At 66.6% G+C, this 55,541-nt stretch carries 54 protein-coding genes and 1 pseudogene (2 of these 55 only partly in view); 27 read left to right on the top strand and 28 right to left on the bottom strand.

The features are described from left to right. The 5 genes from NATPE_RS13765 to NATPE_RS13745 all read right to left on the bottom strand — a co-directional run. Positions 1-1,692: the 5' portion of an acyl-CoA synthetase gene (locus NATPE_RS13765; RefSeq protein ID WP_006181110.1), read on the bottom strand. Its footprint begins 42 nt before the window's first position; only the first 1,692 of its 1,734 coding nucleotides appear in the window; its start codon is at positions 1,690-1,692; its stop codon lies off the left edge, out of view. A gap of 185 nt (positions 1,693-1,877) precedes the next feature. Then, on the bottom strand, positions 1,878-3,275 hold the full coding sequence (locus NATPE_RS13760; protein ID WP_006181109.1) for a UbiD family decarboxylase: 1,398 nt from the start codon (positions 3,273-3,275) through the stop codon (positions 1,878-1,880). Then, complete coding sequence (locus NATPE_RS13755) at positions 3,272-4,774, bottom strand: UbiD family decarboxylase (RefSeq protein ID WP_006181108.1); 1,503 nt, start codon at positions 4,772-4,774, stop codon at positions 3,272-3,274. Before NATPE_RS13755 ends, NATPE_RS13760 begins: the two co-directional genes overlap by 4 nt. Beyond that, positions 4,771-5,268: a hypothetical protein gene (locus NATPE_RS13750; RefSeq protein WP_006181107.1), complete on the bottom strand. Its 498-nt coding sequence runs from the start codon at positions 5,266-5,268 to the stop codon at positions 4,771-4,773. The genes NATPE_RS13755 and NATPE_RS13750 overlap by 4 nt, the downstream gene beginning before the upstream one ends. 189 nt (positions 5,269-5,457) lie before the next feature. Continuing rightward, complete coding sequence (locus tag NATPE_RS13745; RefSeq protein WP_015299143.1) at positions 5,458-6,114, bottom strand: lactate utilization protein; 657 nt, start codon at positions 6,112-6,114, stop codon at positions 5,458-5,460. A gap of 208 nt (positions 6,115-6,322) precedes the next feature. Here NATPE_RS13745 and NATPE_RS13740 point away from each other — a divergent pair, with 208 nt between their 5' ends. The 3 genes from NATPE_RS13740 to NATPE_RS13730 all read left to right on the top strand — a co-directional run bounded on the left by NATPE_RS13740 (position 6,323) and on the right by NATPE_RS13730 (position 10,177). Beyond that, positions 6,323-7,108 (top strand): PHP domain-containing protein, encoded by a 786-nt coding sequence (locus NATPE_RS13740; RefSeq protein ID WP_006181104.1) that lies wholly within the window; start codon positions 6,323-6,325, stop codon positions 7,106-7,108. 226 nt (positions 7,109-7,334) lie between these two features. Continuing rightward, positions 7,335-9,239 (top strand): 2-oxoacid:acceptor oxidoreductase subunit alpha, encoded by a 1,905-nt coding sequence (locus tag NATPE_RS13735; RefSeq protein ID WP_006181103.1) that lies wholly within the window; start codon positions 7,335-7,337, stop codon positions 9,237-9,239. A gap of 2 nt (positions 9,240-9,241) precedes the next feature. After that, complete coding sequence (locus NATPE_RS13730; protein WP_006181102.1) at positions 9,242-10,177, top strand: thiamine pyrophosphate-dependent enzyme; 936 nt, start codon at positions 9,242-9,244, stop codon at positions 10,175-10,177. A gap of 82 nt (positions 10,178-10,259) precedes the next feature. Here the strand turns inward: NATPE_RS13730 and NATPE_RS13725 are convergent, their stop codons facing one another. After that, the gene (locus NATPE_RS13725) at positions 10,260-10,580 is read right to left on the bottom strand and encodes a hypothetical protein (protein WP_006181101.1); all 321 of its coding nucleotides are present in this window, start codon (positions 10,578-10,580) and stop codon (positions 10,260-10,262) included. Positions 10,581-10,720: 140 nt separating this feature from the next. On the opposite strand from NATPE_RS13725, the gene lrpA1 reads away from it, so the two are divergent. The 4 genes from lrpA1 to NATPE_RS13705 all read left to right on the top strand — a co-directional run bounded on the left by lrpA1 (position 10,721) and on the right by NATPE_RS13705 (position 13,333). Beyond that, positions 10,721-11,149, top strand: coding sequence for an HTH-type transcriptional regulator LrpA1 (gene lrpA1, locus NATPE_RS13720; protein ID WP_006181100.1), 429 nt, complete (start codon positions 10,721-10,723; stop codon positions 11,147-11,149). A 72-nt stretch (positions 11,150-11,221) separates the two neighbouring features. Continuing rightward, the gene (locus NATPE_RS13715) at positions 11,222-11,701 is read left to right on the top strand and encodes an SRPBCC family protein (RefSeq protein WP_006181099.1); all 480 of its coding nucleotides are present in this window, start codon (positions 11,222-11,224) and stop codon (positions 11,699-11,701) included. Positions 11,702-11,790: 89 nt separating this feature from the next. Continuing rightward, positions 11,791-12,375, top strand: a complete 585-nt coding sequence (locus NATPE_RS13710; RefSeq protein ID WP_006181098.1) for a nitrous oxide reductase accessory protein NosL — start codon at positions 11,791-11,793, stop codon at positions 12,373-12,375. A gap of 49 nt (positions 12,376-12,424) precedes the next feature. Further along, positions 12,425-13,333: a DMT family transporter gene (locus NATPE_RS13705; protein ID WP_006181097.1), complete on the top strand. Its 909-nt coding sequence runs from the start codon at positions 12,425-12,427 to the stop codon at positions 13,331-13,333. A 44-nt stretch (positions 13,334-13,377) separates the two neighbouring features. Here the strand turns inward: NATPE_RS13705 and NATPE_RS13700 are convergent, their stop codons facing one another. From NATPE_RS13700 to NATPE_RS13690, 3 genes are read right to left on the bottom strand one after another with little or no spacing between them, the layout of a single operon-like run. Beyond that, positions 13,378-14,496, bottom strand: a complete 1,119-nt coding sequence (locus NATPE_RS13700; protein ID WP_006181096.1) for a cupredoxin domain-containing protein — start codon at positions 14,494-14,496, stop codon at positions 13,378-13,380. A 27-nt stretch (positions 14,497-14,523) separates the two neighbouring features. Further along, on the bottom strand, positions 14,524-16,233 hold the full coding sequence (locus tag NATPE_RS13695) for a pyrroloquinoline quinone-dependent dehydrogenase (protein ID WP_006181095.1): 1,710 nt from the start codon (positions 16,231-16,233) through the stop codon (positions 14,524-14,526). A 4-nt stretch (positions 16,234-16,237) separates the two neighbouring features. Beyond that, the gene (locus NATPE_RS13690) at positions 16,238-17,113 is read right to left on the bottom strand and encodes a hypothetical protein (protein WP_006181094.1); all 876 of its coding nucleotides are present in this window, start codon (positions 17,111-17,113) and stop codon (positions 16,238-16,240) included. A gap of 285 nt (positions 17,114-17,398) precedes the next feature. Here NATPE_RS13690 and NATPE_RS13685 point away from each other — a divergent pair, with 285 nt between their 5' ends. Continuing rightward, entirely contained in the window at positions 17,399-18,256 is an 858-nt protein-coding gene (locus tag NATPE_RS13685; protein ID WP_006181093.1) for a hypothetical protein, read from the top strand. Between the two features lie 5 nt (positions 18,257-18,261). Here the strand turns inward: NATPE_RS13685 and fdhF are convergent, their stop codons facing one another. Then, the gene (fdhF, locus tag NATPE_RS13680; protein WP_006181092.1) at positions 18,262-20,400 is read right to left on the bottom strand and encodes a formate dehydrogenase subunit alpha; all 2,139 of its coding nucleotides are present in this window, start codon (positions 20,398-20,400) and stop codon (positions 18,262-18,264) included. A 168-nt stretch (positions 20,401-20,568) separates the two neighbouring features. Here fdhF and NATPE_RS13675 point away from each other — a divergent pair, with 168 nt between their 5' ends. Further along, a complete protein-coding gene (locus tag NATPE_RS13675) occupies positions 20,569-21,123 on the top strand; it encodes a hypothetical protein (RefSeq protein WP_006181091.1) in 555 nt (184 codons plus the stop codon). 101 nt (positions 21,124-21,224) lie between these two features. Further along, a complete protein-coding gene (locus NATPE_RS13670) occupies positions 21,225-21,857 on the top strand; it encodes a molybdenum cofactor guanylyltransferase (protein ID WP_006181090.1) in 633 nt (210 codons plus the stop codon). Here NATPE_RS13670 and yqeC read toward each other — a convergent pair whose 3' ends face one another. Beyond that, on the bottom strand, positions 21,858-22,607 hold the full coding sequence (gene yqeC / locus NATPE_RS13665; RefSeq protein ID WP_049804890.1) for a selenium cofactor biosynthesis protein YqeC: 750 nt from the start codon (positions 22,605-22,607) through the stop codon (positions 21,858-21,860). A 283-nt stretch (positions 22,608-22,890) separates the two neighbouring features. Between yqeC and NATPE_RS13660 the strand changes: the two genes are divergently transcribed. Beyond that, positions 22,891-24,117 carry an iron-containing alcohol dehydrogenase family protein gene (locus NATPE_RS13660; RefSeq protein ID WP_006181088.1) on the top strand — a complete coding sequence of 409 codons (1,227 nt, stop codon included), beginning with the start codon at positions 22,891-22,893 and terminating at the stop codon, positions 24,115-24,117. Between the two features lie 7 nt (positions 24,118-24,124). Here NATPE_RS13660 and NATPE_RS13655 read toward each other — a convergent pair whose 3' ends face one another. The 3 genes from NATPE_RS13655 to NATPE_RS13645 all read right to left on the bottom strand — a co-directional run bounded on the left by NATPE_RS13655 (position 24,125) and on the right by NATPE_RS13645 (position 26,752). Then, positions 24,125-24,607, bottom strand: a complete 483-nt coding sequence (locus NATPE_RS13655; protein WP_006181087.1) for a hypothetical protein — start codon at positions 24,605-24,607, stop codon at positions 24,125-24,127. A 61-nt stretch (positions 24,608-24,668) separates the two neighbouring features. Next, on the bottom strand, positions 24,669-25,727 hold the full coding sequence (locus tag NATPE_RS13650; RefSeq protein ID WP_006181086.1) for a DUF2249 domain-containing protein: 1,059 nt from the start codon (positions 25,725-25,727) through the stop codon (positions 24,669-24,671). Positions 25,728-25,840: 113 nt separating this feature from the next. Continuing rightward, positions 25,841-26,752, bottom strand: coding sequence for a hypothetical protein (locus NATPE_RS13645; RefSeq protein WP_006181085.1), 912 nt, complete (start codon positions 26,750-26,752; stop codon positions 25,841-25,843). Between the two features lie 163 nt (positions 26,753-26,915). Here NATPE_RS13645 and NATPE_RS13640 point away from each other — a divergent pair, with 163 nt between their 5' ends. Both NATPE_RS13640 and NATPE_RS13635 read left to right on the top strand, forming a co-directional pair. Continuing rightward, positions 26,916-27,923, top strand: coding sequence for a hypothetical protein (locus NATPE_RS13640; RefSeq protein ID WP_006181084.1), 1,008 nt, complete (start codon positions 26,916-26,918; stop codon positions 27,921-27,923). Then, positions 27,916-28,200, top strand: a complete 285-nt coding sequence (locus tag NATPE_RS13635; protein ID WP_006181083.1) for a sulfurtransferase TusA family protein — start codon at positions 27,916-27,918, stop codon at positions 28,198-28,200. The genes NATPE_RS13640 and NATPE_RS13635 overlap by 8 nt, the downstream gene beginning before the upstream one ends. 25 nt (positions 28,201-28,225) lie before the next feature. Here NATPE_RS13635 and queC read toward each other — a convergent pair whose 3' ends face one another. From queC to NATPE_RS13615, 4 genes are all read right to left on the bottom strand, one after another. Further along, a complete protein-coding gene (gene queC / locus NATPE_RS13630) occupies positions 28,226-28,954 on the bottom strand; it encodes a 7-cyano-7-deazaguanine synthase QueC (RefSeq protein ID WP_006181082.1) in 729 nt (242 codons plus the stop codon). 29 nt (positions 28,955-28,983) lie between these two features. Next, entirely contained in the window at positions 28,984-29,772 is a 789-nt protein-coding gene (locus NATPE_RS13625) for a 7-carboxy-7-deazaguanine synthase QueE (RefSeq protein WP_006181081.1), read from the bottom strand. Position 29,773: 1 nt separating this feature from the next. After that, positions 29,774-30,253 (bottom strand): 6-pyruvoyl trahydropterin synthase family protein, encoded by a 480-nt coding sequence (locus NATPE_RS13620; protein WP_006181080.1) that lies wholly within the window; start codon positions 30,251-30,253, stop codon positions 29,774-29,776. 126 nt (positions 30,254-30,379) lie between these two features. Next, positions 30,380-30,736 (bottom strand): winged helix-turn-helix domain-containing protein, encoded by a 357-nt coding sequence (locus tag NATPE_RS13615; protein ID WP_015299140.1) that lies wholly within the window; start codon positions 30,734-30,736, stop codon positions 30,380-30,382. A 72-nt stretch (positions 30,737-30,808) separates the two neighbouring features. Here NATPE_RS13615 and NATPE_RS13610 point away from each other — a divergent pair, with 72 nt between their 5' ends. Both NATPE_RS13610 and NATPE_RS13605 read left to right on the top strand, forming a co-directional pair. Next, positions 30,809-32,032, top strand: a complete 1,224-nt coding sequence (locus tag NATPE_RS13610) for an IS701-like element ISNpe1 family transposase (protein WP_015298669.1) — start codon at positions 30,809-30,811, stop codon at positions 32,030-32,032. A gap of 132 nt (positions 32,033-32,164) precedes the next feature. Next, positions 32,165-32,848: a competence/damage-inducible protein A gene (locus tag NATPE_RS13605; RefSeq protein ID WP_006182067.1), complete on the top strand. Its 684-nt coding sequence runs from the start codon at positions 32,165-32,167 to the stop codon at positions 32,846-32,848. A 2-nt stretch (positions 32,849-32,850) separates the two neighbouring features. Here NATPE_RS13605 and NATPE_RS23310 read toward each other — a convergent pair whose 3' ends face one another. After that, positions 32,851-32,985 (bottom strand): hypothetical protein, encoded by a 135-nt coding sequence (locus NATPE_RS23310; RefSeq protein WP_006182066.1) that lies wholly within the window; start codon positions 32,983-32,985, stop codon positions 32,851-32,853. 201 nt (positions 32,986-33,186) lie between these two features. On the opposite strand from NATPE_RS23310, the gene NATPE_RS13600 reads away from it, so the two are divergent. From NATPE_RS13600 to NATPE_RS13575, 6 genes are all read left to right on the top strand, one after another. After that, on the top strand, positions 33,187-34,326 hold the full coding sequence (locus tag NATPE_RS13600) for an ATP-NAD kinase family protein (RefSeq protein ID WP_006182065.1): 1,140 nt from the start codon (positions 33,187-33,189) through the stop codon (positions 34,324-34,326). A 130-nt stretch (positions 34,327-34,456) separates the two neighbouring features. Further along, complete coding sequence (locus NATPE_RS13595) at positions 34,457-35,488, top strand: phosphate signaling complex PhoU family protein (protein ID WP_006182064.1); 1,032 nt, start codon at positions 34,457-34,459, stop codon at positions 35,486-35,488. 132 nt (positions 35,489-35,620) lie between these two features. Beyond that, positions 35,621-35,806: a DUF7525 family protein gene (locus tag NATPE_RS13590; protein WP_006182063.1), complete on the top strand. Its 186-nt coding sequence runs from the start codon at positions 35,621-35,623 to the stop codon at positions 35,804-35,806. Positions 35,807-35,917: 111 nt separating this feature from the next. Beyond that, entirely contained in the window at positions 35,918-36,142 is a 225-nt protein-coding gene (locus tag NATPE_RS13585; RefSeq protein ID WP_006182062.1) for a DUF7123 family protein, read from the top strand. 95 nt (positions 36,143-36,237) lie between these two features. Further along, positions 36,238-36,672 carry an SRPBCC family protein gene (locus NATPE_RS13580; protein ID WP_006182061.1) on the top strand — a complete coding sequence of 145 codons (435 nt, stop codon included), beginning with the start codon at positions 36,238-36,240 and terminating at the stop codon, positions 36,670-36,672. Positions 36,673-36,699: 27 nt separating this feature from the next. Next, on the top strand, positions 36,700-37,554 hold the full coding sequence (locus NATPE_RS13575; protein WP_006182060.1) for a nitrilase-related carbon-nitrogen hydrolase: 855 nt from the start codon (positions 36,700-36,702) through the stop codon (positions 37,552-37,554). Positions 37,555-38,217: 663 nt separating this feature from the next. Here NATPE_RS13575 and NATPE_RS13570 read toward each other — a convergent pair. The 4 genes from NATPE_RS13570 to NATPE_RS13555 all read right to left on the bottom strand — a co-directional run bounded on the left by NATPE_RS13570 (position 38,218) and on the right by NATPE_RS13555 (position 43,183). Continuing rightward, on the bottom strand, positions 38,218-38,940 hold the full coding sequence (locus tag NATPE_RS13570) for a hypothetical protein (RefSeq protein WP_006182059.1): 723 nt from the start codon (positions 38,938-38,940) through the stop codon (positions 38,218-38,220). Between the two features lie 128 nt (positions 38,941-39,068). Continuing rightward, positions 39,069-40,259 (bottom strand): bifunctional sugar-1-phosphate nucleotidylyltransferase/acetyltransferase, encoded by a 1,191-nt coding sequence (gene glmU, locus NATPE_RS13565; protein WP_006182058.1) that lies wholly within the window; start codon positions 40,257-40,259, stop codon positions 39,069-39,071. Positions 40,260-40,353: 94 nt separating this feature from the next. Further along, positions 40,354-41,934, bottom strand: coding sequence for an aldehyde dehydrogenase family protein (locus NATPE_RS13560; protein WP_006182057.1), 1,581 nt, complete (start codon positions 41,932-41,934; stop codon positions 40,354-40,356). Positions 41,935-42,373: 439 nt separating this feature from the next. Next, on the bottom strand, positions 42,374-43,183 hold the full coding sequence (locus NATPE_RS13555) for an RIO1 family regulatory kinase/ATPase domain-containing protein (protein ID WP_006182056.1): 810 nt from the start codon (positions 43,181-43,183) through the stop codon (positions 42,374-42,376). 126 nt (positions 43,184-43,309) lie between these two features. Between NATPE_RS13555 and NATPE_RS13550 the strand changes: the two genes are divergently transcribed. Together NATPE_RS13550 and NATPE_RS13545 are read left to right on the top strand one after the other, a co-directional pair. Then, positions 43,310-44,527 (top strand): DUF7544 domain-containing protein, encoded by a 1,218-nt coding sequence (locus tag NATPE_RS13550; RefSeq protein WP_006182055.1) that lies wholly within the window; start codon positions 43,310-43,312, stop codon positions 44,525-44,527. Positions 44,528-44,595: 68 nt separating this feature from the next. After that, positions 44,596-45,738 (top strand): acyl-CoA dehydrogenase family protein, encoded by a 1,143-nt coding sequence (locus NATPE_RS13545; RefSeq protein ID WP_006182054.1) that lies wholly within the window; start codon positions 44,596-44,598, stop codon positions 45,736-45,738. An 81-nt stretch (positions 45,739-45,819) separates the two neighbouring features. Here NATPE_RS13545 and NATPE_RS13540 read toward each other — a convergent pair whose 3' ends face one another. Beyond that, positions 45,820-46,569: a DUF6517 family protein gene (locus NATPE_RS13540; protein ID WP_006182053.1), complete on the bottom strand. Its 750-nt coding sequence runs from the start codon at positions 46,567-46,569 to the stop codon at positions 45,820-45,822. 110 nt (positions 46,570-46,679) lie between these two features. Further along, entirely contained in the window at positions 46,680-47,936 is a 1,257-nt protein-coding gene (locus tag NATPE_RS13535; protein ID WP_006182052.1) for a Glu/Leu/Phe/Val family dehydrogenase, read from the bottom strand. 940 nt (positions 47,937-48,876) lie between these two features. On the opposite strand from NATPE_RS13535, the gene NATPE_RS13530 reads away from it, so the two are divergent. Continuing rightward, positions 48,877-50,163: a Cdc6/Cdc18 family protein gene (locus tag NATPE_RS13530; protein WP_006182051.1), complete on the top strand. Its 1,287-nt coding sequence runs from the start codon at positions 48,877-48,879 to the stop codon at positions 50,161-50,163. Between the two features lie 75 nt (positions 50,164-50,238). Here NATPE_RS13530 and NATPE_RS13525 read toward each other — a convergent pair whose 3' ends face one another. Further along, a complete protein-coding gene (locus NATPE_RS13525) occupies positions 50,239-50,451 on the bottom strand; it encodes a hypothetical protein (protein ID WP_006182050.1) in 213 nt (70 codons plus the stop codon). A gap of 119 nt (positions 50,452-50,570) precedes the next feature. Here NATPE_RS13525 and NATPE_RS13520 point away from each other — a divergent pair, with 119 nt between their 5' ends. After that, a complete protein-coding gene (locus NATPE_RS13520) occupies positions 50,571-51,971 on the top strand; it encodes an NAD-dependent succinate-semialdehyde dehydrogenase (protein ID WP_006182049.1) in 1,401 nt (466 codons plus the stop codon). 30 nt (positions 51,972-52,001) lie between these two features. After that, positions 52,002-52,292 (top strand): annotated as a pseudogene (locus NATPE_RS22345) (hypothetical protein). 13 nt (positions 52,293-52,305) lie between these two features. Here the strand turns inward: NATPE_RS22345 and NATPE_RS13515 are convergent. Next, positions 52,306-53,382, bottom strand: coding sequence for a hypothetical protein (locus tag NATPE_RS13515; RefSeq protein WP_006182048.1), 1,077 nt, complete (start codon positions 53,380-53,382; stop codon positions 52,306-52,308). 157 nt (positions 53,383-53,539) lie between these two features. Beyond that, the gene (locus NATPE_RS13510; RefSeq protein WP_006182047.1) at positions 53,540-53,902 is read right to left on the bottom strand and encodes a DUF5658 family protein; all 363 of its coding nucleotides are present in this window, start codon (positions 53,900-53,902) and stop codon (positions 53,540-53,542) included. 690 nt (positions 53,903-54,592) lie between these two features. On the opposite strand from NATPE_RS13510, the gene NATPE_RS13505 reads away from it, so the two are divergent. Beyond that, a protein-coding gene (locus NATPE_RS13505) for a hypothetical protein (RefSeq protein ID WP_006182046.1) crosses the window boundary here: on the top strand, positions 54,593-55,541 show its 5' portion. The gene runs 224 nt beyond the window's last position; the window shows 949 of its 1,173 coding nt (coding positions 1-949); its start codon is at positions 54,593-54,595; its stop codon lies off the right edge, out of view.

The following is a 55,541-nucleotide window of genomic DNA, read 5'->3' as shown; positions in this document are numbered from 1 at the left end:
TTCGGTTCGCCGGATCTTCCCCGTGACCGTCTTCGGCAGTTCCTCGCGGAACTCGATCTCGCGGGGGTACTCGTGGGCCGAGAGTTCGTCGCGCACGTGAGTCCTGATGTCCTCTTTGAGGTCTTCGGACGGCGTCGTCCCCTCGCTTGGCACGACGTAGGCTTTCACGATGTTACCCCGCTCCGTGTGGGGCTTGGGGACGACGGCCGCCTCGGCGACGGCCGCGTGTTCGCCCAGTGAACTCTCGACCTCGAACGGGCCGATGCGGTAGCCCGACGAGAGGATGACGTCGTCGGCCCGCCCCTCGAACCAGAAGTAGCCGTCCTCGTCCTTGTGTGCGAGGTCGCCCGAGAGGTACCACTCACCGCCAGACGTCTCGTCTGGCGAGGATCGCATCGCTTCGCTCTGCTCACCCCCCTCGGGGCCGTCGACGAAACACGACGCGGTCTTCTCGGGTTTGTTCCAGTACTCGGCGAAGAAGCAGGGGTAGTCGCCGCGCTGGGCGATCTCACCGGTCTCGCCGGGCTCGAGGACGGCCCCGGTCTCGGGGTCAACGATGTCGGCCTCGATGCCCGGCAGGGGCTTCCCCATCGAGCCGGGCCGCAACTCCATCGTGGGGTAGTTGTTGATGATCATGTTGCCCGTCTCCGTCTGGCCGTACGTGTCGAGGATGGTGACGCCGAGTTCGTCCTCGCCCCACTCGACGACGCCGGCGCTGAGCGGCTCGCCGATCGAGAGCGCGTGCCGTAAGTCGAGGTCGACGTCCGCCAGTAGCTCCTCTTTTTCGCGGAGCATCCGGTAGGCCGTCGGCACCGAGAACAGGACGGTGATCGGGTACTCGTCGAGCAGTTCGGCCCACTCAGCCGGATCGAACTCGCCCTCGTAGGTGAACAGCGACGCGCCCCAGTACCAGGCCCCGAGCGTATTGATTACGCCGGTCAGCCAACCCAGGTCACCGGTACTCCAGTAGAGGTCGCCGGGCTGGAGGTCGACGGCGTATTTCTGGGTCGCCGCCACGCCGGCCACCCAGCGCTGCTTGTGCCGGACGCCCTTGGCCAGCCCGGTGGTCCCCGACGTGTAGTACAGCAAAGCGTCGTCCTCGCCGCCGGTGTCGGCGGCCTCGTAGTCCGTACTCGCGCCGTCGAGTGCCGTGTTGAACACGACGTCGTCGGCGGGTGCGCCGCCGCCACGGTCGACGGTGATGACGTGGTCGACCGACGGCGCGTCCTCGAGGGCGTCCGCGACCGTTTCGCGGTTGTCGGTCGTCGTCACGAGGACCTTCGCGTCGCAGTCGTCGAGCCGGTAGGAAATCCCGTCCGGCCCGAAGCGTTCGTTGACGCTCCCCCAGACGGCTCCCCGTTTCAGCGTGCCGACCATCGCCACGTAGTGTTCCGGAATCCGCGGCATGTACGAGAACACGCGATCGCCGCGCTCGACGCCGAGTTCCTCGAGGAGGTTCGCGAACTGGCTCGAGCGGTCGGCCAGTTCCCAGAAGGTCGTCGTCGTGAGTTCGCCGTCGGTGTCGACCTGATAGAGCGCGACCTTCTCGCGGTCGGCAGCGTGTCGGTCGACGGTCTCGTGGGCGATGTTCAGGTCCGCCGGTGCGTCCCAGTCGGCTTCCGCGTAGATCTCGTCCCACGAGAACCGCTCCCGTTCGGCCTCGTAGTCCGAGAGGTTGTGGCTGGACACCATACACCGCCCCGGATCCCGTTTCCCGATATAATAGTATCGGTAAATTATGCGATGCTAATAGACACATCGTAGAGAGAACTGTTACGTCGAGGTGAGTTTCATCGAGCCAGTCATGCGTAAACGGTCCTGTTTTCAGCCTATACGATTATATATGTATTTTCATCGACTGAAAACACCCCCTCGTCCTACGCGCCGTCGCGGTTCTCGTCGTCGGCCGGCCCGTCGTGACGCGTCTCCCACAACCGTCGGACATCGTCGCGAACGGACGCCGGGAACGATCGGTCGAACGCGACTCGCGGCGCGATATACGCGTCGTCCCACCGCGGGTCCCACGCCGCGTTCACGTACAGCCGGGAGCCGGTCTCCCCGTCCCGGCGATACCGAGGCCGGTCCGCCATCGGCGCCGACGGTTCGCTGAAGATCCAGTCTCGAGACGGATGGGCTTTGAGCCAGATTTCGCCGAGGACGCGGCCGAGGTCCCGCGGCGAGACGTCGTCGTCGACGACGATGACCGTATCGAACAGCGACGAGAACGCAAAGAGGATATTGGCGAGTTGCCACTCGAACCCGGCGTAGAGAACGTTCGTCGCGACGACACAGATCCCGAGTTCGGCCGCCGCCGGCACCAGCACCCACTCGACGGGCGAGATCCCCCAGTAGTCGTCGATGCGGTCGTACAGCGTCGCCGCCGTCACCAACCCCGTCAGTTGCAGGTCGTCCGACAGCGGCCGCTCGAGCGGTGAAAAGGGAAGTACCGGATCCTCGGTCGCGAGTATCCGTTCGACCGACAGCGCCATCGACGTACTCTCGGTGCCGTACTCCCACGCTTCGCGCCGATCCGACCGGGAGTCGGGATGTCGATCGTCGACCGTCGCTTCGATCACGACCTCGGTGGCGCTCGGGACGAGCCCACCGTTCGTCGGGACGAGCGACACGCGTTCGGCGACGCCACAGTCCTGGATCGGGACCTCGAGGCGGTCCCTGACGGCGAGCAGATAGGCCGTCGTCACGGCCGCCGGCGGGACGCCGAGGGCGACCGACACCGTCCCGCCGTCGAGCAGCGACGACAGCGCCGCGGGCGTCCGTACCCGGAGCGTGTCGTCGCCGATAACGGCACCGTGAACCGGGGCCCAGTGGGTCCCCGCCGCCGTCGATACCGACGCGACGCCGAGCGTCAGGGCGGGCCAGACATCGTCGGCATCGCGCGGCAGGGCCAGTTGCCGTATCCCGTCGATGGTGCGTGCGGCCGCCTGCCTGTCGTAGGTCGGCTCCGGCCGATCGCCGGCCGGCCCCAGCCGCGTGATCGTCTCGAGGACGGTGACGAACGACGCTTCGGGGTCCAGCCCCAGACCCAGCGCCAGCCGCGACCACGGGGCCGACTCGCGTCGCTGCAGTTGGTCGGGGCCGCTGAACGCACCGCTGGTGAGATCGGCACCGTCGGTCCGTTCGTACCGGATCGCCGGGCCGTTCGCACGGAGGGCCTCCGCCGCGATGACAGGGGGTGGCACGTCGAACGGACCCTCGAGCGTCAGCAACTCGTCGTTGCTCGCCAACCCTTCAACGTACTGGGCGAACGGGATCATCGCGCCTCGCCCTCCCCGTCGAGCAGGTCGAACCGCGCCGCCGACATGCCCGCGGTGACGAGTCGCTCTTGTGCCCGTTTCCGACGGTCGTCGTCGGCCGTCCCGTCCGTTCGGTCACCGTCACTGGTGGCGTCGATGTACGCCTTCGCGGTCTTGGCTTTCGAGGTCCCCACGTCGGCGCTGCCTTTCTCCTCGGGCGTCTGGTAGATGTTGAGCGGGACCTTGGGCATCCGTTCGACGCCGAACTGGTGAAAGTCGGCGTCCGGGTCGGCGTCCAGCGCGATCGCCGTCAGCACGGCTTGCGGATCGAACGGATCGACGTCGGCATCGACGAACACGAAGAAATCGATGTGGAGCATCCCCCAGGTCGTGAACACGAAGTTGGCCAGTTGATGGAGATAGCCCGGATAGGGACGATCCGTCGAGATCACCCAGACGGTCCGGGAGGTAAAGCGCCACGGCACGGCCGACTCGACGTCGAAGCCGGCGGCCTGCAGCCCGAGCGTCGCGTCCGGGCCGGCCGCGGCGAGCTGGAGCGTGCTGCCGGAGTTTCGCCCGTATCCGACGCCGGTCCCTTCGACGCAAAACGGGACGCGGGGCTCCGTCCGGCGGGTTATCGCGTCGATCGCGAACGCGGGCATCGATCGCCGCGGCCCGTTCATGTACCCGAAGTAATCGCCGAACGGACCCTCGTCGAGCCGTTCGTTCGGGAGGACACGGCCCTCGAGGACGACCTCCGCCGTCGCCGGGACGTACAGGTCGTTCGTCTCACACGGAACGAGGTCGACGGGTCGGTCTTTCATGCCGCCCGCGAAGGTGGCTTCGCTCCGCCCTGCTGGGATCCACATCTCCGTCGTCGACTGGACGACCGGCTCGGCACCGATGACGACCGCCACCGGCATCGGTTCCTCTCGCGGTTCGTAGTCGTAGTAATACCGGTTGGGAACCTGTTCACCCGCCAGAAACAGCAGGCTGGCGAACGGCCCGTCGTGGATCATCAGCCGATGGCTCGACCAGCGGCCCCACCGCGTCTCCGGGTCCGGTGCGACGACGGTGTGGAGGTTCGAATATCGCCCGCCGTCGCCCCGATGGATGTACGGCCACGGGAGCGACAGGAGGTCGACGTCGTCCCCGGTCCGAACGACGTCCTTACAGGGCGCCGCGTCGCGCTCGAGGACCCGCGGTTCCTGGGGCGATCGGAGTCGGTCGATGAGCCGCTCGTAGTACGCCCCACCGGACAGGCCGGTCGGCAGCCCGATCGCTCGGGCGAGGTGATCCCACGGTCGGTTTCGGGGGCCCCGGTACGGATCGCCGACGAGCGACGCGTCGACCGCCGTCTCCGCGACCGACTCGAACACCGGGACGTCGCCGTCGGACCGGTTGGCGAGCGTCGTGATCGCGCTCGCCTCGAGGTCCCACGAGACGGGCTCGTCGAACGAGACGAGGGCGTCCGCCTCGTCGAGGCACTGGAGGAATCCCCGGAACGAATCCACCGTCATGGCTCGTTTTCCGAGCGGGCGCGGCGGAGCGGATCGTCCTCGAACTCGGTCCGGACGGTCTCGTAGGCGTCAAGTAACGCGGGGCGGTTCGCCGCGAGATACTGAAACGCCATCTCGCGAAGCGCCTCGGCGGTCGAGTCGTACTGGCCGGATTCGACGAGATACCGGAGGATGACGTTGAGGTCGTCGGACCGGGTGTTGACGATGTTCGAGGTCGATTCCTGGTCCGCCGCGAGCCGGCGCAGGAGGTCCTCGTTGATCCCCGCCGCGTCGATCTCGTCGATGAGTTCGACGTACCGTTGCTCGCTGACGCTCTCGTGTGGCCCGGCGACGACGGTCAGTGGCTGTGGATCCGTGAGTTCGTCGGGATCGTTTGCGATCCGGACTCGCGCCTCGAAGATCCGCTTCGTCTCCGCATCGGTTATCTGGAGTGTCGTTTCCGTCCGCTCCTCGTCGGGCAGATGGTCCGCTGCCGTGATGTACTGGTTTGACATGGCCTCCCGTCGCGTATCGTTTCCACGACCCACGTTCGTAGGGCCACGGGCCAGTGGCCCTTATGCTCTTTCTCGTCCGAAGGCGACGAGTTCGGCGGGACGAGATGCGACGGTCGCGACGGAGGCCGCCCCTACTCGAGGGCGCGACCGGAGCGGCGCGTAACTGCAGGCGTCGCTCCGACCGGGACCTCAGTAGCCCAGTTGATCGCGGACCAGGACGACGGTCGTCCGATCGTCCTCGAGTTCTTGTCGGAAGATGAGCTGTTTGGCGATGGCGGACTCGACGCCGTAGGCCTCCTGTGCCCGTTCGTTCTCGAGGGGGTAGGCGACCGACTCGAGGCGGTCGAGCGCGTCCTCGAGCGTCGGCACGATCTTGTTGACGCCGCTGACGATCACGACGTTGCTCGCGGCGAAGGGGTACGCGCCGATCCGGCTGCCAGAGCGGTCGGCCGCGACGAGTTCGCCCGTTTGGGCGATCGCGTTGATACCGCCGAGGAAGTAGTCGGCGGTCTGGGACTCGCGGCGGGCCGCCTGGCGCTCGGCGTCGTCGTCGATGCTCCAGATCTCGTCGGCCAGGCTCTCCCACTCGTGGTCGCCCGCCGAGAGGTAGTCATCGAAGCCGATCTCCTCGAGCGTCGTGGAGTGGCCGTTCATCACCGACGCACCGGCAGGGATCTGTGATTGGACCGCTTCGAGGGCCGCTTCGGTTGAGTCGGCCACGACGACGTCGAAGCCGTTCGCCTCGAGGTTGTCGACGGTTGCCTCGATGGCCTCGTCGGTCGGCAGTTCGTCGAGCGTCGCGTCGATCTCGGTGTCGTCTACGTAGTCCGGTTTTCGTTGTGACATGTGTCGTTGCCGTACGTTCGTCTGGGGCCGAGATCACCGTAAGTGTTCGCGGATACCGGTGTTAGCTGATTACACCGGTGTTACTTCGTCGTTCGGTCGGCCCGCACTGCCGTCCGCGAGTGCCACACGCTGGGCCCAATCACGAATTACCGGGTCGAATACCGCCAATAAGCAAAACGACTAACACGTCACCCGTGGTCGGTAACGTATGCGTGATTTTCACGTTCACTCGAACTACTCGGACGGAGACTTCCTTCGATCGATGGTTCGGGCGGCCGAGACGGCCGGTCTCGACGGCATCGGGTTCGCCGACCACTGCAACGTGGCCTCGCGCGAGCGGCCCGAATCGATGCGAGGGGTCTACGGCTTCAACCTCGATCTCACCTACGAGCGCCGCCGTCGGGGGATCGAGCGGTTGCAGAGCGACTTCGACCTCGAGATCTACGACGCCGTCGAGATGGACTACGATCCGCGCGACGAGGCGGCCATCGACACTTTCCTCTCGGAGGCGGGCTTCGAGTACGCGATCGGCAGCGTCCACGCCGTCGACGGCAACAACGTCCAGGTCGCGTCCCACTTCGCGGCGATGTCCGACGCCGAACGCGACGCGGTCGTCGACAGGTACTTCGACCGGCTGGTCGCGCTCGTCGAGTCGGAACTGTTCGATATCGCGGCCCACGTCGACCTGCTCGAGCGGACGCCGCCGCTGCGGGGGCGGGCGACCGAGGCCCACTACCGGCGCGTGGCGCGGGCACTTGCCGACTCGCGAACGGTGCCGGAGGTAAACGCCGGGCGGGCGCTTTCCGACGCCGGGGTCGTCCATCCCGCCGAGCGGTTCCTCACCGTTCTCCGCGACCACGACGTGGCCGTCACCGTCGGCACCGACTCCCACCACCCCGACGAACTCCCCGACCGAGCCGCCTTCCTCGAGGACTTCCTCGACGAATGGGGTCTCGAGGCAGTCGATCCGGACGGACTTGGGACTGACGCGTGAATCGACGGGAGCCGTCACGTCTCCTTCAACGCCGAGAAACGAGACTCTCGTTCCCGATCGAATGTGACGAACAGCAACGGGTTCCCGGCTATCGTAATGATCGTTCATACATATTCTTCAATGTACGTCCATTCTTCACGAAAGATCCTTGGTAATCTATAGCAAAGTCTTTAGGTCACGTGGAGCAAAATCGAGGATACGGTCGATCATCGGCCACTGATCCACTATGAGCGACGACGAACTCATCTGGCGAATCGCGGGCGGTTCCGGCGACGGGATCGACTCGACGAGCCAGAATTTCGCCAAGGCGCTGATGCGCTCGGGGCTCGACGTATTTACCCACCGCCACTATCCGTCGCGGATCCGCGGCGGCCACACCTACGTCGAGATCCGAGCCGCGGACCATGAGGTACAGTCACGCGGCGACGGCTACAACTTCCTGCTCTCGCTGGGTGACTCCTTCGCCCGCAACCCGCAGGAGGAAGCCTACTACGGCAACGAGGAGATCAAGCCCCTCTCGGAGAACTTGGACGAACTTCGCGAGGGCGGGATCATCGTCTACGACGAGGGCCTCATCAGCGAGGAAGACGTCGAAGCGATCGACCTCCACGAGCGTGCCGAGGAAAACGATTGGCACGTCTTCCCGATGGACCTGCGCGGACTCGCACGCGAACACGGTCGCGAGGTCATGCGCAACACCGCAGGCGTCGGCGTCACCGCGGCGCTGTTGGACATGGAACTCGAGCACATCGAGGACCTGATGTCCGACGCGATGGGCGGGGACGTTCTCGAGGCGAACCTCGAGATTCTCCACGAGGCCTACGAGACGACGCGGGAGGAGTACGAGTTCGAACACGACCTGCGGGCCCCCGAAGGCTCTCACGACGCCGAGCAGGCGCTGCTGTCGGGTTCGAACGCGATCGCCTACGGCGCGATCGACGCCGGCTGTCGGTTCATCGCCGGCTACCCGATGACGCCGTGGACGGACGTATTCACCATCCTCGCGCAGAACTTCCCCGACATGGGCGGGGTCTCCGAGCAGGTCGAGGACGAGATCGCCGCGGCCGCGCTGGCCGTCGGCGCGAGCCACGCCGGCGTCAAGGCCATGTCCGGCTCTTCCGGCGGCGGCTTCGCGCTGATGTCCGAACCGCTCGGGCTGGCGGAGATGACCGAGACGCCGGTCGTCCTCGTCGAGTCGATGCGGGCCGGCCCCTCGACCGGGATGCCGACCAAACCCGAACAGGCCGACCTCGAACACGTCCTCTACACGAGCCAGGGCGACTCCCAGCGGGTCGTCTTCGCGCCCGGTAACATCGAGGAGGCCTACGAACAGACCCGGTTGGCCTTCGACATCGCCTGGGACTACCAGATCCCGGCGATCGTCATCTACGACCAGAAACTCTCCGGCGAGAACACCAACGTCGATGTCGACTTTTTCGACCGCGAGGTCTCGCCGGACCTGGGCTCGACGCTGACCGAGGACGAACTCCGCGAGGCCGCCCACGACAACTCCGGGAAGTTCAAGCGCTTCGACTACGAGAACGCCGAGAACGGCGTCGCGTCGCGGTCGATCCCCGGACAGAAGGGCGGGCGCTTCCTCGCGACCGGGAACGAACACAGCCCGGTCGGCCACATCAGCGAGGATCCCGACAACCGCGTCGCCCAGATGGACCGTCGCCTCGAGAAACTCGAGTCCATCCGCGCTGAACTCGACGAGGAGCGCGAGTCCACCCAGACCTACTTCGGCGACGAGACGGCCGACTACGGCATCATCACGTGGGGCTCCTCACAGGGTGCGGTCGAGGAGGCCATCGAACGACTCAACGCGAACGGCCACTCCGTCAAGGGGCTCAGCGTCTCCGATATGATGCCGTTCCCCGAGAAAGAGGTGACCGAGTTCTTAGAGAGCGTCGACGAGGCGATGGTCGTCGAGATGAACGCCACGGCGCAGTTCCGCGGGCTGCTCCAGAAGGAACTGGGCCGGTTCGGCGAGAAGCTCACGAGCCTGCTGAAGTACAACGGCAACCCCTTCGAGCCCGCTGAAATCGTCGAGGGCTACGAGGTCAACCTCGCCGAGGAGGACCGCGAACCGACCGCACAGGTACGAATCGAACCTGCTGCAGGTGACTGACAATGAGTGCATTCAACGCAATCGGAGAGGAACGCGAGATCGACCGGGACGAGTTCACCCCCGGCGTCGAACCGCAGCCGACGTGGTGTCCGGGCTGTGGCGACTTCGGCGTCCTGAAGTCCCTGAAACAGGCGCTTCCGGAGGTCGGTAAGACCCCCGAGGAAGTGCTGACCGTCACCGGGATCGGCTGTTCGGGCAAGCTGAACAGCTACCTCGATACCTACGGCTTCCATACGATCCACGGTCGCTCGCTGCCGGTCGCCCGCGCGGCCAAACTCGCCAACCCCGAACTCGAGGTCATCGCCGCGGGCGGGGACGGCGACGGCTACGGGATCGGTGGCAACCACTTCATCCACACGGCCCGGGAGAACCACGACATGACCTACATCGTGTTCAACAACGAGATCTTCGGGCTGACGAAGGGCCAGACGTCGCCGACGAGTCCGAAGGGCCACAAGTCGAAAACCCAGCCCTCGGGCAGCGCGAAGACGCCGATCCGGCCGCTCTCGCAGTCGCTGACCGCCGGCGCGAGCTACATCGCCCGCACCGCCGCGGTCAACCCGAACCAGGCGAAAGAGATCATCAAGGAGGCCATCGAACACGACGGGTTCGCCCACGTCGACTTCCTGACCCAGTGTCCGACTTGGAACAAGGACGCCCGTCAGTACGTCCCCTACATCGACGTCCAGGAGTCCGACGACTACGAGTTCGACGTCACCGACCGCGCGGAAGCCGCCGAGATGATGCGCGAGACCGAGGACGTCCTCAACGAGGGGACCGTCCTCACGGGCCGGTACTACGTCGACGAGGACCGGCCGTCCTACACCGAGGAGAAGGCCGCCGTCGGCGAACTGCCCGACCAGCCGCTGGCCGAGCGGTACTTCGACGACGACGCCGAGTGGGAACGCAGCTACGACCTCCTCGAGCGCCACACCTGAGGACGGTCGCGAACGACCCCGAATCGGTCGACCCCGTTTCACTGCTTTGCAGGAGCCCGCGACGTGACTGGCTGGATCGAACTCAGTCGCGTCCGTCCGCGCCGACCCCTTTAGCGAACAGCTTCGAGACGTAGCTCAGAATCAGGAGGGCGAGGACGAGCCCGGCGAGCAGGCGCGGATCGAACCCGTACAGCGCCTCGCGGACGCCGTAGGCGACGACCAACAGTCCCATTAGCAGCGCCGTTCCGCCGGCCCACCGCGAGGCGTATGCGGGGTCGACCGATTCGTCGTAGTTGGCGTGGAGGTCCGCCCGCCCGCGAACGGCGATGAGCCACGCCAATCCGAGGATCGCGAGTCCACAGCCGATCCAGACGACGCCGCTGATGAGAGTCGGAGCGACCACGATGGTCGCCCTGGGTCCACCACGGGAATAAACCGCGCGATTTCGGGCCTCGAGCCGGTCGTCTCCCCGTGTCTTCCGTTCGGATATACGTCGTTTTCGGATACAAAAGATATTTTTCCGCCGGAGCAAAACGTACGGTCATGAGTACCCAGGCGACGGAAGATCGTATCCTCGAGGTCCTCGAGGAGGACGCCCAGGCGTCCTACGCCGAGATCGCTGATCGGGCGAACGTCTCGAAACCCACGGTACGGAAGTACATCAACCAGCTCGAGGAGGAGGGGGTGATCGTCGGCTACTCGGCCGACATCGATCCGAAGAAGCTCTCGAGCCAGACGATCGCGATGGTCGGGCTCGACGTGGCCAGCGAACGCTACGTCGAGGCGACGAAGGCGATCAAGGACCTCGAAGCGGTCGAGGCCCTGTACAGTTCCAGCGGCGACCACATGCTAATGGCCGAGGTGCGTGCCGAGGACGGCGACGCCCTGGGTGAGATCATTTCCGAGGATCTCCTCGAGATCGACGGCGTGACTGCGGCCCATCCATCTTTCCTCCAGGAGCGTCTCAAGTAACGCGCGTCGCCGTTCGTCGCCGGTCGTTGGGACCGACGTTTTCCCCGTGGCCGCCGTAGCCGTCACCGAGCGATGCCTACCTACGAACGCGAGACGACCGTTCGATCGCCCTTCGAGGACGTCTGGGCCTTCCACTCACAGATCTCCGGCCTCGAGGGACTGACGCCCGACTGGATGAACCTGCGCGTCGAGCGCGTGATCGGGCCCGACGGGGAGCCGGATCCGAATGTCCTCGAGCCCGGCTCGGAGATCGCGCTCTCGATGCGGCCCTTCGGCGTCGGGCCGCGACAGCACTGGACGTCGGTGATCACGGACCGCGAGCGCGAGGACGGATCGGCGTACTTCCGGGACGAAATGGTCCACGGCCCCTTCGACCGCTGGGAACACACCCACTCGTTCTACGCCGACGGCCGTCGAACCCGGATCCGGGACCGGGTCACCTACGACCTCCCGATCGGCGGGCTCGGGGATGCGGTCGCCCCGCTCTCGAACCTCGGGTTCGAGGCCATGTTTCGGGCACGCCACCGGCTGGCGAAAGCCCAACTCGAGTGACCGAGCCGCGGTGACGTGTCGGCGGCCCAATCGGGCGATTCGACACCCGAACCAGTCCCGTTTTGCCCGTTGCCGGCCTACCGGGATGTATGACTGACGACGGGGTCGACCGGCGACGGTTCATCGGTGCGCTCGCGGCGGGGACGGGTGTGGGTATCGCCGGCTGTCTCGGCGAGAGCGAGTCCGATGACGGCCCCCCCGCACAGGTGTACGAACCGACGCTCGAGGGGATCGAGGAAGGGCCGTTCGCGTTTCCGGAGGGCGAGTCCTGTGCGGTCTGTAGCATGGCCGCGACCGAGTACCCCGAATCGAGTCAGCTCGTCCACGAGAACGGGCAGGCAGCCGTGTTCGAGTCGCCGGGCTGTCTGTTCGCGTACGTCGCCTCGTCGACGCCGGACTCGCCGATCGCCGGCGCGTGGACGGTCGATCGCGAAACCGGCGAGCAGATCGACGCGACCGAGGCCCACTACGTCCTGATCACCGACGAGGAGGCGGTCGACGATCCGATGGGGATCGATCCCAAAGCGTTCGCCGACCGGGAGGACGCCCTGAACTATCTCGAGGCGTGGGAGGCCGAGGACCTCTCGCCCGAGGACGACATCATCACTGGGCTCGAGCCGGTCGACCTCGAGATCGCGGCGATCTACCGCCCACATCGAGTACCCGACGAGTAGCTCGGGTTCGACCGGTTCCGGAAGCCGTTTGTGGGGTCGCGCGGGAGCGATGGACGTGTACGTCGATCGCGAGCCGACACCGCTGATCGCCCTCGCGGTCGCGGTGGCGGCGACGAGTACCAGCGCCGTCCTCGTCCGCTGGAGTACGGCTCCGAGTTCGGTTGCGGCGTTTTACCGCGTCCTCTTTACGACCGTCTTGGTCGCGCCCGTCGCCGCGACCCGTCACCGCGGGGCCTTCGCGCGGCTCTCCATCCGGGACCTCGCAGGTGCGATCGTCGCCGGCGTCGCGCTGGCAGTCCACTTCGCCGCGTGGTTCGAGAGCCTCGCCCACACCAGCGTCGCCGCCAGCGTTACGCTCGTCCAGAGCCAGCCGATCTTCGTCGCGCTGGGGGCATGGTTGGTCCTCGGCGAGCGACTCACGCGAGCGACGGCCGCCGGGATCGCCGTCGCGCTCGCGGGGGCGACGGCGATGTCGCTCGGCGACGCCGGAGGTTCGGCCTTCGCCGGGACGGCCCCGTACGGCAACGCCCTCGCAGTCCTCGGCGCGGTGACCGTCGCCGGCTACGTACTGGCCGGCCGCTCGATCCGCCAGCGGGTCCCGCTCTTTCCCTACGTGACCGTCGTTTACGGGGCCTGTGTGGTCGCGCTCTTTGCTCTCGTGGGTCTGCAGGGCCACGCCTACGTCGGCTATCCGCCCCACGAATGGGCGCTCTTTCTCGGGCTGGCTATCGGCCCCGGCCTCCTCGGGCACACGGTGAGCAACTGGGCGCTGGCTCACCTCGAGTCGGTCGTCGTCAGCGTCGCCTGGCTCGGCGAGCCGGTCGGTGCGACGCTGCTCGCGCTCGTCCTGCTCGGGGAAGTGCCGGGCCCGGTTACGGTCGGCGGCGGCCTCGTCGTGATCGCCGGCGTCGCGGTGACGACGCTCGAGCGGGACCGGCGCGTCGACACGGCGGACTGACGGCCGTGGCGGGGTCGTCGACAGAAAAAGAGCCCGGCAGCGGGCTACTGGACGTCGATCTCGCCGACCGCGTCGAGCTGTGACTGGTCGAGGTAGACGCCCATGTCCTCCTCGGCGACGAACTCGACGGTCTGGGTCTCACCCTGTTCGCTGAGGAAGTCCGAACGGACGTAGGTGTTCCACTCGTTCGTCCCGCCCGCGCTGGCGATCACGAAGTTGTGGCCGGGCAGCGGTTCGTAGGTCCTGTTCTCGCCTTCGGGCTGGTGTTGCCCGATCGCGTTCTCCCACTCGAGGGCGTAGGTCTCGCCGGCCTCGAGTTCGAGCGTCGGGTTCTCCTCGTCGGCGATGGCGTCGGGGCCGACCCCGACCCAGCGTCCCTCCTCGAGTCGCATCGAGTAGGTCTCGGCCGGGTCGCCGGGCTCGGTTGCAGACAGGGTGGCGGTGAACGCGGCGTCGTCGCCGTCGATCGTCACCGTGTCGGTCAGTCGCTCGTGGCCGTAGGTCCAGACCTCGACGTCATACTCCCCGTCCTCGAGCATATCGAAGCGGGCGACTGCGGGCGGTGCTTCCGCTTCCTGTTGGCCCGGTTTGGCGGCGACGTCGGAGAAGGAGTGGTGATCGCCGACGAACACCTCCGCGCCGAGGGGGTCGCCGTTCTCGTCTTCGACCCGTACCCGCAACTCGTGGACCTCGTCGGCGTCGATCAGTTCGATCGGGCCGCGCATCTGGACGGGATGGGGAACGCAGTAGTAGCCCGCCATCCCCTCCTCGGCGGTGACCGTCAGCGAGGTCGATTCGCCCTGCTCCTCGACGAAGTCGGTCGCCTCGATCACGTTGCCGTCCTCGTCCTCGAGGGTGAAGTTGTGCCGCGAGCCATCGCCGTTCGTCCAGACGATCTCGTGGTCTTCGCCCTCGATCAGTCGCAGCGGCGGGTTCGAGCGGCCGTCGATCTCGGCGGGGGCGACGCCGACCCAGCCGCCGACGATACCCAGCAGCGAGAGGGTTCGGCCCTCCCCGTCGTTCTGCGTGGCCGGCAGCCGGAAATCGATCTCGTCGCGGTACGCGCCCGCAGTGCCGGCGGCTGCCGTCCCGGCGATCGCCGCGGTGCCTCGCAGCACGCCGCGGCGAGACACGTCGTCGCGTGAACGTTGTTCGTTCGACATGGTTGTGTAGTGGTGATCGGTCGTCGGTCAGTCCTCCATCGAGAACACGGCGAGCGTGTCCCCGCGCGGTCCCTGCCGGAGCCAGCCGCTGCCGCCGACCTGCACGGCGACGTACTGTTTCCCCTCGCCGGGGTCGTACCAGCTCATCGGCGAGGCACTGATCGGCACGTCGAACTCGTACTCCCAGAGGCGGTCGCCGGTCTCGCCGTCGTAGGCGACGAAGGTGCCGTTCTGGGTGCCGTTGAAGACGAGTCCGGTGGCAGTCGACAGCGAGCCGCCCCACATGTAGTGGTCGTCCTCGCTCTCGATCCACTCGCGCCAGACGCGCTCGCCGGTCGTCGGATCGACGGCCGCGAAGGCCGTGATCGCGCCGTTCCACTCGTCGGGGAACTCGCTGGCCGGATCGTCCAACCCGCCGCCCCAGTAGGGGTTGCCCTCGCTGTACTCCTCGTAGCGCCAGTAGAGGTCCTGCGGGTAGTTCTGGTGAATCACGTACACCAGTCCCGTCTCGGGGTTGTACGACGGCGGCTGCCAGTCGTTGCCCCCAGGTGCGCCGGGGACGAACGCGACGCGTTCGTCCTCGCTGATGTGGGGGATCATCTCCCACATATTGATATGCTGGCAGATCTCCTCGCTGCGCTCGTGGAGATCGCCCGATTCGGCGTCCATCATGTACACCCAGCCGGTCTTGTCCGAGCCGACGACCATGTCCATCGACCCGTCGTCGGTCTCGACGTCCCGGATCAGCACGCGCGGCGCGACCGCGTCGTAGTCCCAAACGTCGTGGGGACTGCTCTGGAACCCCCACTGGAACTCGCCGCTCTCGAGGTCCAGCGAGATCGTTCCACAGGTCGGGAAGTTCGGCCCCGGCCGTACCGTGCCATCGAAGTCGGGGCCGGGGTTGGCGACCGCCGTGTAGAGGACGCCCGCCTCCTCGTCGATCGTCGGTGTCATCCAACTCGTCCCACAGCCGTGTTCGCGGCTCGCACCGACCCACTCGTCCTCGAGCAGCGTGTCGGTTTGCCACTGTATCTCGCCGCTCTCGGCGTCGATTGCGGCGATGAATCCGAGAACGCCGTACTCGCCGCCGGCGCTGCCGGTGTAGATCGTCCCGTCGTGGACGACCGGTGCCCACGTCGCCGAGTACCCCTCTTCGTGGTCGGCGGTACTCGTGTACCAGCGCTCCTCACCGGTGTAGCGGTCCAGCGCGACGACGCCCGAATCGAGCGTCGTCATATAGACCGTGTCGCCGTGGACGGCGGCCCCGCGGTTGTTGTCGTCACAGCACAGTTCGACCCCCATCGGGACCGCGTAGGTGTAGCTCCACAGGATCTCGCCCTCGCGGGGGTCGATCGCCTTCATGTGGTTCGGCCCGTTCGTCTGGTACATCACCGGCGGGTCGCCCGGGACGACGATCGGCGTCCCCTCCATGCTCGAGCCCGTCCCGACCGACAGCTCGTACTCCAGCTCGAGGTTGGCGACGTTCTCCGGCGTGATGACGTCGGCCGGCGTCGCGCGGTGTTGTTCGTAGCTGCCGCCGTACATGAGCCAGGACTCGGGGTCCTCGCCCGTGTCGCTCAGCATCTCCTGGTCGACGTCGACCTCGGGAATCCGGTCGGTGTCGTGTTGTTCGGTGACCGCCTCATCGGGTCCGCCGACCAGCGTATAGCCGTCGTCGGTCTCTTGGAGTTCGATCTCGCGTGCGGCCTGAACGGCCCTGTCGTTGCGTAGTGCCATCGAATCACCGCAGTTCGCTCGGGGCGCGCATCTCGTCCGTGATGTAGAACACGGAGTGACACAGTTCCTCTTGGGCGACAATCTGGACGGCCGACCCCGCGGTGAACGCGGCGGTCAACTGTTCGTCGGTGAGCCGTCGGTCCCCGACGAGATCGCAGGCGGCCGTCGCCGTCACGAACAGCCCGCCCAGCATCGCCTTCGTGTACCGCACTGCGTCGTCGAGGATCTCGTCGGTGAGGAGAACCCCGTACTGGCTGAGGTGCCTGTCGAGCCCGCGGATCCACAGCAAAGCCCCGCCCATCGCGCGCTGGTGGAGCGGCGGGACGGTCGCCGTCTCGAACTCGACCCCGTCCGGGATCTGGTTCGACGGCACCCATCGCGCGAGCCGCTCGCTGTTGTTCGCGACATCGGTCAACAGTGCCGTCTTCTCGGCCTCGTCGAACCCGACGCCGTCGAGCGCCGACGACAGCGGCTCCGCCAGTACCAGTTCGCGGACCGTCGTCTCGATGTGTCCCGCGGTAAACCGCGGCAGGTTCTCGTCGAGGCTTTCGAAGAAGCCCGCCTCGAGCAGGTGGTCGTACAGTCGCCAGCCCGGTGCCGCCAGCGCGGTATACGGGCCGTCCATCCCGTCGGGGACGCCGCCGTCGCGAACCGCCGGTACGCGACCGATCGCATCCGCGATGTTTGCCCGCTCCCGCTCGAGTCGGTCCCGCTCGAGTCGCCCATCGAGGTCGGCCCGAATCGCTTCGCCACGGGAGGCAAATGACGAGTCGGACCGCGGTTCGATCTGTCCCGCGAGCCCCGCCCACGTTACCGCTCCGTCCGACGGATCGTCGACGCCGAGGACCGCTGCCAGATCGCGTTGTTCCGCGGCTGTCATGTTCGCCGCAGTGGATATTTGTGCCATGATACCACGGCACAAAGAACGCCATCACGTGCTTTGATAATGCTTATCAAAGAATTCCGGAGCTATAGGGTCCATCTAAACGAGTGTACGGTCCACCGGAGGGACCGTCGCTGCGCGGGAACGTTCGCACAGACTGTACGGCTACCCTATCGCGTGACGGGAGGCCGGTCCGCTGGATCGAACTTCCCAGTAATCGGCCCGTACGGGACGATACCCGTTTTTGATCCTCGCGACCGTACGTTCCGTGGGTGAGACCCGGTGATCGATCTCCGCGACCTCCGGACGCGCCTCGAGCAGCCGGCGTACGTCGGTGAGAACCGGTGTTGGCCGTGTACGGCCGTCAACATCGTAATCGCGGTCGCCGCCGGGATCGCGGCGGGGATCGCCGTCGCTCCGTCGGTCGGCGCGCTCGTACTCGCCGGCTGTCTCGCCGTCGTCCGCTACCGGGGCTACCTGCTCCCCGGAACGCCGACGCTTACCCGGCGGTACCTCCCCGATCGCGTTCTCGCGCTGTTCGGCAAGACGCCGTCGCCGCAGGCGACGATCGAGACGGTCTCGCCCGCGGAGCTGACGGACGTCCTGCTCGCTGCCGAAATCGCGACCGACCGGGCGGGTGACCTCCGACCGACCGCCGCCGTCCGAGAGCGGTGGGCCGACGACCGCTCGAGCGACGGGCCGGCCGAACCGAGCGCCGCCGCCGTCGCAGCGATCCTGGGTGCGGACGACCTCGAGCGGATCGACGACGCCGCGTTCGTCGTCGACGGCCGTAAACGCGTCTGCTGGGAATCGACCGCGACGCTGCGGGCCGACATCGCCGCGGCCCCCCTGCTTCGCGCCCGCCTCGAGGGGTGGGACGATCTCGCCATCGACGAGCGCCGCGACCTCCTGCGGGGGGTCCGGTTGCTCCGGGATCGCTGTCCGATCTGTGGCGGAGCGGTGACGACCGCCGCCGACCGTCACGATCACTGCTGTCGGCGGCCCCGCGTCGCGATTCGAGCCGTCTGCGAGGACTGTGACCGGCCGCTCGTCGAACTCGCCGTCGCCGAATCGGCGGCCGACCCGTGGCTCGAGATGGCCGACCTCGCCCTCGCGGACGAATCGCCGTCCGAACCCTGAGCGGGTCAGTCTTCGGCCGTCGGATCCGCGGTCTCGCCGATCGGTTCGACCTCGACATCGATCTCCGCGGCGGCGGCCTTGTACTCGGGGATCTTCGCGCGCTCGTCGAGGACGTGGTTCGTCAGCTTGTTCGCCGACGCGGCGGCGAAATGCGGCGTCGTCCAGACGACCCCCTCCTTGGTGTCGTCGGTAACGCGGGCCTCGAGCGTGATCTCGCCCCGCCGCGAGTGCAACCGGACGTACTCGCCGTCCTCGATGCCGTAGCGCTCGGCGTCAGCCGGATGGACGTCGACGAAATTCTCCGGGGTTTGCTTGTTCAGCGTTGGCGAGCGGGTACTCATCGTCCCGGTGTTGTAGTGTTCCTCGAGGCGCGCGGTCGTCAGTATCAGCGGGTACTCGTCGTCTGGGGTCTCCGCGGGTGGGGTGTGTTCGACCCCCTCGATGTGGCCCAGGCCGCTCTCGGTCTCGAACACGTCCTCGTAGAGGAACGGGTCGCCCTCGTCGCCGGGCTCGTAACAGGGCCAGTGCAGTCCCTCCTCGCCGAGCAGGTCGTAGGTCATCCCGTGGTAGCTGGGACAGACCTGCCGGAGTTCCTCGAAGATCGCCTCGGGATCGTCGAAGTCAAAGCCCTCGTCGAACAGCCGCGTCCCGATCTCGGTCAGGATCTCCCGGTCGTGTCTCGTGTTCTCGTGGACTTTTCCCACACCGCGCATCCGCTGGACGCGTCGGTCGGTGTTGGTGACGGTGCCGCCCCGTTCCGCCCACGTCGTCGCCGGGAGGATCACGTCGGCGTAGTCCGCCGTCTCGGTGTGAAAGATGTCCTGGACGACGGTGAACTCGAGGTCCGCCAACCGCTCGGCGACCGCATTGGCGTCGGGTTCGCTCATCACGGGGTTCTCGCCCATGACGTAGAGACCCTTGATCGAGTCACCCGCCTCGTAGGAAATCTCGACGTTCGTCAGGCCGGGTTCGTCGGGGATCTCGAACCCCCAGACGTCCTCGACCGATTCTCGGGCCTCGTCGTCGTCGACCAGCTGATAGCCCGGGAGGACGTTCGGCATCGCGCCGACGTCACAGGTTCCCTGAACGTTGTTCTGGCCCCGCAGCGGGTTGACGCCGGTGCCGGGCCGGCCGAGGTTGCCCGTGATCAGCGCGAGGTTGATCTCGTTTTGGACGTTGTCGACGCCGCAGGCGTGCTGGCTCATCCCCATCCCGGTAAAGATGGCCGCGTTGTCGGCCGTCGCGTACTGCTCCGCGGCGCGTTCGATCGCCTCGAGCGGGACGCCACATTCCTCGGCCGCGGCGTCTTTGTCGAAGTCCTCGAGCGTCTCTTTCAGGTCCTCGAACCCTTCGGTGCGTTCCTCGACGAACTCCTCGTCGATCCAGCCGTCCTCGGGGTGTTCCTCGTGATGCTCGAGGATCGTCTTCAGGACGATATTGAGCAGCGGGATGTCGGTCCCGGGATTCAACTGGAGGTGCTGGTGGCGCTCCGTGTCGTCGATCCCGAACGACCGCGTCGTCTTGTTCGCGTGGGGGTCGACTTGGATGACCGTCGCGCCCTCCAGCACCGCCTGCCGGAAGTACTGACTGTTGGCGATGGGGTGTTGCTCGCCCGGATTAGCTCCCTGAATCCAGAACACGTCGGCTTCCTCGCGGAGGTCGCGCATGCTGTTGGTCATCGCCCCCGCGCCGAGGCTCGTCCGCAGCGCCCAGACCGTCGAGGCGTGGCACATCCGCGTGCAGTTGTCGACGTTGTTGGTGCCGTACCGGCGGGCCAGCTTCTGGAGGAGGTAGTTCTCCTCGTTCATCACCTTCGAAGAGCCGAAAAAGCCCATCGCGTCCGGGCCGTACGCCTCACGGATCCGCTCGAGTTCGTCGACGATGTAGTCGTAGGCTTCCTCCCACGTGGCCTCGCGGAACTCGCCGTCCTCCTTGATCCGTGGCTCGGTGAGTCGGTCCTCGTGGTCGACCACCTCCGTCGCCGCGCCGCCCTTGATACAGATCCGGCCCTCGTTGACCGGGGCCTCGCCCCACGGCATGAACCGGACGTCGCCGGGCTCTTCGCCCGGCTGGACTTTGATCCCGCAGCCGACCCCGCAGTACGGACAGATCGTTTTGACTGGCTCCTGTTGATCGCTGGACATCGAGGTTACACCCGTTGGCCGACCAGTCTACACCCACGTGCATGATACTTTCTACCACACAGGTGGTATGTGGTTATCGATAGATCGTCTCGGAACCTCTTCGTCAGCGGCCCCGACTCGAGACCATCGGGACAACGCCTACGGGACACCGCGTCAAATAGTCGCACGATGGAACTCGCCGACTCGCTCGTCGCCGCAAAGGCCCGCGAGTACCGTGAGCGGGAGCCGCTGTACGCCGTTGAGGCCGAACAGCTCGAGACGTTGCCGGCCGCCTTCGCGGCCGGCGAGTACGGCCGTCGGGACGCGGTCTGGGTCGTCCGGTGGTACTACCGGCGCTTCCTCGGGGACTACCCGGACGCTGACCGCCGCGCGGCCGAGGACCACTTCCGGGACAACGACTTCGAGACCGTCCGGAGCGCCATCGCGGCGGCCGTCGATGCGGCCGACGCCGCCGCGGCCGTCGAGGCGCTGACCGCCCTCGAGGCCGTCGACGTTCCCGTCGCATCGGCGTTTTGCATGTTTCTCGATCCGGACGAGTACGTCGTCGTCGGCCCCCGCGAGTGGGCGATGCTTCGCGACGCGGACGAACTCGAGCGGCCCTACCCCGACCCGCCGTCGGTGGCCGACTACGAACGCTACCTCGAGCGCTGCCGGACCCTCGCCGACCGGTTCGATTGCGACCTCTGGACGCTGTACCGGGCGCTCTGGCGGCTCTCCGACTGAGTACCGATCCGCCTCGACCGCCCTGCCCCGCTCCGGCCGCCGTCACCGGGGCCGTTCCCGTCGGCGGGGCACTTTTGACATCGCTGGACGAACGCTCGACCATGACCCTCGAGTCCGACCGGTCAGCCGTCGTCCTCGCGGGCGGGGGTTCGACCCGCTTCGGCGACGCGGACAAGGCCGTCGCCGACCTCGCCGGGACGCCGATGGTCCGCCGGGTCGTCGACCGTCTCGAGCCGGTCGTCGACGAGGTCGTCGTCAACTGCCGCGAGGCACAGGTGCCGGCGCTCGAGGACGCACTCGCGGGCGGCCCCGACCCCTCGTTCGCCGTCGACCCGGTCCCGGACCGCGGACCGATGGCGGGCATCATGACCGGCCTTCAGGAAGCGACTGGGGAGTACGCCGCCGTCGTCGCCTGCGACATGCCCTTCGTCGACCCGGCGCTGATCGCCCACCTCTTCGAGCGGGCCGCCGGCCGCGACGCCGCGGTGCCACGCGTCGACGACCAGTGGTTCCAGACTACGCAGGCCGTCTACCGAGCCGATCCGATGATCGCCGCCTGCGAACGTGCCTTGGAGCGGGGCGACCGCCGGGTCGTCGAACCGCTGTCGGACCTCGACTACGTCGTCTGCGAGGACGACGACGTCCGCGAGTACGCGTCGCTCGAGACCTTCGAGAACCTCAATACCCGCGAGGAGTTCGAGGCGGCGGCCGAGCGGCTCGCGGCCGACTCGTGATCACCGCTCGAGGACGTCGACGATCGGTTCGTCGTCGATCATCCGGGCCAACACGACCTGGGAGACGGCCGGCGCTCGCTCGAGCAGCTCCCGGCCGATCGCCGTGGCGGTCTCGCGCAGTTCGGGCCCGTCGACCTTGTTGAGCAGCGGGACGACCGTCGTACCCTCGGGGACGCCTTTCAGTCCGCCGCGGTCGCTCGCGAGGACCCGGGCCACGTCGACGGGGCGGATCGCGTCGCCGCGATCGAGACCGGTGATCGCCGCTACTCGCTCGGGTCGGTGGACCGTCGCGGCCGCGAGCGGCTCCCCGACCGCCCGGACGCTCGCGATCGGGACCACGGTATCGACGCTCGCGGGGAGTTGGGGCTCGCGGTCGTTCGGAGCCTTGAACTCCCGGGTCCGCGCGCCGTCGGCCTTGACGAGGAGCAGGTCCGCGGCGTCGGTCGCCGCGAGGTCGTCGACGACCGCCGGTTCGTAGCCCACGTAGCGGTCCTCGCCCTCCCGTTCGGGGACGACCCCGATCGGCCACGATTCGGCGCGCTCGAGCGCCGCCGCGGGGTCGTCCGTGATGACGACGCGCTCGACGCGGCGGTCGAAGATTGGGATCCGAACCGTCGCGGTCACGGCCGCTCGAAGCGACCGATCGCGGGCGGCTCGGGCCGCCAGCGCGTACAGCGTCGTCTTCTTCCCGCCCGCGCCGACGACCGCGACGAGGCCGGACTCGGCCCGGAGCGCCTCGAGGGGGTCCATACCCCAGCTATCATCGGCACTCGCTAAGTAGTTGGGACGCCGCGCTTCACAGCCCCAGATCTCCCGCGCTTGTGCCGGCGTCGCGAACGGCAGCTGGTGCCGGCCGAAGATCAGCGTCGCGTAGACCGGTTCGGCGAGGTTCCGGCGCTCTAACAGACCGCGGGTCTCGTTGGTGTGGCCATCGTTGAACACCTCGAACGACGACTGAACGCCGGCGGCGGGGGACTGAGACCGGATCGCCGCTGCTCGCGCTTTTAACACCGGCCAGTTCGTATGGGTGTCCATGACACCGTTCGACGCGAGCGGCCGCGACCCAGCGTTCCGATTCGACTACCAGCCCCCGACGATCCGGTTCGGGACCGGCTGCGTCGACGATCTCGCGGCCGAACTCGAGGCGCAGGGTCTCGAGCGGGCGCTGGTCGTCTGTGGCTCGACGGTCGGGAGTACCCCCGACGTCATCGATCCGGTCAGGGAGGGACTCGGCGATCGACTGGCCGATGTCTTCGACGAGACGACGCCGGAAAAGCGGCTCGCGACGGCCGTCGAAGGTCGGGAACGCCTGCGTGCGGCGGACGCTGACACGCTCGTTGCACTCGGTGGCGGCAGCAGTCTCGACGTCGCGACGGTAATCAGCGTCCTCGCGGCGGGCGATCGCACCCACGAGGACGTCGCCGCCGAGTTCGCCGAGACGGGGACGATCGCGGTGCCCGACGAGGGACTGACGCCGATTCTCACGATTCCGACGACGCTCGCCGGAGCCGATCTCTCGATGGTCGCGGGCGTCACCGCCGCGCCCGACTCGAGTCCGGTCGACGAGGAAATCGCCGGCGGGATCTCCGACTCCGACCTGATGCCCGCGGCCGCGGTCTACGACCCGGAACTGGTCGCGACCACGCCGGACGCGATCCTGGCCGGCTCGGCGATGAACGGCTTCGACAAGGGGATCGAGACGCTCTACGCGAGCAACGCCACGCCGATCACCGACGCGACGGCGAGATCCGGCCTCGAGACGCTCGCGGCCGGCCTCCGGGCGTTCGGCGACGGCGACCGCGGGATCGAGACGGTCGAGACGATCCTCGAGGGGATCGTCCTCGTCCAGTACGGCATCTCCCGGCCCGGCGAGACGACGGCCTCGATCGTTCACGCCTTCGGCCACGCTCTCACGCGGACGGACGCCGTCCAACAGGGCGCGGCCCACGGTGTGGTCGTCCCGCACGTCCTCGCGTACTGCTTCGAGCAGTCGGGAGTCGACGCACGCGCCGGCATGCTCGCGACCGCGCTCGGCGTCGATGACGCGGCCGATCACGAGGCCGCGGTCGTCGAGGCTGTCTCCGAGATTCGGGACGCGCTCGAGCTGCCCGCGCGGCTCCGGGACGTCGACGGCCCCGACCCCGAGGAGTTCACGACGGTCGCCGAGGCGGTTCTCGCGGACCCGTTCATGGCCAACGCACCGCCGGGGCTCGAGCCGACCGTCGACGAGATCGAAGGGGTCCTCGAGGCGGCGTGGTAGAGCGGTCTCAGCCGTTGGCTTCGCTCTCCTGACCGTCGACGGCCGTCGGCGGTTCGACGCCGCGGCGGGGCGGCTCGAGGCCGCGGTGGAACGGCGAGGCGAGTCTGACGAGATAGATCGACAGGACCGTGCATCCCGCGGCGAGGAGCAGGGTGACGAACGGGTCGGCCAGTTGGACGATCTCGAGGAGATCGAGTCCGATTCCGCCGACCAGTAGCGAGAGGAGTTGGCTGGCGGGTGCCCAGTCGGGAAGCGGGTCGGTGACGCGGTCCCGATAGGGGGTCGTGTAGGCGAATCCGCAGGACGCACCGAGCAACACCGCGGGCCAGTAGTGGACGATGGCGGGCAGTCCCAGATAGAAGTCGGCGGCCCAGGCGTACAGCGGCAGTCCGACGAGCAACGCCACGAACTCGCCGCGACGGCCCTCGGGAACCTGCCAGTCCCCGTCGTCGTCCCGGAACCACTCGCGGATCCGTTCCCGCCGTGCCATCACCGCTCGCTTCACCGCGAGCGACCGTGAACGTTTCTATCAGCTGTCGTTTCCGGCGCGGTCAGAACGGGGCCTGTGGGCCGTCGTCCGCCGTGGCGGCGTCGGAGTTGGCTGCCGTCGATACCGACCCGCTGCCGGCGTCGGTCTTCCCGATCAGTACGCGGAACTCGCCGGGGTCTTTCAACCGATATTCCCAGTGGAACTCGGGGCCGGCCTCGGCCTCGAACTGGTGGTACAGCGGCTTCGGGTCGTGGTCGTTGACCAATACGAACCCCTCGCCGGCCTCGAGGTCGGCGTAGGACTCGAAGATCAGTTCGTGACGCTCGGCGGGCGGCCGATCGCGGACGTCCAGTTCGGTCGTCACCGCGAGGTCGCCTCCAGCTTCGTCGGCCCCGTCGGCCCCGCCCGATCCCTTGGTGATCCGGACCCGAACCTCGCCGGGTGATCGATCCATCACCGCCCACTCGAACGCGTCGCCGTACTGTTGTTGGAACTCCTGGTGGAGCGGTTTGGGTTCGTGGGGGGCAACGATTTCCATCGCGTCGCCAGCCTCGAGGTTGCCGTACCGATGGTGGATCGTCGGATGGCGCTCCGGCTTCGGGATCTCGCGAACGTCGAAGGTCGCGGCTACGTCGTCGTCGGTTGCGGCGTCGCTCTCGTCCGTCTTTGCGATTTCGACGCGCCACTCGCCGGCGTCGCGGCTCGCGTACTCCCAACCGACGACGTCGCCGTGAGTCGATCGCAGTTCGTGATACAGCGGCTCCGGATCGTGGTCGTTGACCAGCACGAACCCCTGGCCCGGCTCGAGACGGTCGAACGTGTCGGTCAGGACTTCGTGGCGGCGCTTGGGCGGGATCTCCCGCACATCGAACTCGGGGGCCTCCGCCGCCGATTCGGCCCGTTTCGTCACGTGGACTTCCCACGCGTCGGGACCGTCCGTTTCGAGCGTCCACTCGAGGGCCGTCTCCCGTTCGATGCGGTACTGGGCGACGCTCGGGCGGACGTCCGTCTCGGCGGTGATCGCCACTGTCTCGCCGGCCTCCGCTCGATCGAGGCGGTCGAACACGCTATCCCGTCGCTCGGCTCGCGGCTGGTCGCGGACGTCGAGAGGGTCTTCCATCGGGACGAATCGACGAACCGGATTCGAATAGGGACTCTCCCGAACGTATTCGTCACGTCATAACACCGGTGGGGATCGACGGCCGGTCACGACGGTGATCGCCGGCGGCGGTATCACGCCGTCGGGTTCTCGAGTCGAAGCAGGTCGTCTCTCGGCTGGGACAGCCGCGGTTCCGCCCCTCGGTGGGGATCGAACGCACCGTACGCGATGGCCTGCCAGAGGACGCGTTCGGGATACGGTCGTTCGGAGAGATCGACCCCGAGCGCGGCCGCCAGCCCGCGGTCGTCCAGTTCGCCGGCCGCGGTCGGCACGGGGACGGGGTTTGGCAGAGTCTCGAGGTCGAGCCCGAACGAGGGAAAGACGGCGGTGTCGGCACCGCGAGCGGGATGATACAGGGTCCGCTGACCGGGATAGCGGACGCGGAGCCGCGGCGTCACGGTCCGGGATTCGCCGTCGGTCGCCGAGCGGACGGACTGGGACGACAGCTCGACCGTCGTCCGCTCGCCGGCCGGCACGGAGAGCGGACCAGCCGGCGTCTCGAGGGACACCGCGTCGGCGTCAGTTGCCCGAACCGCGATCGCGGGCGGCGAGTAGTCGCGAACGGCAGCGACCGTCGAATCGCCCGCGACGGTCCCATCGACGACGAGTTCGCGGACGGCGTCGGTACCGGAGGCAGCCCCGTCGCCGATCGTCCCGTCCTGTGGCCACAGCGACGGCGACCGCGTCCCGTCGGCGGTGAGCGCGCGGAGACCGTGCGTCGTCGCGCAGACGCCGGTCCAGTCGGCGGGTGCCGGCCCGTCGGGGGGAAGCACCGAGCGCCAGTAAAACACGCGCCGTTCGCCCCGGAACTCGTAGGGGATCGCGTCCGGAAAGAACGCGTCCCCGAACCGGTCGGCCTCGAGCGATGGATGCTCGAGACGGAGTTCGACGTACGGTACCCGTTCCACGAGGGGTGCGGGCCGTTCCTGGCTCCCCCTCGTCCACGAAATCGGCGTCGTCGACTCTCGAGCGTCGGTTCCGGTCATGGCGTTGGGCGGCGTTAGGGCGTCGAGACGCTAAGGTCCGGACCCGAACCGATTCGTCCGGGACTCCGAACTGGTTCGGCCCGCTGAAACCGCGCGAGCGAATATGTCCGCGACCAGCCCTTAGTGGCGACCGACCCAACGACGAGGCGGGTGACCCCACAGTATGGCCGGCTCCACGAGGCAATCCGTCGAGACGACGGCGGACGACCTCTTCGACAAGTACACGCTCCCGAAAATCGCGCTGACGATCATTCTGGCTGCGTCCTTTCTCGGCACGGTGGTGACCGGCCGACTCGCCGGCAGCGGAAGCCTCGCGGTGGCGGTCGCCAAGTGGGGCTACTTCGTCGCCCTCGGCGTGCTTGCCGGCGGACTACTCTGGAAACACGGCTTCGTCAGCCCGGGCGATCTCGAGACCGGGGCCGACGCTTACTGCGCGCGGATGTACGACCGGTTCCACTGGATCGCGATCGGGGCGCTCGTCGTTCTCGTCCCCGGGGCCGCCGTCGCGATCGATCGGTACGCCGCGGCCGTCTCGCGGCCGCTTCCCGTCCTCGCGCTCGGGACGGCGGTCCTCGGACTCGTCGCGGCCGGCGGGACGCAGTCGCTGCGTTCCGCATCGGTCGACGCCCAGTTCCGCGGCCCACTCGGGCTCGCGGCGCTGGCGCTGGCGCTGGCCGCCGTCGTCCTGACGGCCGCGCTCGAGGTTGGACTCCGGGCCGGCGACGGCCTCGCGGTCGGCGTCCGAGTCCTCCACCTGCTGGCGTTCGCGGTGTGGGTCGGCGGGGCCGTCTGGAACATCTTCGTCGCCGTCCCGACCGGTCAGGAGTACCCAACGACGCCCGTGATCCGTGCCGCCGGCCAACAGCTCGAGCGGTTCCGGTGGGCCGTCCGCTTTATCATTCCGACCCTGATCGCGACGGGACTGTATCAGGCCGTCGACGCTCTGGGCACGACGATCGGGACCTATCTGGGAACGACCCTCGGACTCGCAGTCGCGGCGAAACTGGGATCGATCGGCGTCCTCGTGGTCATCTTCAAACTCTGCCCGATGTGGCGGGCCTGTTCGCCCATCGACGGGGTCTGTGACCTCGAGGAGATGGGCGGCCAGCGCGACGGACCGACGACCGACGCCGCCGGCCCCGAGCCGACGGAGGTGACGAGCGATGACTGACGCGGCCGTCCCGACGGAGCTGCCCGATGTCGACCCCGACCGGACCGTCGACAACCGCGGCCGGGGCTGTGCCAACGGCATCGCCGCCGTCCAGCGAGCGCTCGAGGACCTGCCCGACGGGGCCGTCCTCGAGATCCGGAGTACGGACAAACGGTCGAAACAGGAGTATCCGCAGCTGGCGGCACAGACCTCCCACGAACTGCTCGGCATCGAGAGCGAGCGAACCGGCCTGCTGACGACGGTGTACACGACGTATCTCCGCGTTCGCGAAGGGTGAGCGACGCGCCGAGTCGTCGGAATCGCTACTCGTCGGTGTAGGACGGCCGTTCGGCGTACTCGATCGGGTCGCGAACGCCGATGTTCTGGAACGCCTGCAGCCGGAACGCACAGGCGTCGCAGGTGCCGCAGGCGGGTTCGTTCTCCCGGTAACAGCTCCAGGTGTGTTCGTAGGGGACCTCGAGTTCGACGCCCCGTTCGGCGATGTCGGTCTTGGACCACTCGACGAACGGTGCCTCGATCGAAATCTCGGTCTCGGGCTTGGTCCCGACGTCGACCACGTCCTCGAAGGCCTCGAAGAAGGCGGGTCGGCAGTCCGGATACCCGGAGAAGTCCTCGCTGTGGGCCCCGATGAAGACCGCGCCGCAGTCGTTGGCCTCGGCGTAGGAGACGGCCATCGCGAGCAGGTTGGCGTTCCGGAACGGGACGTAAGAGGTGGGGATCTCGTCGCTCTCCATGTCCGCGTCTTCGACGGCCATCTCCTCGTCGGTCAGGCTCGAGGCCCCGATCGCCGCGAGGTGGTCGGTCTCGAGCCGCAGGAAGTCGGCCGCATCGAACTCCTCAGCCAGCCGGCGGGCACACTCGAGTTCCCGATCTTCAGTGCGCTGGCCGTAGGAGGTATGCAGGGCGTAGATCTCGTAGCCCCGATCGCGGGCGACGGCGGCGGCGGTGGCGCTGTCCATCCCCCCCGAGAGGAGGACGACGGCGCGTTTTTCGGACGGTTCGTCGGTCGTGGTGTGGGTATCGTCGGTCATGCGTGTCTCGAGCGGTCGATCGGTCGGCGTTACGTCTCGGGGGCGTCGTTCCAGAGGTCGACGTGCAGGCGCGGCGTATACCGGAAGCCGTACTCCATCGCGAGGTCGGCGACCCGGGTTCGGGTCTCCGCGAGGCGCTCGCGGGTCGCGCCCTCGGGCATCAGGAGGACGTCGTCGTCGGGGATCGGGACCGCGGCGGCGTCGCGGAGGTCGCCGAGCAACTCGAGGATCTCCGGCATATCGTCGCCGTCGGTCACGACGAACTTGAGTTGAAACTCGTACTCCTCGACCAGCCGGGTCAGCGCGTCCATGTCGATCCGATCGCGTTCGTGACGTTCCTCCCACTCGCCGGCGGGGGCGTCCTCCGGTGTGCGTTCCGGCGTCGGCGTGCTGCTCGCGAGTTTCGGGCTGATCGAGGCGAGATCGATCGGCGCGTCCCGGTAGATCGTCCCGTTTGTCTCGACGGTGGTGTGATACCCCCGCTCGTCGAGGGCCTCGAGCAAGGCGACGCTCTCGTCGTGGAGCAGCGGTTCGCCGCCGGTCAGGACGACGTGGTCGGCGTCACGGGCTTCGATCTCGGCGAGGATCTCCTCACGACCGAGCCACGCGTGGGTGGACTCCCAGGAGGTGTGATAGGAGTCACAGAACCAACAGCGGAGGTTACAGCCGCTCGTGCGGACGAACGTCGACGGGACGCCGGCGAGGGTGCCCTCCCCCTGGAGGGAGTGAAACAGTTCGTTGATCGGCAGTCCGTCCGGCGTCTCCTCGCCCGCGGTGTTCGCGTCCGAATCGAGGTCGATGGAGTCGGAAACCGGCATCTCAGAACCCGCTGCCCCCACAGAGTTCGCTCGTCTCGCTGACCCGCACGGCGACGTCGGTGACCGTCTCGGGCAGTGCCGCCGCGAGCTTTCGCTCCAAGACGACGCTCATCACCTCCGCGGTCGGCGGCTGCTCGAGGACGACGACGCCGTCCCCGTCGCCGGCCGCCTCGAAGGCCTCGATCAGCGGGTCGCCGGCCTCGAGCAGGAACCGGTGGTCCCACTCGGATATCACGTCGGTAATATCGCCCTTGTCGGCGATCCATCCCTCCTCGGTGAGCCGGCCCGTGACGGTGACGGTGATCTCGTAGTTGTGGCCATGCGGGCGGGCACACTTGCCGTCGTGGTGTCGTATCCGGTGGCCGGTACTGATCCGGATCGGCCGGTCGCGGCCGACGTGGAGGGTGCGACGTGTGCCGACGATCGCATCGTCGGTCGTCGCGTCGGAGCCGCGTTCGCGGGGATCGGCGGTGTCGGTCATATCATGGGATTCTCGTGGGAATACTTAAGGATGACCGAACGGCCGCTACGCTGGGATCGGAGTCGTCGCTTCGAGAACGGAACGCGGACCGTCCCGCCTCCCGGCGGGAACTGCCGGCTCGAGGCGTTAATCCTCGAGTTTGTCCTGGAGCCTGTTTTTCGCCTCGGTCCGGCGCTTGCGGGAGAACTCGGGGGTGTCGTTCGAGAAGTCGATCTCGATCTCGTCGAGCGTCCGTCGGTAGATATTGGTCCGTCGCCCCTCGTCGGAGAGCTGTCGACCTTCGCAGGTCAACAGTCCGGCGTCGACGAGTTCCTCGATCCGGCGATAACAGGTCGCGATCGGGATCTCGATGTCCTCGCTAAGCGCCTGCGCTGATTTCGGCGTGCCGGCCGCACAGAGGATCTCCGCGCTGTATTTGTTCCCTAGCGCGGATAGCACTGTGGCCGAGTCCGCCTCCGTTCGTTCCGTCCGACTCCGAGACATAGTACCCTCCTTACTAATTACTCAGCTTTGCACGTTGAAGTAGGAGCGTGACGTAGGCGGTGGCAAAGACGGATGATGCCGATTACGGACTTCTTGTCGTGTACGCGTGCGTTCGACGAGTTCGAGTCGCTGTCTCCAGCACAACGTCATCACGCCAAAACCTACGCCACAGGTCTTGTTGCGGCCAGCAACAAGACCGTGGCGGGCATCGCACGCGAAGTCCTTCCAGCCAACAGCAAACGCGCTCTCAACAAGTTCCTCACCGAGTACGACTGGGACGAACAGCAGTTCAACCACGAACGCCTTGAAGAACTCCAGAAACACGGTGAAACACGCTGGTCAACGGATGGCTACATTATCCTCGACGACACGATCACCGAGAAAGCCGGGGACGAAGTCCCCGGCGTCGGCCACTTCTACGATCACGCCGAAGGTGACACTGTCTGGGGGCAAGACCTCATCTACGCCTTCTACGCTGACGACAAAACCGCTTACCCGCTCACCTTCCGCCTCTACGAAAAGCAAGACGAGGATGACCAAGACCACGACACCAAGTACGACCTCGCCCGCGAGATCATCACCGAACTCGAAGAAGAGGTAGGTGTGCCTGCGAACACCTACCTCTTCGACTCGTGGTTCGCTCACGATTCTGGCCTTCCTGAACACATCGAATCCTACGGCAAGGACTGGATCGGCCCGCTCCGGAGCAATCGACAGGTGACTTACGCCGGCAAAGAGCTCCGCGTCGATGCGCTGGAAGAGCGCATCGACACGGTTGAGCGCGATATTGACGACGAAACCTATCACATCTGGACGAAGAAGCTTCCCGTCTCCCAGTTGGGAGACGTGAAGCTGGTCATCGCAGAGAAAGAGACCGACGGAGACGAAGATAACCCGATCAAGTACCTCGCTACGAACAAGACCGACGCACCAACCGCCCACATCATTCGCTCCTACGGGATGCGCTGGCGCATCGAGACGTTCTTCGAGGACTCGAAGCAGGATCTCGGCTTGGGAGACTGCGAGCTGCAGACTGACGGAGGTGCCAGTCGCCACTGGCACCTCCTGATGGCTGCCTACAGTCTCGTTCGTCTTGATCCCGATTCGAGCGCCTTGGGAACGGTTCGCTCGAAGGCGTCATCGCTTCGAGCGAACCTCGAACACTCCCTGAAGGAAGCCGTCTACAACCTTCTCTCGTGGGTTCGAGACAATGATGACCGCGGTGTTGATGACCTTATGACCGAGATCGATCATCTCTTCGTTCACTCAACAACCGAGGCTAGCGTGCAAAGCTGAGTAATTATCTGGATTGAATCTTGTGGTTACCGTGAGTACTACTTTATCAGACAGGTCGAGGCGAGGCCCACGAGCCGGCGGCGATCGGCCGAGGGCGAGACGCATTTGGGGGTCCGGCCCGAACGACGGGGTATGAACGTCGCGGTCGTAACGGTCGGGGACGAACTGCTCGCCGGACGAACGACGGACACGAACGCCACGTGGCTCTGTTCGGAACTCGACGACCGCGGCGTCACCGTCGGCCGGGTGACCACGGTTCCCGATCGCGTGGCCGACATCGCCCGCGTGGTCAACGAGTACCGCGCGGAGTACGACGCCGTCATCGTCACCGGGGGGCTGGGCCCGACCCACGACGATCTCACCATGGACGGGGTCGCGGCGGCCCTCGGCCGCGAGGTCGAAGAACACGACGCTGCACTGGCCTGGCTCGAGGAGGACGGCTACACGCGGGACGACCTCGCGGCCGGCACGGCCGATTTACCCGCCGGCGCGCGGGCCCTGCACAACGACGCGGGCGTCGCCCCCGGCGCGGCCCTCGAGGGGGTCTACGTTCTCCCGGGCGTCCCGGCGGAGATGAAGGCGATGTTCGAGTCGATCGCCGACGAGTTCGCGGGGACCCCGACCTACCGCGAAACGGTCGTCGCCGGCGAGGCCGAGAGCGCCCTGCTCGATCGGATCGCCGACGTCCGGGAGCGGTTCGATGTCTCGGTCGGCAGCTACCCCGGCGAGTCGGTCAGGATCGAACTGACCGGCACCGACGAAGCGACGGTCGCCGACGCTGCCGATTGGCTCCGCGAGCGAGTCGACTCGCCGTGATCTTACCGGTAGAGCGAGACCGCCCAGGCGACCGTCACCAGGAGGCCGAGCGCGAGCGCGCCCCAGCCGACGAGTTGCATCGGCAGTTCCGGTTCCGTTTCCGACGCGAGAACAGCGGCCTCGATCAGTGTTGACATAGTCGGCGATCGGTACCCGTCCCCCTTAATTGTTCAGAAAGCGAGCGCGTCGGCCACGGACCTTCGAGTCCGTTGGCCGGTCGACCCCGCCGCGTCTCCGCCCGCGACCCTCGAGGCCCACCGGCCGCTCGAGGGCCTGCAGCGGAACACCACCGGAGGCGACGCGATACGGCTTTCCGGCTGGCTTCCCCAGAGGGCGGTATGGAGGCCATCGGCGTCGTCGTCAACCCGATCGCGGGGATGGGCGGTCGGGTCGGACTAAAGGGGACCGACGGGAAACTCGAGGAGGCGCGGCGCCGCGGTGCCGAGCCGCGCGCGCCGGACCGGGCCCGCGAGGCGTTGCGATCGCTCCATCGCCGTGCCCCCGACCTCGCGGTCTCCACGGCCGCGGGCGTCATGGGGGAACGCGCGGTCCGGGACGCCGGCTACGAACCCGAGATCGTCTACGACCCGGCAGACGCCGCCGTGACCGACGGCCCGGCTCGGGTCGCCGACCCCGAGACGGCCGAGACGTCGGCCGACGACACGCGTGCGGCCGTCCGAGCGCTGCTCGCGGCCGACGTCGATCTCGTCTTTTTCGTCGGCGGCGACGGCACCGCCGTCGACGTCGCCGAGACGCTCGCGGAAGCCGACGGGGAGACGCCGATGCTGGGCGTCCCAGCTGGCGTCAAGATCTACTCGTCGGTCTTCGGCGTGACGCCGGCCGACGCCGGCCGAATCGCCGCCGAGTTCGACCGCGTCGAGCGCCGCGAAGTCAACGATATCGACGAGGACGCCTACCGCGAGGGGGAGGTCCGAACGGAACTCAAAGCGATCGTGCCGGTCCCCGTCGCGCCGGCGGTCCAGTCGGGCAAACAGGTCTCGAGCGGGAGCGTCGACTCGCTGGCGGCGGGGTTCGCTCGCGAGGTCGAGCCCGGCCGGACCTACGTCTTCGGCCCCGGCAGCACCGTCGGCGCGATCGAGGCGGAGTTGGGGATCGACCCCTCGCCGCTGGGTGTCGACGTCTGGCGTGCTGGGACCGAAGACGGGGAGTCAGGCGGCGCGTTGCTGGCCCGCGACGCCGGCGAATCGGAGATCCTCTCGGTACTCGAGTCGCCGGCCACGATCGTCGTCTCGCCGATCGGCGGCCAGGGCTTTGTTTTCGGTCGCGGTAACCACCAGATCTCGCCGGCCGTGATCCGGCGGGCCGAGGAGATCGAGGTCGTCGCGTCCGACGAGAAACTCGCCGACCTCGACTCGCTGCGCGTCGACACCGACGACGAGGAGATCGACGAGCGGCTCCGCGGGTGGTTACAGGTCCGGACCGGCCGGTTCACGACGCGGCTGATCAACGTCGTGTAGCCGGCCCCGTCACGCTCGAAGCGTATAAGGGGTTGTGCAAAACGGCCACGTAAATCAACCATATAACCATGCGGCGCTATATAATGACCATATAGTCAAGATTAAGGTCAAGTCCCGCCTAGGGGCCCGTATGGAAACGCGGAAAGTCCAACGACTCGGTCCGTCGACGCTGGCGATGACGCTCCCGGCCGAGTGGGCGTCCGAACACGGCGTCGAGAAGGGCGATGAGGTCTCGCTGCGCACCAGCGGTAAGGGCACCCTGACCGTGATGCCCGAGTCCGCGAGTTCGGAGGAGACGGAGGCGATCATCCACACCGACGATCTCGACGCCGACGCCGTCGAGCGCGCGATCGTCGCGCAGTACGTTCTCGGCCGCCGCATCATCCGCATCGAACGCGAGGACGGCGCGCTCGAGTCGGATCACATCAACGCGGTCTACCAGGCCGAGACCCAGCTGATGGGGCTGGGCGTCATCGAGGAGACCCCCGAGAGCATCTCGATCCGCTGTTCGGTCGACCCCGAGGACTTCACGCTCGACAACCTCCTCGAGCGCTTAGAGCGGACCGGCCAGACGATGCGCGGCGAGGGAATCAAGGCGCTGGCCCACGGCAACCCCGATCTGGCCCAGCGCGCCCTGAACCGGGAGCGCCAGGCCAACAAGATCTTCGTCCTCCTGCTGCGGCTGATCTTTACGGCCTACCAGAACCCCAACCTCGCGCGGGCAGTCGGCCTGAACACCGGTTTCCCGCTGATCGGCTACCGCTCGATCGCGAAGAACCTCGAGCTGACCGCCGACAACGGCGAGGACATCGCCGACATCGTCATCGAGACGGAGGGCCACACCCTGAACGTCGAGAGCGCCGTCATGCGCGAGATCCGGGAACTGAACGAGTTGGTCGACGAGATCACGACCAAGTCGGTCGAGGCGGCCGTCGAGCGCGATTACGACAAGTCCAACGAGGTCCGCGGACTGTTCCACGAGATCTCCGCCCGCGAAGACGAGATCCTCTCGGGGCTGCCGGAGATGGACAACGAGGACCTGCTTCGGGTGCGGGAGGTGCTGGTCAGCCTCGAGCAGACCGCCCAGTACGCGGCCCGAAACGGAGAAATCGCGGCCAACCTCGCGCTCAACGAGGAGTCCGAACACACGACGATCAAGTGACAGCCGCGCGAGCGTGGCGAAGACGTTCGGTCGATTCTCCCGCGAATCGGTGGCCGAGCGGCCGGCGTCCGTTCGACGCTCGATCCGTCAGGAATGGGTGAAGTTAAGGGACCCCACACGCAACCCCCGAGCATGGCTACGGAATCCGAAACGACGGACAAAGGCGTTGGACTGGCGCTCGCACTGGGTGCGCTCGCGGTGATCGGCGCGTTGCTGATGCTCGTCGGCGCACCGGAGATAACGGCGGCCTGGGGCTTCGCCGCGGCCGTTCTCTTTAGCTCGCTGGCGGTCGTCGGGATCCACCTCTTCTCCTACTGAGGTTGTCGGCAGCCCCGGCCACATGCCTCCGGTTTCGACCGCTCGCTGGGTATCGCGGGCCGTTGCCGTTAACAGTTAAGAGCGCTGCTCCCCTAGCGGGACCTACGGACGATGACGGACTACTCCGACGAAGAGCAACGGATCCTCTCGTATCTCCGCGAGAGCGCGGCCCGCGGCGAACAGTACTTCCGGGCGAAGAACATCGCGGACGCGATCGGACTCTCGTCGAAACAGGTCGGCGCTCGGCTCCCGCATCTCGCGGAGAAAGCCGACGAGGTCGACATCGAGAAGTGGGGTCGTGCCCGGTCGACGACCTGGCGAGTCACCACCAGTTGATCGGCCACGCCGGACCGCGACGGCCGTGCCCGACTCGAGTCGACGCCGCCGATGGGTCCACGGCCTTTTTATCCAACAATCGCAGAGGTACGGGCATGACTGTACGTGTCGACCGGTCGTTCGACGTGCCCGCGTCGCCCGAGCGGGTCTGGGAGTTCATCGCCGACCCGTCGAACCGCGCCCGGGCGATCAGCGTCGTCGAGGAGTACGCCGTCGACGACGCGGACGGCCGGCGCGTGACCTGGCAGGTGGCGCTGCCCATCCCGCTCGTTCGCAAGACGGTGACGGTCAACACCGAAGACGTCACCCGGCGACCGCCCGAGTACGTCAAATTCGTCGGCAAGTCGAAAGTGATGGACGTCACCGGCGAACACGAGATCGTCGAGACCGACGACGGGACGCGCCTCGAGAACCACTTCGACGTCGACGGCAAGCTCCCCGGCGTCGAGAAGTTCTTCAAGCGCAACCTCGATTCCGAGCTGCGGAACCTCCAGCGCGCGCTCGAGCGGGACCTGCAGACGACACAGTAACGGTGGTGGGGCCGCCACGCTCGAGGTATGAGCAACGAGACCGAGGCCGACCACGACGGCGGTGAGTCCGGCGACTCGCTGTCGATCGCGCTCGCACAGATTCGCGTCGAGGCCGGCGAGGTCGAGGCCAACGTCGACCGCGCGCTGGCGGCGATCGCTCGCGCCGCCGACCGCGGCGCGGACCTCGTGGCCCTGCCGGAACTGTTCAACGTGGGTTACTTCGCGTTCGATCTCTACGCGCGCAAGGCGGAGCCGTTCGCGGGCGAGACGTTCGGGCGACTCCGCGCGGCCGCGGCCGATCACGACGTCGCCGTCCTCGCGGGGACCATCGTCGAGGACCTCGCCGCGACCGATAGCGTCCCGACGCCGGCCGACGACGGCCTCGCGAACACCGCCGCCCTGTTCGATTCCGACGGCGACCTGCAACTGGTCTACCGGAAACACCACCTCTTCGGCTACGAGTCGGCCGAGTCCGAACTGCTGGTCCCCGGCCAGCGCCTCGAGACGGCGACGATCGGCGGCCTGACCGTCGGCGTGACGACCTGTTACGACCTGCGGTTCCCGGAACTCTACCGACGGCTGGTCGACGACGGCGTCGAACTCCTCTTGGTCCCCAGCGCATGGCCCTACCCCCGCATCGAACACTGGCAGACCCTCTCGCGGGCCCGCGCCATCGAGAATCAGGCCTACGTGGCGACGATCAACGGGGCCGGCGAGTTCGACGACGCGACCTTGCTCGGGCGCTCGAGCGTCTACGATCCCTGGGGCGTCGCGCTTTCCTCGAGCGGAGACGAGCCGGCGCTGGTCACGGCCGAGATCGATCCGGCGACGGTCGCCGAGGTCCGCGAGGAGTTCCCCGCGTTGCGGGACCGACGGCTGTGACGGGGCTGGACCGGCGGCTGTAACGGGCCCGGACGGACGGCTGTGACCGCGGGCCGGACACGGGTTCGCCGACCGCTGACTTTTTACTGTCCCACGCCATTTGTTTGGCTGCCGGCACAGACGCTTTTCACGTCTACCCGGCATTGCGCGTCGCTCCGGCCCGTCGCGCGCTCGGGTCCCGGGACCCGAGCGTTACACCGCGCCCGCCTCCTCGTCCACCCTTTCGCCTCTCGCTTTCGTTCCGATCGCTTCGAGCAACGTCTCGAGGTCAACTGTAGTGTTCGTGAGAGTTATGAACTATTGAGATCGTGCATTGAGGTAGGATCGTGCGACCGGAACGGAGTGTCCTGCTACCGTGGCAACAGTGAGTAGCCACACCCTCCCCAGCCGATTGCTGCTCACGGCGGCTCTGCCGCCGTTCGTATGGTTCGCGGAACCGAAGGTTCCGCGCTAACGTTCGGTCACGACGTTCCCTCACTCATCCACCGGAAGACGCTCCGCGTCTTCCGAGCCGTTCGCTTACTCCGTTCGCGAAGACCTCGCACAGTGTCGTCGGCCAGCCTCGCTAGCGCTCGCTCGGCTCACGGTTCGCGTTGCTCACCGCTCGCAATACGAGGTCGGCCGACAGCGCGCGCCACCGCACGATAAACGACCGATCGGTGGTCAGAACGGAAAGCCACCGTAGCGCAGGTACACCATATCGAGGATGAGAAGCAACTGAAAGACTCCCTGGACGCCGCCGAGCATCGCGTTTTGCTTGCCGATCCCGGCGATGATCGACGGATCGGGGTCGGCCGAGCGCATCTCGCGGTACATCCGGATCTCGCCGGGTAACAGGAAGCCAAAGCCCTGCACCGAGAGGACCGTGACGAGGGCAAGTGCCACCGCGACGGTCGGTTCGGTCATCGCGAAGCCGTCGATCGTCAGCGCGACCCAAGCCAGCGAGCCGACCGTCGCGACGGCGAATGGAATCTGCCAGCGGCGGTCGTCCCAGGCGTCCAGTCGCCAGCCCAGCAGGAGCAGGATCGGGATCACGTTCACCGCGGTAAAGAGCGCCAGCCACGCGTCGGCGTGGGGAAAGAGACCGATCCGCTGGGCCAGCGTGATCCCGCCCGCGATGGTGACGAAGGCCAGCGACGGGAGCAGAAACGCCGTCTTCGGCGTGAGCCGCTGGAACACCGCCGAACTCTCCTCGTCGTCCAAGCCGCCGATGACCGGGCCGAGGACCGCACCCATGAAGACATCGATCCCCGTCCAGAGAACCCCCGCCATCACGTGAACGTAGGTGTGTTGCTGGACCGTCGCGACAGTCACCGCATAGCCCAAGGCGGCCAGCGGAATCAGTATCACCGCGACCGCGAAGGCCGGATTCGCTCGCTGCCCCATCCCCCTGATCGTGCCGCGAACCGTCGCCGTCGACATGTGCGGGAGAAGTCACTAATCCCCTATAAACGATGTTGCCGACGCAACGCTGTCCGAGGGGGGAGCCGCCGTCACTCGAGCGGACTGTCGGACTACCGATCCCGCTCGACGGCTTCCCCGGGCCGCGTGGTCGCGCCGCCCTCGAGTTTCAGTCCGGGGGTCAGACTCGTGTTGATGCCGGTCTTGACACCATCGCCGGCGACGACGCCGAACTTCCGACGGCCAGTCGAGACGCGCTCGCCCTTGACGGTGAACCGGATGTCGGCATCGTCGTGTCGGAGGTTGGCGACGTTCGTCCCCGCGCCGACGTTGACGTTTCGCCCGAGGACGCTGTCGCCGACGTAGGAGAGGTGGCTGACCGAGGTGCCCGGGGAGACGACGCTGTTTTTCACTTCGACCGCGTGGCCGATCTCGGCGTCCCGGCCGATCAGCGTCGCGCCGCGGACGTAGGCGTTGGGCCCCACTTCGGCACCCTCGCGGATCAGTGCCGGGCCCTCGATCACGACGCCGGGTTCGATCGTCGCTCCCGCTTCCACGACCACGTCGCCCTCAAGGTGGGCGTCCTCGCTCACGTCGCCGTCGATCCGGCGCTCGAGGGTGGCGAGTTTCCACTCGTTGGCTTCGAGCAGTTCCCACGGGCGGCCGACGTCGAGCCACCGCTCGAGCGTGACCGGTGTCATGTCGAACTCCTCGATCACCCGCGCGACGACGTCGGTGATCTCGTGTTCGCCCCGCTCGCTGGCGGGGACCTCGAGCCACTGCCGGGCCTCGGCTGGGAAGGCGTAGGCGCCGGCGTTGGCGAGGTTCGTCGGTGGTTCGTCGGGCTTCTCGATGATTCCGGTAACGGGGCCATCGGGGCCGCCTTCGGTACTCAGGACGCCGTAGTTGGACGGCTCCGCGACTTCGATCGCACAGATCGCAGGACAGGCGTCGAACAGCCGGTCGATCGCCGCCGGATCGTAGAGGTTGTCGCCGTTGAGAACGGCGAAGGGGCCCTCGAGGTGGTCACGAGCGGCGTTGACGGCGTCGGCGGTCCCGGCCTGTCGCTCCTGAACGGCGTAGGAGACGGGGACCCCGCGGTACTCGGGGCCGAAGTAGTCACGGACCGTCTCGGCCTCGTAGCCGATCACGAGGACGATCTCGTCGGCTCCGGCCTCGATCGCCGCGTCGACTGTGTGCGCCGCGAGCGGGCGATCAGCGACCGGCAGCATCGGCTTCGGCACCGATTCCGACAGCGGTCGCATTCGGGTTCCTTGGCCCGCCGCGAGAACGACTGCTTTCATGTCCGGCCCTTCCACGAATCCCCGGATAAGCGATTCGTTTCCGAGTAGGATCTGAAACGCAAGCCGGGCGTTGATAGGGAGAGGCGAAACGGGCTCAGTCCTCGGAGGTTGTGATATCGGCCGACAACCCCTGTGCCATCTCGATCTCGTCGGCGTTGTTCATCGTCCAGGCGGTGCGTTCGGTCACGGCTTCGATGGCCTCGCGGGCGCTCGGATAGCCGTTGCCGGATTTCTTGACGCCGCCGAACGGCAACTGGACCTCCGCGCCGATACACGGCAGGTTCGCGTACGCGAGTCCGATATCGGCGTGGTCGCGGAAGTAGTTGAGCTGCCGGTAGTCCTCCGAGATGATTGCCCCTGCCAGCCCGTAGGGTGTATCGTTGTGGATCTCGACTGCATCCTCGATATCACCCGAGTACTCGAGGAGGGCGACGTGGGGACCGAAACACTCCTCGTTGAGACAGCGCAGATCGGACTCGTAGTCGATCTCGTAGACGAACGGGCCGACCCAGTGGCCGTTCGCGTAGCTGCCGCTACGCTCACCATCGGCGGCAGTAGCCGCCCCCTCCTCGTGACCCTCCGGAATCTCACTGTCCTCGAGTTCGAATCGATCGACCAGCACCTCGGCCCCCTCCTCGCGGGCCAACTCGTTATGCCGGTGGATCTTCTCGACGTGGTCGGCCTCGATCGCCGGCCCCATGAACGTCGACTCCTCGAGCGGGTCACCGACCGCGATGTCTTGGGCGATGTCGACGAAGCGTTCCTTGAACTCGTCGTAGACGTCCTCGTGGACGATCAGGCGCTCGCTCGAGACGCAGCGCTGGCCGGTCGTCTTGAAGCTGGACATGACCGCGGAGTGGACCGCGGTGTCCATATCCGCGTTCTCCGTGACGACGATCCCGTTTTTCCCGCCCATCTCGCAGGCCGCGAGCTTGCCGGGTTCACCCCCGACTTTGTCGGCGATCCCGTGGCCGACTTCGGCCGAGCCGGTAAAGAGGACGGTGTCGACGCGCTCGTCGTCGGTGATCGCCGCGCCGGCGTCGCCAAAGCCCTGGACCATGTTGAAGACACCGTCGGGGATGCCCGCGTCTTCGAACATCTCCGCGATGATCTGGCCACACCACGGGGTCTGCTCGGCTGGTTTCCAGACGACGGTGTTGCCTTCCACGAGGGCGATGGCCATGTGCCAGAACGGGATCGCGACGGGGAAGTTCCACGGCGTGATGCAGCCGACGACGCCGCGCGGCTTACGGCGCATGTAGGAGTCCTTGCCCGCGACTTCCGACGGCACGACGTCGCCGTGTGGATGGCGCGCGTTGCCCGCCGCCCATTCGACCATGTGCCAGGCCTCGGTGACGTCCGCCTTCCCCTCGGAGATCTCCTTGCCACACTCCTTGGTGACGATCTCCCCGAGTTCCTGGTGACGCTCGCGCAACTCGTGGTAGATGTCCCAGAGGTACTCCGCCCGGTCGATGTAGGACAGTTCGCGCCACTCCTCGAAGGCCTCGTCCGCCGCCTCGAGCGCCCGATCGACCTCGGCCGCCGTGCCTCGCCGGAACGTCGCCAGCGTCTCGCCGGTTGCGGGGTTTTCGCTCTCGAAGGTATCGCCCGAGCCCTCCGTCCACTCGCCGCCGATGTAGTGGCCGTATACCTGTTCAGTGGCTTGCTGGCTCATACGATCGACTACGACCGGCGCGGCCAAAATCCTGCTGGTCGTTCACATGTCACGGATCGGTCGTGTGGATTTTCGAGTGAAACCGGTGGATCCCGTCGACTCGAGCCCGCTCTCAGCCGACGGACTGACGTTCGCTCGTATCGGTGGCAGTCTCGTTCCCCCTGATCATCCGCCCTGCAGTGGCGCGCGCTGTTCCGCGGCGAACCGATGTGAGCCGCGGATCGATGGTGCGCGAGGGATGAGCGAGCGAATCGGCTGGGGAGGGCGTGGTCATCCCGTGTTGCCACGATAGCAGACCGCCTCGTTCCGGTCCGCCGACCCGAGTACGGCGCTCGAAGACGGAGTCGTCTATCGGTCCGCTTCCTCGCTGCGCTCCTCGGTGACGGTCCGTTGTCGTGCCTGCAGCCGCCTGTGGTCGGGGCGTGACCGGTCCTCGCCCTCACGCCCCGCCCAGCTCGGCCGCCTTCTCGAGTTCGCTGCGCAGCGTCGTCGAGTCGAACTCGTGGTCGGGCCGGAGCCGCACGAAATCGAGGAACTCCCGTGCGGCGAGCAAGGTGTCGGGTCCGTAGGCCGTCGCAGCGGCGTCGACGGCCGCTCGAGGCCCGATTCGAGGTTCGAGGACCGCGAGCGCACAGGCTAGATCGTAGGCGGTCGTCTCGTCGACACGGTCGTCGTGGACGCTGGTCGCGTCGATGAAGTAGAACTCGTCGTCACACAGCAGGATGTTCTCGGCCCGCAGGTCGCCGTGGGCAAGTCCGTGGTCGTGCAGCGTTGCGAGCATGGCGAACAGCTCCGGCGCGCGTTCGGCGACGGCGTCGTCGGCCACGTCGTCGAGCGACCGGAACTCCGGGAGGTACTCGAGGACGAGGACGCCCAGTCCGTTGACCTCGAAGGCATCGATCGGCCGAGGGGCGTTGATACCGATCTCGCGCATTCGGAGGGTGGCCTCGTACTCGTGTTCGACCATCTCTCGAGGGGTGTCGAACCGATCGAAGAAGCCTTCGGTGCCCGAGGAGAACGCGCCGACGTTTCGGCCGGTCGTCAACACCGCATGCACCAGGGCGTTCTGTCGGGAGACGATCTTGACGAACCACTCGTCGTCGATGACGCAGGGCGTCGACAGCCAGTTGTCCGCCTCGAGGAACTCGACGCGGACCGACTCGCGGTCGTAGCGATCCGCCAGCGTGCGGACGACACGCTCGATGCGGCTCCACTCGACGGTCCCTCGTGCGAGCCGGCGGATGTCCATACCGCCAGTCAGGAGCGGCGGCGTTAAATGCGTCCCGAAGTGTTATCGGTGGAAGGTGTCGCTGGCGGCGGGGAACCAGGAGTTGGAACGCTAACACTATGAGTCGGGACGTTCTACTCGTCGCCAATGTATGCGATCGACGACCTCAGCGACGCAATTGATGTCACCCGCGAGTTTCTGACGCCGATCCGTCCCTGGATGTGGCTCAAACTCGCCTTGCTGCTCTTTTTCATCGGCGGCATCGGGTTCGGCAACCCCGCCTTTTCCGGCGGCAGTGGGGGAGTTAGCGACGAGGGAGCGACGGTCGATCCGGGCACCGTCGACGTCGGCGAGTTACTCCCGATACTCGTCGTCGTCACCGTCGCCGTCCTCCTCGTCGGACTCGCGTTCCTGCTGGTCGGATCGATATTCGAGTTCACGTTCCTCGAGTCGCTGCGCTCCGGGGAGGTACACGTCCGTCGGTACACGAAGCGCAACGTCGGGCACGGCGTTCAACTGTTCGGGTTTCGGGTCGTCCTCGGGCTGATCGCGCTCGCAGTGATCGGGTTCCCGGTGGCCGCAGTTTTCCTCTCGGGGTCGGACGCCGTCTCGTTGGCGATGATCGGCATCGTGATCCTCGTCGCGATCCCCGTGGCGCTGGCCTATGCAGTCATCAGTCGGTTCACGACGGTCTTTATCGCCCCGACGATGCTGCAGAAGGATCTCGGCGTCGTCGCCGCCTGGAAGCGGTTCTGGCCGACGCTGTCGGGAAACTGGGCGGAGTACATCGTCTATTTCCTGCTGGTCTGGCTCCTGCAACTGGTCTTTGCCTTTGCGATCGGTATCGCGCTGTTCATCCTGGCGATCCCGATCGTGATCGTCCTGTTCGTTCTCCTGTTCATTCCGTTTCTGAACCTGCTCGTCCTGCTGGTCGCTATTCCGCTGCTCGTGGTACTCGTTCTGTTGGTCCAGGTACCGGTCGTCGTCTACCTGCGCTACTACGCCTTGCTCCTGCTGGGCGATACCGACGCGGACCTCGATCTGATTCCCGACCGACGGGAAGCGGTTCGCGGTGGCGGCCCGGGTGCCGGCGGCTCCTGGGAGACGCCCGACTCTCGAGCCGAGGGCGATCGCCGGGACGACCGCGACGACCTCGGGACCGACGACATGTGGGGCGACGACTCGGAATCGTTCGACAACCGCTGGAACGAACCGGATTCCGACGACTCGAGCGGCTGGGGGGACCGCGACGAGTCGGACAGCGGGGTCGGCGGAGGCGACTCCGACGATGACGGCGACGGCTGGGGCGACTCGAGCGGGTCGGACGATGATGACGACGATCGGGACGATCGAAGCGGCTGGTAGGGGTGACTCTCTCGGCCGCCCCCTGCGGGCGGCGGTGCGTTTATTCCTTCTCTCGGCAAGTATTGCGTATGGCTGCCGATCTGCCCGACGAACACCGGATGATTCGGGAGACCGTCAGGGACTTCTGCGAGGCCGAGATCGAGCCGATCGCTCAGGAGATCGAGGACGACCATCGGTTCCCGGCCGAGGTCTTCGACCAGTTGGCCGCCCTCGATATGATGGGGGTACCGATCGACGAGGACTACGGAGGGCTGGGCGGCGATACCCTGATGTATACGCTGGTCGCGGAGGAACTGGGCCGGGTCTCCGGGGCCGTCGGCCTCTCCTACGTCGCGCACACGTCGCTGGCCTCGAAACCCATCGAACGGTTCGGGACCGAGGCCCAGAAGGAACGCTGGCTGCGGCCGCTGGCCGAGGGCGAAACCATCGGCGGCTGGGCGCTGACCGAACCCGAGAGCGGCTCGGATGCCTCGGACATGAACACCCGGGCACGGAAAGCGGGCGACGAGTGGGTACTGAACGGGACCAAGCAGTTCATCACGAACGCTTCCGAGGCCGGATCGATTCTCGTCAAGGCCGTCACGGACCCCGACGCGGGCTACGACGGCATCTCGACGTTCATCATCGCCCCCGACGAGGACGACGGCTTCGAGGTGACGACCGTCTGGGAGAAGATGGGGCTCAACGCCTCGCCGACCTGTGAGATCGCGTTCGACGACGTTCGCCTCCCCGCGGACCGCCTGCTCGGCGAGGTGGGCGACGGCTGGGACCAGACCAAGAAGACCCTAGACGGCGGCCGCATCTCGATCGCCACGCTCTCGACCGGGCTCGCACAGGGGGCCTACGAACACGCGAAGGCCTACAGTAAGGAACGCGAGCAGTTCGGCCAGCCGATCTGCGAGTTCGACGCGATCCGGGACACGATCGTCGATATGCACCGCAAGACCGAGCGATCGCGGCTCCTGACCCGGCAGGCCGCCCGCACCGACGATCGGGGCGACCCCGTCACCAGGGAGTCGGCCCTCGCGAAACTCGAGGCCAGCGAGGCCGCCCGCGAGGTCGCCGAGGACGCCGTCCAGGTCCTGGGGGGCTACGGCTACACGACCGACTTCGCACCCCAGCGGTTCTACCGCGACGCGAAGCTGATGGAGATCGGCGAGGGAACAAGCGAGATCCAGCACTTAGTGATCGGTCGCGAACTCGGACTGTAGCGCCGCCGCGACGGTCGTTCGACTCGGATCCGCGGTTCGAGCCGTTCGTCGGCGGACCGGCCCGGCCACGAAGCGAGCCGATCAGCCGAGGATGCCGTCGTCGCTCTCGTTGTCGCTGCTCTCGTTGTCGTCGCTCTGTGACCCGTCGTCGGAATCGGATTCGTTGCCGCCAGAGTCGCCGCTCGAGGCGTCCTCGTCGACGTCGGTGGTTACCGCCTCGGCGAGCGTCGTGATGTTCGGCCGTTCCTGGCTCCGGAGGCGCTTAGGATAGACGCCGATGGTCACGAGCAAGTCGTCGCCGGCCTCGACGGCCTCGGTGATGTGAACGTCGACCTCGACGTCGCGGCCGTCGAACGTCGCGTCGGCGGTGTACTGCGCTTGCGTCGTCGACTCCTCGAGGATCGTGACCTCGGTGTCTCGGTCGTGTGAGACGTTGGAGATGCCGTCGTAGTTCTCCCGGACGAGGTCGATGAGTTCCTCGGTCGACATTTCTCCGACGGGGTTGAGTTCCCGCCCGAGGATGTTGACCTGCGGCGTGGTCAACACGTTGAAGACCGCGGCGCGGCGCTCGCCGAGCCCCTCGATCCCGACCTGCTTCTCGTGTTTGGTCATGTAGTTCGTGACCGTGACGGTCTCGTTGGTGGGGCCGACGTCGCGCTTGATCTCGAGCGGGTCGATGGCCGTCTGTTCGTAGCCGGTCTCCGCGCGGGCCTCGGATTCGACGCCCGCGGGCGACGATTCGTGTTCGTCCATACCGAGCAGTCCCAGACAGCCCGACAGGCCGGCCAGTCCCGCCGCACCGAGTCCTGCGATAACGGTTCGTCGATTCATTTCCCTGCAAATGGCGGTCCAGGTGGTAAGTGTTTACTGAAATCCTGACAGTGTGTCACTCGAAAAGGAGGTCCGTCCGAATCGGTCCGGGGTGGGCGAGCGACCGTCGGTCAGGGCCAGCTGCCGGCTTCCTCGAAGGCGTCTGCGACCCGCTGGATCGCGACGACGTAGGCCGCGGTCCGGGGGTTCTCGAGGTCGTGTTCCTCGTAGGCCTCGATCAAGGCGTCGAAGGCGTCGACGATGACGCCCTCGAGTTCCTCGTTGACCCGCTGCTCGGACCAGTAGAAGCGCTGGCGGTTTTGCACCCACTCGAAGTAGGAGACGGTGACCCCGCCCGCGTTCGCGAGGATGTCCGGAATCACGAAGACGTCTTTCGCTTCGAGGACCTCGTCGGCCGCGGGCGTCAGCGGCCCGTTTGCGGCCTCCGAGATGACGTCGGCTTCGACGTCTTCCGCGAGGTCGGCGTCGACCGCGTTTTCCAGCGCCGCGGGGATCAGCAGGTCGACGTCGAGGGTGAGGACGTCCTCGTTGGTGATCTCCTCTTCGCTTCCCTCGAAGCCGACGACGCTGCCCGTCTCGTTCTTGTGATCCTTGGCCGCGACCGGATCGAAGCCGTCGGGGTTGTAGATCCCGCCGCTCGAGTCGCTGGCGGCGACGACGGTCGCGCCCATCTCGTCGATCAGTCGGGCGGCGATCCAGCCGGCGTTCCCGTAGCCCTGGACGGCCACAGTCGCGCCCTCTATGTCCTTGTCGAGGTAGTCGAAGGCCTCGCGGGCGGCGATGACCGTCGAGCGGCCGGTCGCGTCGACGCGGCCCTCACTGCCGCCCGAATCCAGCGCCTTCCCGGTCACGACGCCCGGCTCCGACGTGTTCTCGAGGGTCTCGTAGGTGTCTTTGATCCAGTTCATCTCCCGCTGGCCGGTGTTCACGTCGGGCGCGGGCACGTCGCGGTCCTCGCCGACCATGGGCCGGAGTTCCTTCGCAAACGAGCGGGTGAGCCGCTCGAGTTCGCTCTCGGAGTAGTCGGCCGGATCGATGATGATGCCGCCCTTCCCGCCGCCGAGGGGGATGTCGACGATCGCGGTCTTGTACGTCATCCAGCCCGACAGGGCCTTGACCTCGTCGCGGGAGACGCCCGGGTGATAGCGGATGCCGCCCTTGTAGGGCCCACGGTCACCGTTGAACTGCGAACGGAAGGCCTTGAACCGTTCCAGATCGCCGTCGTCGCGTTCGATCGTGAGGTTCGTCTCGAGGACGCGCTCGGGGTGTTTGAGTCGCTCGATCACGTCGTCGCCGACGTCGAGATACGCCGCCGCGTCGTCGATCTGTGATTGCAGGCTTTCGAACGGGTTGGTCTCTTCGCTCATACGCGGGGGGTTTCGGAGACCAAGGGATAAGCGTAGCGAATATCTATCATGGAAAGAGATGTACGTTCTCCAAGGCTGACCTAAGTACCCTATATATTGACCGTTCAGTCGGTTTCGCCGGTTGCTCCGGACGGGTCACGACGCCGTCGACGCGGGTCCCGTTAGGGGCAACCGCGCGCCCTCGAGGTCGAACACGATCGCGTCCGCACTCGAGCGGATTGGCGATCGGTCAGTTCTCTACTGCCCGTTTCGAGGCCCGATCTCGAGTGCGGGTCGACAGCTCGGTGACACACCCCTCGTTCAGAGTGAAAAGCCGGGCGGTGTCGCCGGCCGTTCGGAATCATCTCGGCGATCGACGGATCACGATCGAGGGGGTAGTCACACCCCTCGTTCAGAGTGAAACGGGGTCGTGAGGGGATGGCCGGGTTCACTCTGAACGGCGGGGGATCCGATCGAACGCGATCGGATGGTTTGTGATTCGTAGCGCCGGACCCACACCCCCCATTCAGAGTGAATACCGAGTGAACGGTATCCGGTTGTGACCGACGGAATCGACCCGCGGTGGAGACGAGCGATTGTTACGATTTGGTACTGTAAGGTGCCGCAAAAGCTTCCGCTACCATAAAATATAATATTACTTCTAGGTGGAGGAGAGGGAGAGGGAGAGGGAGACGGTCCGGAACACTGCATCCGTCGTACTCTCGACGTTCCACGCGATTTCGGTGTACACTCCGATTGGTGACTACGGCTTATTGACCGCTTTCAGTCTGAACGGGGTGTGGGCCTGTTCCCGACGGGCGTTCACAGTTCAGTCTGCACCCGGCAGCGAGTACGGATACTCCGAAACGGCCCTCAATAGACAGTAACAGTTCTATCTCTGTTCACTATCAGTCTGAACGGGCTTCCACAGCTTTATAATGTCCGTCTCCAGATCTGAACTATGGCCGAGCAGACCGGTGGGGACCCGCTCTTCGAATCTCATGATCCCATCTTCGATCGGAAGGAACTCCTCCACGTCGGTCACGTTCCCGACGAGGACCGCATCGTCGGGCGCGACGACGAGATCCAGTCCGTCGCCGCCGAAGTCGGTGCGATCACGCGCGGTGATCCGCCGAACAACGTGATGATATACGGCAAAACGGGGACCGGAAAGAGTCTGATCTCACGACACGTCTCGACGCGGGCCCAGGACGCCGCCCGCGGCAACGACATCGATTGTGCCGTTCTCTACGTCGACTGCTCCGAAGCGAACACCGAGACCCGTGCGACCCGACAGCTGGCGCTCAGTCTGAAAGACCAGACCGACTACCAGCAGAACATCCCGCTTCGCGGCGTTGGAACGATGGAGTACTACCAGCACATCTGGGGGATTCTCGAGGACTGTTTCGACGCCGTCATCGTCATCTTGGACGAGATCGACAAACTGGACAACAGCAACATTCTGATGCAGCTCTCGCGCGCTCGAGAGGCCCGAAAGACCGACGCCTATATCGGCGTCATCGGGATCAGCAACAAGGTCCAGTACCGCGAGACGCTCGACGAGCGGATCGACAGCAGCTTCGGCCACCGGGAGCTGTTCTTCCATCCGTACGACGCCTCCCAACTCCGCGAGATCATGCGCAATCGCGAGGACGCCTTCCAGCCCAATGTCCTCGAGGACGGAACGATCGAACTCTGTGCCGCCCTCGCGGCGAAGAAACACGGCGACGCACGAAAGGCGATCGAGATCCTCAAGGAAGCCGGGGAACTCGCCCGCCGCACCGACAGCGAGACGGTTTCGGAGACCCACATTCAGCAGGCTCAGGAGGTCGCCGAGATCAACCGTATCGAGGAACTCACGAGCGGCGCGACCGTTCACGCGAAACTCGCCCTCTATGCGCTCGCCAGTTGTATCATCACGGGCGATCGGGAGACGTACAAGACCCGGGAGGTGTACGAGCGCTACGTCGGCATCTGTGAGCTGGTCGCGACCGATCCGATCACCGAGAACGGCCTCTATCGCCAACTGAAAGAGCAGGCGTTTCTCGGCGTCATCGAATCCGAGAAGACCGGTGGCGGTCGGTCACAGGGGAGTTACCTCCTGCACCGGCTCGTGACTGACCCGAAACACATCGTCAAGGCGGTCCGCCGTGATGCCTCGCTCGAGGACCTGCCGACGTACGACCGACTTCGGGAGACGGGGCCGTCGACGGGGAACCGCGACGCCGACCTCGAGTCCTTTTCCTGACCCGTCGAACTGCCACCACCTCGAACACGCGTTTCACTCTGAACGAGGGGTGTGGGACCATCCCCCGGTCCCGCGCTAGACCGCTTTCACGGTCTCGTGCTGGCGTCGCGATCGGCGGTCGACGACGCAACCACAGTCGACACAAACGAGCAGTCGCTCGTCGCCGGCCGTTACGGTCTTCCAGTCGCCGGTAACCGGACTCTCGTGGCCACAGTCCGGACAGAAGAGAACGGTCTTCCGCGCTTCGGGTGGCGGTTCGAAATCGTCGTGGGACGTGTCGGTTGACATGGTCGCTCGTAGGGATTCGACCGGCATAGGGGTTGTGTGGCACGAACGACCGTGACGGATCGACTCACCATTGGTTGGCAGCCCCGCGTACTAAGCGGTTCGTCGTGGTCGGTCACGGCATGTCAATCGAAAGCACGAACCCGGCGACGGGCGACGTGGTCGACAGCTTCGAGGCGACCTCCGACGAGGAACGCGAGGCCCGACTCGAGCGCGCGACCGAGACCTTCTCGGAGTGGTCGGAGACGCCGATCGAGACCCGCCAGCGGCTGCTCGCCCGGGCGGCCGATGTCCTTCGGGAGAACACAGACGAGTACGCCGAACTGATGACCGAAGAGATGGGGAAGCCGATCGGGCAGGCCCGCGACGAGGTCGCGAAATGCGCGTGGGTCTGTGATTACTACGCCCAGAACGCGGCACAACACCTTCAGGACGAGGTGATCGCCGGCGACGAGAACGCCCGCACCGTCGTCGCCTACCAGCCGCTGGGGCCGGTGCTGGCGATCATGCCCTGGAACTTCCCGTTCTGGCAGGTCTTTCGCTTTGCCGCGCCGAACCTCGCGGCGGGCAACGTCGGCCTGCTGAAACACGCCTCGAACGTTCCCGGCTGTGCCCGGGCCATCGAGGACGTCTTCGACCGAGCGGGGTTTCCCGACGGCGCCTTCACGTCGCTGCTGATCGACTCGAGCGAGATCGACGCGGTCATCGAGGACGACCGGATCCGAGCCGTCACCATCACCGGCAGCGACGCCGCGGGTCGAGCGGTCGCCGAAACCGCCGGCAGCCAGCTCAAGAAGTCGGTCCTCGAGTTGGGCGGGAGCGACCCCTTCGTCGTCCTCGAGGACGCCCCCATGGAGGAGACGGTCGAGACGGCGGTCCAGGCGCGGCTCATCAACAACGGCCAGTCCTGTATCGCGGCCAAGCGGTTCGTCGTGGTCGACGACGTCTACGACGAGTTCGTCGACCGCTTTATCGACGAGATGGCGGCCCAGACGGTCGGTGATCCGATGGACGATGCCACCGACCTCGGCCCGCAGGCTCGTCCGGACCTCATGGACGACCTCCACGAGCAGGTCGCGGAAACGGTCGAGCAAGGCGGCGAACTCGAGTTGGGCGGCGAGCCGATGGACCGCGACGGCGCGTACTACCCGCCGACGGTGATCACGGACGTTCCCGAGAACGCCCCCGCCGACCGGGAGGAACTGTTCGGCCCCGTCGCCTCTCTATTCCGGGTCCCCGACGAGGCCGCCGCCATCGAGAAAGCAAACGACACCCGCTTCGGTCTCGGTGCGAGCGTCTGGACCGAGGATCTCGAGCGCGGCGAGCGGGTCGCCCGGCAGTTCGAGTCCGGGCTCGCCTTCGTCAACGAACTCGTCAAATCCGATCCTCGATTGCCCTTCGGCGGCGTGAAGGACTCGGGCTACGGCCGGGAACTCGCCGAACACGGGATCACGGAGTTCGTCAACACGAAGACGATCTGGGTCCAGCAGGACGCCGGCGAGGAGACCGACATGATTGAATGAACACCGCATCGATCGGCGGCTCGAGTCGGAATCCGACGGCCCGCGAGTACCGTCGGCGAGACCATCGAACACGAGCGCCGGCGGACGATCACCGAGGGCACAACCCAGCAGTTCTGAGTAGTCAACGGCCTCTACACGGTCCGTCTGACGGTGGGGCTGTCGATGGTCACCGACGAACGCGAGACCAGCGACGGGGAGCGTGGGATCGTCACGATGCGCATCGAGACGTTCGCGGTGACCGACCCGCGTGACCGGTGCCATCGCAAACGGACGAGATGGCAGGGACGTCCGGCCGTGATCGTTCGTACATCCGGGCCCTGAGGACCCTCCCGAATCAGCGGACGACGACCTCGCCGCCGACATCGATACTGTTGCTCCTATACGACGTCATTGCCTCGCTCGCGACGAACTCGAGGGAAGTGCCGTCCGTCGTGTCGACGACATCTCCCTTGGCATCCCGTATCTCGAAGTCATGAGCCCGTCCGACGCCCGTCACGGAGACCTCGTATGGCTTCCCCGCTGCGAGAACGAGCGTCGGGTCGTCGAATCCCCGTATCTCGGCTGGTTCGACGCCGAGCCAACTATAATCTCGAAGCGCTAACTCGATCTTCGTTCCGGCGTCTAACGTTCGGTGGCCGTCGGCTCCGACCGGATCGACGCGCTTGGGTTCCGCCACCTCCGTCCGTCCGAACTGACCGAACGTGATGTCGAGATCGATTACCGACGAAATGGCTTCGAACTGTCCTCGTTGCGTCGTCCGATAGCGACGAATGCGGCCGGCCTCGTCGACGAGGATCCGGCCGGTCCCCGCGGGGTTGGACCCGGGGAACGCATCCGGGACCGGGACGCCCTCCGACGCCTCGAAGGCGGTCGTCTCCGACAGCCGGTACTCGTGGACGGGGCCCGTATCGGTCGCTCGCGTTCCCTCGTACTCGTCGATGGGATCGAGCATCCAGTTCTCGATCGACTCGAGAGAGTCGTCGATGACGGCAGTAGCGCCGTCGTGCGTGAGTGGGGCGGGGCGATTCGTCGCCCTGTACTCGCCGTTCACGTAGACCACGCGGTCTCGATCGTAGCCGGGAACGGTCCCGTGACGTGTTCGAACGACGCGGTCGGCGGCAGGGTCGGCCCGGATGTCGAACGAATCGACCGTCGTCGTGGCCTCGGTGTCCTTGACCGAGTCCCGATACCGATACTCGAAGGACCCGGTAAACGACGTCTCCGGGAGCGCTCGCCGGTGCGCCTCGAGGAGGGCCGCCGGATCCTCGAGACCGTCGGCGGTCAGCCCCGGCGGGAAGTCGGCGTCGGTCGTCGCATCGGTACTCCTGTTTGCACAACCCGCCAATCCGACGACGCCGAGGGCACCGCAGCCCCGGAGTACGCGTCGGCGTGTTGCTTGGGTTCGAGCCATACCCGGAGTGGCCTCGTGATCTGGTATAAACTACGGGCGGTCCCTGCTCGACTGACGAACGGGAACCGATAGATCGCGACCGGGACGCCTCTCGGAGCCACTGAAACGGTTTCCATACTGTCGCACCGCAGTCGCGCGATTAGCTGTGCAATGACGGTCAGTGGCTACTAGAGAGTACTGTCGAGATCGTATACATGTTGACGACCGCGGCGGCCAGCCACGGCACCGCGAGCCCCGCGGGCACGATCGGCCGATACGCCCGCTCGAGGAGGGGCCGACAGGCCAGCGCGACGCCGACCGCGAACGCCTTCAGCCCGAGCATGCCGACGACGCCGTGGCTCTCGATCGCCCCGCGGGCCGCGGGGTTGGACTCGGCCAACCCGAGGTTGAGCCCGACGAACGTCGTGACGATGTCGGCGATCAGCGAGAGCGCGACCAGCCCCCAGAGCAGCCGCTCGAGGTCGACGGGCGTCACATCGCCCGGCAGCCACTGGCCTGGGGTCGCGCGCTCGGAACTCATAGACTCCCGGCCGGAATCGAACCGACCGTTGCCGTCGGGAGTACGAGCCCGTACCAGTACACGGGGTATTGTTATGGCAGGCGTAGGGGGATCGCCGTCGCTGGTAATCGCTTACAATCGACGGCAAACGGTTCGGGCGGCGGCCGCGACGATTTCGAGGTTGTAACCGGGTCGTACTTCGAGGGCAGGGGCAACTATGCGTCGAAACCACATGATACTGGATCTCCTGCCGGCCGAATACTGTCGTTACCGTCGTCTCCGTGTCGGACGGTCACACGAACCGATCACGGACTGGATGGGACAGTAGAGGGGGAGAGGGGTCGCGCCGACGGATCGCCACTGATCGTGTGGCGGTCGTCGCGAGGGGAGACGGATCGACTATGGCGCGACCCGCTCGAGAGTGCGTTCTGTCTCCGTGGTCACCAGCACGGAGACACCATACACTGTCGGGTCGGATGATACGAACGCTCGCGTTCAGTAGTCCACGCGTTACGTGGGAGGCCGCGTTATAGCGGTGTCCGGGAGGCCGCGATCGACTGGCGGGCACACCACGGCCGCTGCCGACCGACGATCCGGCCGCGAGAAAGACGTTTGACGGCAATTGCAGGCAGCACGGCTTTCCGTCGAATCGCCGTTCGTTTCGACGGTTAGCGATCCGTTCCAGTAGTGTGGAGCGGGGTAGATAGCGATATGTCGGAGGGACACACCGAACGTTTGGGACAACGGAGAGCGACGCTTCGCGACCGGATCGGGCGGGGACTGGACCGACGCGAGTTCCTGCGGACGGTCGCCGGCGGTGGCTACGCCCTCGGGATGGCCCACTTGCTCGGCGTCGACGACTTCCTCGCCGCCGGCGACGGCGAGGTCCCCGTCGTCACTGCCCTCGTCAGGGACGACCCGGCCGACCCGTGGTCGATCCGGGAGCGAACGGAACGCGTCCCTGCAGCGTGGTACGCCGCCGTCGAGAAGGCGTTCGAAATCAATGATCTCCTGTCCCGGGTCGGGTTCACCGGCTACCTCGGGAGTGCCGTCGTCCCCGGTGACTTCGAGAGCGGGACCGCAACCGTCTCCGTCGGCGTCTCGAGCGAGGGGCATTCCGTGAACGAACTGCTCGGCGAACTCGCCGAGGGCGTCGAGATCGACGTGGAGACGTTCATCGATGTCGACGACATCGGGGACAACTCCGAGGCGAGCGAACCCCGGCTCGGCTACCCCGATACGGACGGTCGCGTCCCCAGCGGCGTCGCCTGCGAGACGCCGACGAGTCTGGCGACGCTCGGCCCGGCGCTGTATCATCCCGACGGGGAACGGCGGTTCTTCGTGACGGCCGATCATGCCTTCGACGGGATCGAGGGGTCGACCGCGGAGTCCCTGTCGCTGCCCATCAGTGGCGACGACGCGGCCGAGCTGGGAACCGTTGCACGACACCACCCGGTCGCCGACGTCGCGACCGTCGAGCCGACCGGCGGCATCGAACCGACGAACAGGATCGACGCCCCCTCGAGCCCGCGGGTGCGGGGCCAGTTCACCAAGTTCGGCCTCGCGACGCTCGTCGCACGCGACGCCGAACTCGAGAAGGTCGGTGCGATGACCGGTCACACGGTGGGAACGGTACAGGGAATCGACGCCGTGACCTGTT

This window comes from Natrinema pellirubrum DSM 15624, from assembly GCF_000230735.2.
Taxonomy (GTDB): Archaea; Halobacteriota; Halobacteria; order Halobacteriales; family Natrialbaceae; genus Natrinema; species Natrinema pellirubrum.
The sequence above is the reverse complement of the archived record's forward strand: the minus strand, read 5'-3'. Positions and strand labels throughout refer to the sequence as shown.

Coding starts and splice junctions, on each gene's coding strand:
- glmU (WP_006182058.1), bottom strand. CDS start 40,259: ATGAAAGCAGTCGTTCTCGCGGCGGGCCAAGGAACCCGAATGCGACCG.
- lrpA1 (WP_006181100.1), top strand. CDS start 10,721: ATGAGTACCCAGGCGACGGAAGATCGTATCCTCGAGGTCCTCGAGGAG.
- NATPE_RS13510 (WP_006182047.1), bottom strand. CDS start 53,902: ATGAGTTCCGAGCGCGCGACCCCAGGCCAGTGGCTGCCGGGCGATGTG.
- NATPE_RS13690 (WP_006181094.1), bottom strand. CDS start 17,113: ATGACAGCCGCGGAACAACGCGATCTGGCAGCGGTCCTCGGCGTCGAC.
- NATPE_RS13710 (WP_006181098.1), top strand. CDS start 11,791: ATGACTGACGACGGGGTCGACCGGCGACGGTTCATCGGTGCGCTCGCG.
- NATPE_RS13580 (WP_006182061.1), top strand. CDS start 36,238: ATGACTGTACGTGTCGACCGGTCGTTCGACGTGCCCGCGTCGCCCGAG.
- NATPE_RS13740 (WP_006181104.1), top strand. CDS start 6,323: ATGCGTGATTTTCACGTTCACTCGAACTACTCGGACGGAGACTTCCTT.
- NATPE_RS13535 (WP_006182052.1), bottom strand. CDS start 47,936: ATGAGCGAAGAGACCAACCCGTTCGAAAGCCTGCAATCACAGATCGAC.
- NATPE_RS13545 (WP_006182054.1), top strand. CDS start 44,596: ATGGCTGCCGATCTGCCCGACGAACACCGGATGATTCGGGAGACCGTC.
- NATPE_RS13540 (WP_006182053.1), bottom strand. CDS start 46,569: ATGAATCGACGAACCGTTATCGCAGGACTCGGTGCGGCGGGACTGGCC.
- NATPE_RS13745 (WP_015299143.1), bottom strand. CDS start 6,114: ATGTCACAACGAAAACCGGACTACGTAGACGACACCGAGATCGACGCG.
- NATPE_RS13730 (WP_006181102.1), top strand. CDS start 9,242: ATGAGTGCATTCAACGCAATCGGAGAGGAACGCGAGATCGACCGGGAC.
- yqeC (WP_049804890.1), bottom strand. CDS start 22,607: ATGGACCCCCTCGAGGCGCTCCGGGCCGAGTCCGGCCTCGTCGCGGTC.
- NATPE_RS13640 (WP_006181084.1), top strand. CDS start 26,916: ATGGCCGGCTCCACGAGGCAATCCGTCGAGACGACGGCGGACGACCTC.
- NATPE_RS13585 (WP_006182062.1), top strand. CDS start 35,918: ATGACGGACTACTCCGACGAAGAGCAACGGATCCTCTCGTATCTCCGC.
- NATPE_RS13595 (WP_006182064.1), top strand. CDS start 34,457: ATGGAAACGCGGAAAGTCCAACGACTCGGTCCGTCGACGCTGGCGATG.
- NATPE_RS13525 (WP_006182050.1), bottom strand. CDS start 50,451: ATGTCAACCGACACGTCCCACGACGATTTCGAACCGCCACCCGAAGCG.
- NATPE_RS13615 (WP_015299140.1), bottom strand. CDS start 30,736: ATGTCTCGGAGTCGGACGGAACGAACGGAGGCGGACTCGGCCACAGTG.
- NATPE_RS13715 (WP_006181099.1), top strand. CDS start 11,222: ATGCCTACCTACGAACGCGAGACGACCGTTCGATCGCCCTTCGAGGAC.
- NATPE_RS13670 (WP_006181090.1), top strand. CDS start 21,225: ATGACCCTCGAGTCCGACCGGTCAGCCGTCGTCCTCGCGGGCGGGGGT.
- NATPE_RS13695 (WP_006181095.1), bottom strand. CDS start 16,233: ATGGCACTACGCAACGACAGGGCCGTTCAGGCCGCACGCGAGATCGAA.
- NATPE_RS13750 (WP_006181107.1), bottom strand. CDS start 5,268: ATGTCAAACCAGTACATCACGGCAGCGGACCATCTGCCCGACGAGGAG.
- NATPE_RS13755 (WP_006181108.1), bottom strand. CDS start 4,774: ATGACGGTGGATTCGTTCCGGGGATTCCTCCAGTGCCTCGACGAGGCG.
- NATPE_RS13575 (WP_006182060.1), top strand. CDS start 36,700: ATGAGCAACGAGACCGAGGCCGACCACGACGGCGGTGAGTCCGGCGAC.
- queC (WP_006181082.1), bottom strand. CDS start 28,954: ATGACCGACGATACCCACACCACGACCGACGAACCGTCCGAAAAACGC.
- NATPE_RS13655 (WP_006181087.1), bottom strand. CDS start 24,607: ATGGCACGGCGGGAACGGATCCGCGAGTGGTTCCGGGACGACGACGGG.
- NATPE_RS13660 (WP_006181088.1), top strand. CDS start 22,891: ATGACACCGTTCGACGCGAGCGGCCGCGACCCAGCGTTCCGATTCGAC.
- NATPE_RS13650 (WP_006181086.1), bottom strand. CDS start 25,727: ATGGAAGACCCTCTCGACGTCCGCGACCAGCCGCGAGCCGAGCGACGG.
- NATPE_RS23310 (WP_006182066.1), bottom strand. CDS start 32,985: ATGTCAACACTGATCGAGGCCGCTGTTCTCGCGTCGGAAACGGAACCG.
- NATPE_RS13605 (WP_006182067.1), top strand. CDS start 32,165: ATGAACGTCGCGGTCGTAACGGTCGGGGACGAACTGCTCGCCGGACGA.
- NATPE_RS13645 (WP_006181085.1), bottom strand. CDS start 26,752: ATGACCGGAACCGACGCTCGAGAGTCGACGACGCCGATTTCGTGGACG.
- NATPE_RS13515 (WP_006182048.1), bottom strand. CDS start 53,382: ATGGCTCGAACCCAAGCAACACGCCGACGCGTACTCCGGGGCTGCGGT.
- NATPE_RS13550 (WP_006182055.1), top strand. CDS start 43,310: ATGTATGCGATCGACGACCTCAGCGACGCAATTGATGTCACCCGCGAG.
- NATPE_RS13700 (WP_006181096.1), bottom strand. CDS start 14,496: ATGTCGAACGAACAACGTTCACGCGACGACGTGTCTCGCCGCGGCGTG.
- fdhF (WP_006181092.1), bottom strand. CDS start 20,400: ATGTCCAGCGATCAACAGGAGCCAGTCAAAACGATCTGTCCGTACTGC.
- NATPE_RS13610 (WP_015298669.1), top strand. CDS start 30,809: ATGATGCCGATTACGGACTTCTTGTCGTGTACGCGTGCGTTCGACGAG.
- NATPE_RS13735 (WP_006181103.1), top strand. CDS start 7,335: ATGAGCGACGACGAACTCATCTGGCGAATCGCGGGCGGTTCCGGCGAC.
- NATPE_RS13530 (WP_006182051.1), top strand. CDS start 48,877: ATGGCCGAGCAGACCGGTGGGGACCCGCTCTTCGAATCTCATGATCCC.
- NATPE_RS13570 (WP_006182059.1), bottom strand. CDS start 38,940: ATGGGGCAGCGAGCGAATCCGGCCTTCGCGGTCGCGGTGATACTGATT.
- NATPE_RS13625 (WP_006181081.1), bottom strand. CDS start 29,772: ATGCCGGTTTCCGACTCCATCGACCTCGATTCGGACGCGAACACCGCG.
- NATPE_RS13600 (WP_006182065.1), top strand. CDS start 33,187: ATGGAGGCCATCGGCGTCGTCGTCAACCCGATCGCGGGGATGGGCGGT.
- NATPE_RS13675 (WP_006181091.1), top strand. CDS start 20,569: ATGGAACTCGCCGACTCGCTCGTCGCCGCAAAGGCCCGCGAGTACCGT.
- NATPE_RS13560 (WP_006182057.1), bottom strand. CDS start 41,934: ATGAGCCAGCAAGCCACTGAACAGGTATACGGCCACTACATCGGCGGC.
- NATPE_RS13635 (WP_006181083.1), top strand. CDS start 27,916: ATGACTGACGCGGCCGTCCCGACGGAGCTGCCCGATGTCGACCCCGAC.
- NATPE_RS13620 (WP_006181080.1), bottom strand. CDS start 30,253: ATGACCGACACCGCCGATCCCCGCGAACGCGGCTCCGACGCGACGACC.
- NATPE_RS13590 (WP_006182063.1), top strand. CDS start 35,621: ATGGCTACGGAATCCGAAACGACGGACAAAGGCGTTGGACTGGCGCTC.
- NATPE_RS13555 (WP_006182056.1), bottom strand. CDS start 43,183: ATGGACATCCGCCGGCTCGCACGAGGGACCGTCGAGTGGAGCCGCATC.
- NATPE_RS13520 (WP_006182049.1), top strand. CDS start 50,571: ATGTCAATCGAAAGCACGAACCCGGCGACGGGCGACGTGGTCGACAGC.
- NATPE_RS13760 (WP_006181109.1), bottom strand. CDS start 3,275: ATGATCCCGTTCGCCCAGTACGTTGAAGGGTTGGCGAGCAACGACGAG.
- NATPE_RS13705 (WP_006181097.1), top strand. CDS start 12,425: ATGGACGTGTACGTCGATCGCGAGCCGACACCGCTGATCGCCCTCGCG.